The 57,671-nt window shown below is 69.9% G+C and carries 43 protein-coding genes, 4 tRNA genes and 1 pseudogene (1 of these 48 running past the window's edge); 22 read left to right on the forward strand and 26 right to left on the reverse strand.

Going from position 1 to position 57,671, the window contains the following annotated elements; genetic code table 11:
* The 4 genes and pseudogenes from ACIPYT_RS13105 to ACIPYT_RS13120 form a co-directional block, all read right to left on the reverse strand.
* Window positions 1–10,329 (reverse strand): annotated as a pseudogene (locus ACIPYT_RS13105) (hypothetical protein); the annotation flags it as partial.
* 401 nt (window positions 10,330–10,730) lie between these two features.
* Window positions 10,731–10,802, reverse strand: a tRNA-Val gene (locus ACIPYT_RS13110).
* A 25-nt stretch (window positions 10,803–10,827) separates the two neighbouring features.
* A tRNA-Cys gene (locus tag ACIPYT_RS13115) sits at window positions 10,828–10,898 on the reverse strand.
* A 53-nt stretch (window positions 10,899–10,951) separates the two neighbouring features.
* A tRNA-Gly gene (locus ACIPYT_RS13120) sits at window positions 10,952–11,024 on the reverse strand.
* Window positions 11,025–11,176: 152 nt separating this feature from the next.
* Between ACIPYT_RS13120 and ACIPYT_RS13125 the strand changes: the two genes are divergently transcribed.
* The 9 genes from ACIPYT_RS13125 (at window position 11,177) to ACIPYT_RS13165 (ending at window position 18,038) form a co-directional block, all read left to right on the forward strand.
* Window positions 11,177–11,249 (forward strand) — tRNA-Val (locus tag ACIPYT_RS13125).
* A 110-nt stretch (window positions 11,250–11,359) separates the two neighbouring features.
* Entirely contained in the window at window positions 11,360–12,148 is a 789-nt protein-coding gene (locus ACIPYT_RS13130) for a helix-turn-helix domain-containing protein (RefSeq protein WP_401074933.1), read from the forward strand.
* Between the two features lie 108 nt (window positions 12,149–12,256).
* Window positions 12,257–13,219, forward strand: a complete 963-nt coding sequence (locus ACIPYT_RS13135; protein WP_401074935.1) for an ABC transporter substrate-binding protein — start codon at window positions 12,257–12,259, stop codon at window positions 13,217–13,219.
* Window positions 13,216–14,106 (forward strand): siderophore-interacting protein, encoded by an 891-nt coding sequence (locus ACIPYT_RS13140; protein ID WP_401074938.1) that lies wholly within the window; start codon window positions 13,216–13,218, stop codon window positions 14,104–14,106. The genes ACIPYT_RS13135 and ACIPYT_RS13140 overlap by 4 nt, the downstream gene beginning before the upstream one ends.
* A 10-nt stretch (window positions 14,107–14,116) precedes the next feature.
* Entirely contained in the window at window positions 14,117–15,145 is a 1,029-nt protein-coding gene (locus ACIPYT_RS13145) for a FecCD family ABC transporter permease (RefSeq protein ID WP_401074941.1), read from the forward strand.
* 5 nt (window positions 15,146–15,150) lie between these two features.
* A complete protein-coding gene (locus tag ACIPYT_RS13150; RefSeq protein WP_401074943.1) occupies window positions 15,151–16,209 on the forward strand; it encodes a FecCD family ABC transporter permease in 1,059 nt (352 codons plus the stop codon).
* Between the two features lie 67 nt (window positions 16,210–16,276).
* The gene (locus ACIPYT_RS13155) at window positions 16,277–17,113 is read left to right on the forward strand and encodes an ABC transporter ATP-binding protein (protein WP_401074946.1); all 837 of its coding nucleotides are present in this window, start codon (window positions 16,277–16,279) and stop codon (window positions 17,111–17,113) included.
* A 16-nt stretch (window positions 17,114–17,129) separates the two neighbouring features.
* Window positions 17,130–17,606, forward strand: coding sequence for a hypothetical protein (locus ACIPYT_RS13160; RefSeq protein ID WP_401074948.1), 477 nt, complete (start codon window positions 17,130–17,132; stop codon window positions 17,604–17,606).
* A 9-nt stretch (window positions 17,607–17,615) separates the two neighbouring features.
* A complete protein-coding gene (locus tag ACIPYT_RS13165; RefSeq protein WP_401074951.1) occupies window positions 17,616–18,038 on the forward strand; it encodes a GIY-YIG nuclease family protein in 423 nt (140 codons plus the stop codon).
* A gap of 63 nt (window positions 18,039–18,101) precedes the next feature.
* Here ACIPYT_RS13165 and ACIPYT_RS13170 read toward each other — a convergent pair whose 3' ends face one another.
* The 4 genes from ACIPYT_RS13170 to zapE form a co-directional block, all read right to left on the reverse strand.
* Window positions 18,102–18,482 (reverse strand): SPW repeat protein, encoded by a 381-nt coding sequence (locus tag ACIPYT_RS13170; RefSeq protein ID WP_401074953.1) that lies wholly within the window; start codon window positions 18,480–18,482, stop codon window positions 18,102–18,104.
* 90 nt (window positions 18,483–18,572) lie between these two features.
* Window positions 18,573–19,160 (reverse strand): type II toxin-antitoxin system PemK/MazF family toxin, encoded by a 588-nt coding sequence (locus ACIPYT_RS13175; protein WP_401074955.1) that lies wholly within the window; start codon window positions 19,158–19,160, stop codon window positions 18,573–18,575.
* Window positions 19,161–19,179: 19 nt separating this feature from the next.
* Complete coding sequence (locus ACIPYT_RS13180; protein ID WP_401074958.1) at window positions 19,180–20,418, reverse strand: ammonium transporter; 1,239 nt, start codon at window positions 20,416–20,418, stop codon at window positions 19,180–19,182.
* Between the two features lie 115 nt (window positions 20,419–20,533).
* A complete protein-coding gene (gene zapE / locus ACIPYT_RS13185) occupies window positions 20,534–21,586 on the reverse strand; it encodes a cell division protein ZapE (RefSeq protein WP_401074960.1) in 1,053 nt (350 codons plus the stop codon).
* Between the two features lie 146 nt (window positions 21,587–21,732).
* Here zapE and ACIPYT_RS13190 point away from each other — a divergent pair, with 146 nt between their 5' ends.
* Both ACIPYT_RS13190 and ACIPYT_RS13195 read left to right on the forward strand, forming a co-directional pair.
* Window positions 21,733–22,626 (forward strand): sulfurtransferase, encoded by an 894-nt coding sequence (locus ACIPYT_RS13190; protein WP_401074962.1) that lies wholly within the window; start codon window positions 21,733–21,735, stop codon window positions 22,624–22,626.
* A gap of 17 nt (window positions 22,627–22,643) precedes the next feature.
* Entirely contained in the window at window positions 22,644–23,075 is a 432-nt protein-coding gene (locus ACIPYT_RS13195) for a SufE family protein (protein ID WP_401074965.1), read from the forward strand.
* Here ACIPYT_RS13195 and ACIPYT_RS13200 read toward each other — a convergent pair.
* The gene (locus ACIPYT_RS13200) at window positions 23,059–24,213 is read right to left on the reverse strand and encodes an alpha/beta hydrolase (protein ID WP_401074968.1); all 1,155 of its coding nucleotides are present in this window, start codon (window positions 24,211–24,213) and stop codon (window positions 23,059–23,061) included. The two genes, ACIPYT_RS13195 and ACIPYT_RS13200, sit on opposite strands and share 17 nt — an antisense overlap.
* A 25-nt stretch (window positions 24,214–24,238) precedes the next feature.
* On the opposite strand from ACIPYT_RS13200, the gene ACIPYT_RS13205 reads away from it, so the two are divergent.
* The 4 genes from ACIPYT_RS13205 (at window position 24,239) to ACIPYT_RS13220 (ending at window position 29,451) form a co-directional block, all read left to right on the forward strand.
* Window positions 24,239–24,820, forward strand: a complete 582-nt coding sequence (locus ACIPYT_RS13205) for a DUF3000 domain-containing protein (protein ID WP_401074970.1) — start codon at window positions 24,239–24,241, stop codon at window positions 24,818–24,820.
* Window positions 24,813–26,006, forward strand: coding sequence for a ribonuclease D (locus tag ACIPYT_RS13210; RefSeq protein WP_401074973.1), 1,194 nt, complete (start codon window positions 24,813–24,815; stop codon window positions 26,004–26,006). Before ACIPYT_RS13205 ends, ACIPYT_RS13210 begins: the two co-directional genes overlap by 8 nt.
* Before the next feature lie 73 nt (window positions 26,007–26,079).
* Window positions 26,080–27,285, forward strand: coding sequence for a thiolase family protein (locus ACIPYT_RS13215; RefSeq protein ID WP_401074975.1), 1,206 nt, complete (start codon window positions 26,080–26,082; stop codon window positions 27,283–27,285).
* A 6-nt stretch (window positions 27,286–27,291) separates the two neighbouring features.
* Entirely contained in the window at window positions 27,292–29,451 is a 2,160-nt protein-coding gene (locus ACIPYT_RS13220) for a 3-hydroxyacyl-CoA dehydrogenase NAD-binding domain-containing protein (protein WP_401074978.1), read from the forward strand.
* A gap of 110 nt (window positions 29,452–29,561) precedes the next feature.
* Here ACIPYT_RS13220 and ACIPYT_RS13225 read toward each other — a convergent pair whose 3' ends face one another.
* The 3 genes from ACIPYT_RS13225 to ACIPYT_RS13235 are packed head-to-tail and all read right to left on the reverse strand — an operon-like array spanning window position 29,562 to window position 33,763.
* On the reverse strand, window positions 29,562–31,223 hold the full coding sequence (locus ACIPYT_RS13225) for a GMC oxidoreductase (protein WP_401074981.1): 1,662 nt from the start codon (window positions 31,221–31,223) through the stop codon (window positions 29,562–29,564).
* Window positions 31,216–32,139 (reverse strand): diacylglycerol kinase, encoded by a 924-nt coding sequence (locus tag ACIPYT_RS13230; RefSeq protein ID WP_401074984.1) that lies wholly within the window; start codon window positions 32,137–32,139, stop codon window positions 31,216–31,218. The genes ACIPYT_RS13225 and ACIPYT_RS13230 overlap by 8 nt, the downstream gene beginning before the upstream one ends.
* Window position 32,140: 1 nt before the next feature.
* Window positions 32,141–33,763 carry an FAD-binding oxidoreductase gene (locus ACIPYT_RS13235; RefSeq protein ID WP_401074986.1) on the reverse strand — a complete coding sequence of 541 codons (1,623 nt, stop codon included), beginning with the start codon at window positions 33,761–33,763 and terminating at the stop codon, window positions 32,141–32,143.
* 20 nt (window positions 33,764–33,783) lie between these two features.
* Here ACIPYT_RS13235 and ACIPYT_RS13240 point away from each other — a divergent pair, with 20 nt between their 5' ends.
* The 3 genes from ACIPYT_RS13240 (at window position 33,784) to ACIPYT_RS13250 (ending at window position 36,703) form a co-directional block, all read left to right on the forward strand.
* A complete protein-coding gene (locus tag ACIPYT_RS13240) occupies window positions 33,784–34,416 on the forward strand; it encodes a TetR/AcrR family transcriptional regulator (RefSeq protein ID WP_401074988.1) in 633 nt (210 codons plus the stop codon).
* A complete protein-coding gene (locus ACIPYT_RS13245; RefSeq protein WP_401074992.1) occupies window positions 34,413–35,882 on the forward strand; it encodes a glycerol-3-phosphate dehydrogenase/oxidase in 1,470 nt (489 codons plus the stop codon). The genes ACIPYT_RS13240 and ACIPYT_RS13245 overlap by 4 nt, the downstream gene beginning before the upstream one ends.
* A 125-nt stretch (window positions 35,883–36,007) precedes the next feature.
* Window positions 36,008–36,703, forward strand: coding sequence for an SPFH domain-containing protein (locus tag ACIPYT_RS13250; protein ID WP_401074995.1), 696 nt, complete (start codon window positions 36,008–36,010; stop codon window positions 36,701–36,703).
* A gap of 16 nt (window positions 36,704–36,719) precedes the next feature.
* Here ACIPYT_RS13250 and dxs read toward each other — a convergent pair whose 3' ends face one another.
* The 5 genes from dxs to dut form a co-directional block, all read right to left on the reverse strand.
* On the reverse strand, window positions 36,720–38,660 hold the full coding sequence (gene dxs, locus ACIPYT_RS13255; protein WP_401074998.1) for a 1-deoxy-D-xylulose-5-phosphate synthase: 1,941 nt from the start codon (window positions 38,658–38,660) through the stop codon (window positions 36,720–36,722).
* Between the two features lie 155 nt (window positions 38,661–38,815).
* The gene (gene acnA / locus ACIPYT_RS13260; RefSeq protein WP_401075001.1) at window positions 38,816–41,695 is read right to left on the reverse strand and encodes an aconitate hydratase AcnA; all 2,880 of its coding nucleotides are present in this window, start codon (window positions 41,693–41,695) and stop codon (window positions 38,816–38,818) included.
* 108 nt (window positions 41,696–41,803) lie between these two features.
* Complete coding sequence (locus ACIPYT_RS13265; RefSeq protein ID WP_401075004.1) at window positions 41,804–42,544, reverse strand: DUF3159 domain-containing protein; 741 nt, start codon at window positions 42,542–42,544, stop codon at window positions 41,804–41,806.
* The gene (locus ACIPYT_RS13270; protein WP_401075007.1) at window positions 42,541–43,128 is read right to left on the reverse strand and encodes a DUF3710 domain-containing protein; all 588 of its coding nucleotides are present in this window, start codon (window positions 43,126–43,128) and stop codon (window positions 42,541–42,543) included. Before ACIPYT_RS13270 ends, ACIPYT_RS13265 begins: the two co-directional genes overlap by 4 nt.
* Window positions 43,121–43,594 (reverse strand): dUTP diphosphatase, encoded by a 474-nt coding sequence (gene dut / locus ACIPYT_RS13275; protein WP_401075010.1) that lies wholly within the window; start codon window positions 43,592–43,594, stop codon window positions 43,121–43,123. The genes ACIPYT_RS13270 and dut overlap by 8 nt, the downstream gene beginning before the upstream one ends.
* Window positions 43,595–43,606: 12 nt before the next feature.
* Between dut and ACIPYT_RS13280 the strand changes: the two genes are divergently transcribed.
* The gene (locus tag ACIPYT_RS13280) at window positions 43,607–44,071 is read left to right on the forward strand and encodes a DUF3093 family protein (protein WP_401075013.1); all 465 of its coding nucleotides are present in this window, start codon (window positions 43,607–43,609) and stop codon (window positions 44,069–44,071) included.
* 70 nt (window positions 44,072–44,141) lie between these two features.
* Here the strand turns inward: ACIPYT_RS13280 and ACIPYT_RS13285 are convergent, their stop codons facing one another.
* The gene (locus tag ACIPYT_RS13285; RefSeq protein WP_401075016.1) at window positions 44,142–44,435 is read right to left on the reverse strand and encodes a DUF4193 domain-containing protein; all 294 of its coding nucleotides are present in this window, start codon (window positions 44,433–44,435) and stop codon (window positions 44,142–44,144) included.
* Between the two features lie 195 nt (window positions 44,436–44,630).
* Between ACIPYT_RS13285 and sepH the strand changes: the two genes are divergently transcribed.
* On the forward strand, window positions 44,631–45,677 hold the full coding sequence (gene sepH / locus ACIPYT_RS13290) for a septation protein SepH (RefSeq protein WP_401075019.1): 1,047 nt from the start codon (window positions 44,631–44,633) through the stop codon (window positions 45,675–45,677).
* Between the two features lie 21 nt (window positions 45,678–45,698).
* On the opposite strand, the gene ACIPYT_RS13295 is transcribed toward sepH, so the two are convergent.
* Window positions 45,699–46,820, reverse strand: a complete 1,122-nt coding sequence (locus ACIPYT_RS13295; RefSeq protein WP_401075022.1) for an alkaline phosphatase family protein — start codon at window positions 46,818–46,820, stop codon at window positions 45,699–45,701.
* Window positions 46,821–46,879: 59 nt separating this feature from the next.
* Between ACIPYT_RS13295 and ACIPYT_RS13300 the strand changes: the two genes are divergently transcribed.
* Window positions 46,880–49,321, forward strand: coding sequence for a DNA topoisomerase (ATP-hydrolyzing) subunit A (locus tag ACIPYT_RS13300; RefSeq protein WP_401075025.1), 2,442 nt, complete (start codon window positions 46,880–46,882; stop codon window positions 49,319–49,321).
* 8 nt (window positions 49,322–49,329) lie between these two features.
* Here ACIPYT_RS13300 and ACIPYT_RS13305 read toward each other — a convergent pair whose 3' ends face one another.
* Genes ACIPYT_RS13305 through ACIPYT_RS13330 form a run of 6 tightly spaced genes read right to left on the reverse strand, consistent with a single transcriptional unit; the run spans window position 49,330 to window position 56,403 of the window.
* Window positions 49,330–50,235, reverse strand: coding sequence for an arginase family protein (locus ACIPYT_RS13305; RefSeq protein WP_401075028.1), 906 nt, complete (start codon window positions 50,233–50,235; stop codon window positions 49,330–49,332).
* 37 nt (window positions 50,236–50,272) lie between these two features.
* Window positions 50,273–51,205 (reverse strand): 3-oxoacyl-ACP synthase III family protein, encoded by a 933-nt coding sequence (locus ACIPYT_RS13310; protein WP_401075031.1) that lies wholly within the window; start codon window positions 51,203–51,205, stop codon window positions 50,273–50,275.
* Entirely contained in the window at window positions 51,202–52,494 is a 1,293-nt protein-coding gene (locus ACIPYT_RS13315; protein ID WP_401075034.1) for a F390 synthetase-related protein, read from the reverse strand. The genes ACIPYT_RS13310 and ACIPYT_RS13315 overlap by 4 nt, the downstream gene beginning before the upstream one ends.
* On the reverse strand, window positions 52,494–53,291 hold the full coding sequence (locus ACIPYT_RS13320; RefSeq protein ID WP_401075037.1) for an MBL fold metallo-hydrolase: 798 nt from the start codon (window positions 53,289–53,291) through the stop codon (window positions 52,494–52,496). Before ACIPYT_RS13320 ends, ACIPYT_RS13315 begins: the two co-directional genes overlap by 1 nt.
* Window positions 53,288–54,277, reverse strand: coding sequence for an NAD-dependent epimerase/dehydratase family protein (locus ACIPYT_RS13325; protein ID WP_401075040.1), 990 nt, complete (start codon window positions 54,275–54,277; stop codon window positions 53,288–53,290). The genes ACIPYT_RS13320 and ACIPYT_RS13325 overlap by 4 nt, the downstream gene beginning before the upstream one ends.
* A gap of 2 nt (window positions 54,278–54,279) precedes the next feature.
* The gene (locus tag ACIPYT_RS13330) at window positions 54,280–56,403 is read right to left on the reverse strand and encodes a type IIA DNA topoisomerase subunit B (protein WP_401075042.1); all 2,124 of its coding nucleotides are present in this window, start codon (window positions 56,401–56,403) and stop codon (window positions 54,280–54,282) included.
* Window positions 56,404–56,584: 181 nt separating this feature from the next.
* Between ACIPYT_RS13330 and ACIPYT_RS13335 the strand changes: the two genes are divergently transcribed.
* Window positions 56,585–56,803, forward strand: coding sequence for a hypothetical protein (locus tag ACIPYT_RS13335; RefSeq protein WP_050720867.1), 219 nt, complete (start codon window positions 56,585–56,587; stop codon window positions 56,801–56,803).
* A gap of 51 nt (window positions 56,804–56,854) precedes the next feature.
* Here the strand turns inward: ACIPYT_RS13335 and ACIPYT_RS13340 are convergent, their stop codons facing one another.
* Window positions 56,855–57,671: the 3' portion of an alanine racemase gene (locus ACIPYT_RS13340; protein ID WP_401075045.1), read on the reverse strand. It continues 236 nt past the right edge of the window; 817 of the gene's 1,053 nt are visible here — the last part of the coding sequence; the start codon falls outside the window, past its right edge; the stop codon is at window positions 56,855–56,857.

Consider the following 57,671-nt stretch of genomic DNA (forward strand, 5'->3'; position numbering starts at 1 on the left):
CGTATTCGTCACCACCACCACATACTCGACCGTGTCACCCACCACACCGATATCACCCACCGACAACACACCCGACTTCACCGCAGACAACGCGGCTCCGGGTGCGATGGCGACGGTCGCGGCCGACTGCGAGGGAGCGAGGTCGCCGCGCACGGGGGTGCCGGTGACGGTCACGGCGTTCGCGACCGCACCCGCATCGACGTCGGACTGCAGCAGCGTGTAGGTGGCCGTCGCGGTCGCCTCGGCGCCCGGTGCGAGGATGCCGGGGGCAGCGGAGTCCGGCCACGTGATCGTGAGCGGGCTCAGACCCGCGAGAGAGTCGTCGAACGCGACCTCGCTCACGGTGACGTCGCCGCTGTTGACGACCGAGAACCGGAACTCGACGGTGTCGCCGGCACGTCCGGTCGACCCAGGGGCCAGAGCGCCGCGCTTGCTCGTGGTGAGCTCCGGTCCGGCGTCCGCCAGCGGGGTCGTCGCCTGCGCCTGCGCCGACGCGACATCGCCGTCCTGCGGGTCGAGTCCCGAGGCGGTGGCCGCATTGACGACGCGGCCCGCATCGACATCGGCCTGCACGACCGTGTAGCCCGCCGTGGCGACGACCTCGTCACCCGGGGCGAGGAGACCGATCTCGCCTGTCGGCCAGGCGCCGAACGAGATGCCCGAGATCCCGTCGAGCTCGTCGGCGATGGCGACGTCGCTGACGGTCGTGTTGCCGGTGTTGCGCACGGTGAACGTGTACTCGATGCGGTCGCCGAGGACGCCGGTGCCGTCGAGGTCGTCGACCTTCTCGAGCTCGAGCGCCGGGGCACGGGTCTCGGTCGCGACGCCGATCGAGTCGGTCGCCGACACCGGTCCGTCCGTGGGTGTGAGCCCGGTCACGGTCGCGGTGTTGGAGATGCCTCCGGCGTCGACGTCGGCCTGGGTGACCGTGTACGTCGCGGTCGCCGCCACGGATCCGCGCGGCGCGAGCGTGCCCGCGGCTCCGGGCCATGTGCCGAACGCGATCGTCGAGAGTCCCGCGAGCGGGTCGCTCAGCGCGATGCCGTCGATCGTCGCCGTGCCCGAGTTCGTGATCGTGAACGTGTAGGTGACGACATCGCCGACCACGAGGTCGTCCGTCTGCGATGCGCTCTTGTCGAGCGTCAGTCCCGCCGTCGAATCGATCGCGACCGAGGCGGGCGCCGTCGCCGAGACCACGGTGCCCGAGGGCGCGGTGCCGCGTCCGGTGACGACGCTGACGATCGAGCCGGCGTCGACGTCGGCCTGAGTGAGCACCGTGGTCGCCGTCGCGGTGACAGCGGCGCCAGGAGCCAGGACGCCGGGCGTCCCCGTCCACTGGTAGACGGGCGCCGTGGTGCCGGGCAGGGCGTCGCTGAGCTCGGCCGCGGTGAGCGTGACGTTCCCCGTGTTGCGCAGCGTGTAGGTCCAGGTGACCGTGGATCCCGCGGCGGATCCCGCCGGGAGCGCGCCCGAGTTCGTGACCGCGACGGACGGCGCCGCGGGCTCGACCGGGACGACGCTCTGCGGGGACGTCGTCGAGACCGCCCCCGTCGGCGCAGTGCCGGTGGCGGACGCCGTGTTCAGCACGCGCCCGGCATCGAGATGCGCCTGGGTGATCCCGAGGGTCGCGGTGCCCGTCGCGCTCTGACCGGGGTCGAGGGAGCCGGACGTCCCCGGCCACGTCATCGCGATGGTCGAGAGCCCCGCGAGCGGGTCGGTCACCGTGATGCCGGTGACGGTGACGTTGCCCGAGTTGCGCACCGTGAACGTGTACGTGATGTCGTCGCCGAGACCCGCCTCGCCGGGCAGCGTCGCCCCGGTCTTCGTCAGGCCGAGCTGGGCGCGCTGCGCGCCCGTCGCGATGTCGACGGCGTCATCCGCCTGTACGGCCGCCCCGGACGGCGGCGCCCCGGTCGCGGTCACCGAGTTCCTCACCGATCCGGCGTTCACGTCTGCCTGGGTGATCTCGTACGTCGCGACGGCCGTGGCCTGAGCCCCGGGCGCTAGCACGCCGGGGGCGGCGGGGTCGGGCCAGGTGACGGTCGGCACGAGTCCGGGGATCGAGTCGCTCAACTCGACGCCCGAGAGCGTGACGTTGCCCGTGTTGACGACCACGAAGTCAAAGCGGATGTCGTCGCCGGCCTCGCCGTCGTCGACCCCGTCGCCGATCACGGTGCCGGTCTTGGTCACGCCGATCGACGCGGCGGAGGTGATCGGGACGGTGACGTCGTCGTTCTCCGACACCACGGCACCGCCCGGAGCCGTACCGGATCCGCTCACCACGTTATCGACGCCGCCGGCGTCGATGTCGGCCTGTGTGAGAGCGTACGTCGCCGTCGCCGTCACGACCTGGTTCGGCGCGAGGACACCAGGGGCGCCCGGCCACGTGAAGACGAGAGGCGACACCGACGGATCCAGGTCGACCAGGGTGACCCCCGTGAGCGTGACGTTGCCGACGTTGCGCAGAGTGAACCCGTAGGTGACGGTGTCGCCCACGCGCGACACGGCTCCGCCGCCCAGCGTGCCGGTCTTGGAGACCTCGATGTCGGCGTTCTGTGCGGCGACCGGAGTCGTCAGAGTGTTCGACGGCGCGCTGACGGCGGGACCGGTGGGCGGCGTCCCTGTCGAGCTCGCGGTGTTCGTGACGGAGCCTGCATCGAGATCGCCCTGCGTGATGCGGTGCGTCGTCGTCGCCGTGATCGACTCGCCCGGCTGCAGAGTGCCGCTCGCGCCGGGCCACGGCCCGTAGCTCAGCGGGCTCAGACCCGGTGCCGGGTCGGAGAGCGCGACGCCGGTCAGCGTGACGTTCCCGGTGTTGGTCGCGCGCAGCGTGTAGGTGATGAGGTCGCCGACCTGCCCGGAGCCGCTCACCGCGGCCGACTTCGTCGTCTGGATGGCGGGCGCCGCCGCGACCGTGCTGAGCACGACCGTCTGCGAGGTCGCCGACACCGCGGGTCCCGTGGGCGGGCGACCCGATACGGTCGCGACGTCCGTGATGCTCCCCGTGTTCACGTCGCTCTGCCGCACCTGATACGTCGCGGTCGCCGTGACGCTCTGGTTCGGTGCGAGGGTGCCCCGGGTGCCAGACGGCCAGGTGCCGTACGTGATCGCCGACAGACCGCTGTGCGGGTCGGAGACCCCGACGCCGGTGAGCGTGACGTTGCCGGCGTTGCGGACCACGTACGTGTAGGTGATCGTGTCGCCCACGGCGCCGGAGCCGCTGGTGTACGCACCGCTCTTCTGGATCGTCACGGCCGGCGCGGAACTCAACGGCACGGTGCCGGAGCCGACGGCCGTGGTCACCTGGCCACGGGACGGCGTTCCGGTCGCGGTGGCGGTGTTCGCGACGGACCCCGCATCGACGTCGGTCTGCCGCACGGTCGACGTCGCCGTCGCGGTGACCGCTGCGCCGGGAGCCAGCACACCGGCCGCTCCGCCCGGCCACGCACCGTAGACGAGGTCGCTGATGCCGGGCAGCGAATCCGTCGCGGAGACGTTCGAAAGGGTCACGTTGCCGGTGTTCCGGATCGTCACGCTCCAGGTGATCGTCTCTCCCGCGACGCCGGTGGCCCCGGCCGGGAGCGCGCCGGACTTCACGACCTGCAGTCGCGGATCACCCGCGGCGGTCGGCGTCGTCACCGTGCCGGATGCGGCGGACACGGGGCTGCCGTTCGGTGCTTGCGCGCTACCGGTCGCGACGTTCGTCACCGTCCCGGCATCCACATCGGCCTGCGTGATGACGTGGCTCGCCCGTGCCACGACCTGTGCGCCCGGAGCGAGGACGCCGTCGGCACCCGGCCAGGTGTAGACGAACGGTGTCAGGCCGGGCAGCGGATCGCTGACGACCACGCTGCGCAGGGTCACGTTTCCGCTGTTGGTGACCCTCACCGTGTAGTCGACAGAGTCGCCGACGGATCCGGTTCCGTTGACGGTCGCCGTCTTCACGGTGGTCAGCGCGGGGCCGGCCGCAACCGTGGCCAGCGACACGGTCGCCGAGTCGGCGCCGATCGCGGGGCCCGAGGGCGGCGTGCCGACGACCCGCGCGGTGTTGCGCACGGTGCCGGCGTCGACATCCGCCTGGGTCACGGTGTAGCTCGCCGAGCCCGTCACCTGGGCGCCGGGGGCGAGGGTACCGGCGGTCCCCGGCCACGTGAGGGCGATCGGGCTGAGCCCGGCGTGGGGGTCGGTGAGCGCGACGCCCGTGAGCGTGACGTTCCCGGCATTGCGCGCCGTGAAGCTGTAGGTGATGACGCTGCCGACGCCGCCGGAGCCCTGCGTGTACGCGGCGGTCTTGCCGAGGGTCAGCAGCGGACCGGCGGTCAGCGGCAACGTCGCCGCGGCCGTGGCCTGCACGGCCGCTCCCGTGGGCGGGGTGCCGGTCGCGGTCGCGGTGTTCGCGACGGATCCGGCATCCACATCCGCCTGGGTCAGGGCACGGGTCGCCGTCGCGGTGACGCTCTGGCCCGGCTGCAGAGTGCCGCTCGCCGCGGGCCATCCCGTGTACACGATCGTCGAGAGCCCGGGCAGCGGGTCGGACACCCCGACGCCGGTGAGGGTGACGTTGCCGGCGTTGCGCACCGTGAAGCTGTATGTCACGACATCGCCCGCGCGACCGGTCGCTCCCGGTGCGAGACTCGCCGTCTTGTCGAGCGTCAGCCGTGGTGCGGCGGTCGCCGTGGCGGTCACGACCTCCGCCGAGGAGCCGGTCACGGCCGCACCGCTCGGGGATGCGCCCGTCGCCGAGGCGCGGTTGCGAATCGAGCCCGCGTTGACGTCGGTCTGGGTGATGACGTACGTCGCCCGCGCGGTCGCCGCCTGACCCGGTGTCAGCACCCCGGTGGTGCCCGGCCAGGTGACCGAGAGCGCGGAGAGTCCGGGCAGCGGGTCGCTCAGGGTGACACCGGTGAGGGTCTGGTTTCCGGTGTTCTCCGCACGGAACGTGTAGGTGACGACGTCGCCGACCCTGTTGCCGGCCGCCGTGCTCGCACTCTTCGTGACCGTGAGGCCGGGAGCTGCGGTCGCCGTCGGCACCACGGCCTCGGCCGAGCTCGCACTCACCACGGCTCCGGTCGGCGGACGCCCGCTCACGGTCGCCGTGTTGCGGACCGACCCCGCGTCGACGTCGGTCTGCCGCACCGTGTAGGTGGCGGTCCCCGAGGCCGTCTGCCCGGGGGCGAGCGTGTTCGCGGCCCCGGGCCACGTGATCACCGGGGTGCTGAGTCCGGCGAGGTTGTCGGTCAACGTGATGCCGCTGAGCGTGACGTTGCCGCCGTTGCGGAGCGTGAACGCGAAGGTGACGGTGCTGCCGACGGCGCCGTTGCCGCTCGTGACCGACCCGGTCTTGACGACGCTGATCGCCGGGACGGGTGCGAGGCGCACGGTCGCCGGTGCCGAGCCCGTGACGGCGGCCCCTCGTGGCGGGGTCCCGGTCGCGGTCGCGGTGTTCGCGACCGATCCGGCATCCACGTCGCTCTGCCTGACCGTGTAGGAGGCGGTGCCCGAGACGCTCTGACCGGGCTGCAGGGTTCCGGCGGCTCCCGTCCATCCGGTCAACGGAATCGGCGTGGCGCCGATCAGCGGGTCGACGAGCGAGACGCCAGTGAGCGTCACATTGCCGGAGTTCCGCACGGTGAACGCGTAACTGATCGTGTCGCCCGCAGCGCCGGTGCCCGAGAGCGTGCCGACCTTGGTCACGGCGACGGACGGTGCCGCCGTGGCCGTCGGCGTCGTGACGGCGCCGGATGCCGCGGTCACCGTCGTACCGCCGCCGGTGCCGCTCGCGGACGCGGTGTTCGTCACGGCGCCGGCGTTCACGTCGGACTGCGTCACGGTGTACGACGCCGTCGCCACGACGGTCTGCCCCGGGGCCAGCGAACCGGCCGTTCCCGGCCATTGGTACTGCAGGGCGCCGAGTCCTGCGAGCGGGTCGGCGATCCCGACACCCGTGAGAGTGACGTTGCCGGTGTTGCTCGCGCGGAACGTGTACGTGATGGTGCTGCCGACTCCGCCTCCGCCGCCCGCTGCGGTCTTGGTGACGGAGATGCCGGGCGCCGCGGCGATCGTGGCGACCGTGATCTCGCCCGACGACGCGGTGATCGCGGCACCGGTCGGCGGAGTGCCGCTCACGGTGGCCGTGTTCCGCGCGGATCCGGCATCCACGTCCGACTGCCGCACGGTGTAGGTCGCGGTCGCGGTGACGGTCTGGTTCGGCTGCAGCGTTCCCGCGGTGCCCGGCCACGTGTAGGCGAGAGTCGAGAGTCCGGCATGCGGGTCGGCGATCGACACCCCGGTCAGAGTGACGTTGCCGGTGTTGCGCGCCGAGAACGAGTACGTGATGGTGCTGCCGACCGAGCCGTTGCCCGACGTGACGGCGCCCGTCTTGGTCAGCACGATCCCGGGGGCCGAGGCGAGCGAGACCGTGGCCGGCGCGGTACTGGTGACGGCGGCGCCCGTGGGCGGGGTGCCCGAGCCGGTCGCGGTGTTGCTCACAGCGCCGCTGTTCACGTCGCTCTGAGAGATCGTCGACGTCGCGGTCGCGTTGACGGTCTGGCCGGGCTGCAGCACGCCTGTCGTGCCGCTCGGCCACGTGCCGTACACCGGCGCCGTGATGCCGGGCAGCGAGTCGGCCACCGAGACGCCGGTGAGCGTGACGTTTCCGGAGTTGCGCAGCGTGAGCGACCAGACGATCGTGTCGCCCGCGCGACCTGACGAGCCGCTCTGCAGCGCACCCGACTTGGTGGTCACGATGCCTGCCGACGCAGGGATCGTGTTGGTCGTCACGGTTCCGGAGGTGCTGGTGACGGGCGTCGTCCCGAAGTTCGCGCTGGACGAGGCGACGTTTCGCACCGACCCCGCGTTCACATCGGCCTGTTTGATCGTGTACGTCGCGACCGCCGTGACCGCCTGCCCCGGCGCGAGGCGCCCTGCCGTGCCCGGCCAGGTGTAGGTGAAGGCCGAGAGGCCCGCGAGCGGATCCGAGACCGCGACGTCCGTGAGCGTGACGTTGCCGGTGTTCGTCGTGCGCACGGTGTAAGTGATGACGTCGCCGACGGATGCGGTGCCCGACACCGTCGCGGTCTTGACGGTGGTGCTGGCGGGAGCCGCAGTGGCCGTGGTGACGCGCGTGGTCGGCGATGTACCCGCAACCGCGACCCCTGCAGGGGTGCGAGCGGATGCCGTCGCCGTGTTCGTCACGGCCCCCGCATCCACGTCCGCTTGACGGATGGTGTAGGTCGCGCGTCCTTGAACGGTCTGTCCGGGCGCGAGCGTGCCGGCGGTGCCCGGCCAGGTGTACGTGATCGCCGAGAGCCCGGCGAGGGGGTCCGCGATCGCGACCTGGCTCAGCGTGACGTTGCCGTTGTTCGTCGCCGAGAACGTATACGTGACCGTGCTGCCGACGCCGCCGGTGCCCGCCGTGATCGATCCGGACTTGAGAACCGTCAGCGCCCCGCTCGGCGTGACCGGGAGCGTGAAGGCACGGGTCTGGGTCAGCCGCGCTCCTGTGGGCGGCAGAGCGGAGGCGGTGGCGGTGTTCGCGACCGAGCCCGCGTCCACGTCCGACTGCTTGAGCGTGTAGGTCGCGGTCGCGGTCACGGCCTGTCCGGGAGCGAGGGTGCCCGCGGTCCCCGGCCACGTGAACGTGAGCGCCGAGAGCCCTGAGAGCGGGTCGGTGATGGTCGCCTCGGTCAACGTGACGTTGCCGCTGTTGGCGAGCCGGAAGCTGTAGGTCACGACATCGCCGGCCCTGCCGGTGCTGCCCGGGGCGAGCGCGCCGGTCTTCGTGAGAGTGACGGCGGGCGCGGATGCCGCGGTCGAGACGACCGACTGACTGCTCGGGGCCGTCAGAGTGGCTCCTGCGGGGGTGCGCGCGGTGCCGGTGGCCGTGTTGCGCACGGATCCGGCGTCCACGTCGGACTGAGTGACCGTATAGGTGGCGGTCGCTGTGACGGCCTGACCCGGCGCGAGTGTGCCGGCCGTTCCCGGCCACGTGTACGTGAGGGGCGAGAGACCCGCGAGGGGATCTGCGATCGCGACGGCGGTGAGAGTCGTGTTGCCGGTGTTGCGGGCCGTGAACGAGTAGGTGATCGTGCTGCCGACTCCGCCGGCGCCGGAGGTGATCGATCCCGACTTCGTCGTCGAGAGACCGGGGGCCGAGGCGATCGTCGGGACGGTGACCTGGGCGGACGAGCCCGACACCGTGGTTCCGGCGGGGGCGCGGGCGGAGGCGGATGCCGTGTTGCGGACGCTTCCGGCGTCGACATCGGCCTGGGTGATCGTGTAGAAGGCTGTGGCGGTCGCCGCCTGACCCACGGGGATCACGCCCGACGTGGACGTGGGCCAGGTGACGACCGGAGGCGACAGGCCGGGGAGCGGGTCGACGAGAGAGGCGTTCGCGAGCGTGACGTTGCCCGTGTTGCGGATGGTGAATGTGTAGTTCACGCGGTCGCCGACCCGGCCGGTCGTTCCGCTCGCCAGCGCGCCGGTCTTCGTCACGGTGACCGCGCCCGCCGCGGCGATCGGGGTCACCCGGTTCGCCGAACCCGTGGGGCGTACTCCCCCATCGCTGTCGGCGGCGCTGACGGTGGCGGTGTTCGCGACCGAGCCCGCGTCGACGTCCGACTGTTTGAGCGTGTACGTGGCCGTCGCGGTCACGGATTGGCCGGGCGTCAGCGTCCCGACGGCGCCCGGCCACGTGCCGAACGTGATGGCCGACAACCCCACGAGCGGATCGCTGATGACGATGTCGGTGAGCACCGACTGACCGGTGTTGGTCACCGTGAAGGTGTAGACGACGACGTCGCCGGCCTTGCCGGTGCCGCCGGGCGCGAGCGCGCTCGTCTTCGCCAGAGTGATGGCGCTGAGCAGGACGGTCGTACTGTCGCTGTCCTGCGCGAGGAAGTCGCCCACCACCGTTCTTGCGGTCGCCTCGGCTGTCGACACGTATCCCGTCGACGACGGGGCCGTCGCCGTACAGGTGTAGGTGGTCGATTGCAGGGGAGCAAGGGTCAGCGTGCCGAGACTTCTGGCGCAGTTGGCCTGGTCGTCGGTGACGACGATGTTGCGCAGGGTGCCGGCGCCCGTGTTCGTGATGCGGATCGTGAAGGTCGCGAGCTCGGTGGCCGTCCGCGCCTGCGTGTCGACCGTGCCGTCGTACGTCTTGACGAGCTGGAGGCCGGCCGTGGGCACCGAGAGCATGGCGTTGCGCAGCAGGTACGAATCGCCCGAGGTCCCCAGCCGCAGGCTGACCGTCGAGTCGCCGGCGACGACGTTGGTCAGCGGTACCGAGGCGACATCGACGCTCTGGTTCGTGAAAGCCGTCCCGGCCGTCCCGGTGTATCTGACGGATCCGATCGCGCGGGATATACCGATGTTGCCGTTCGCTCCGGCCGCGTTCGGGATCTCCGTGAACGTCGACGAACCGCCGCGGGAGTACGACGCGGCGTCTCCGGTGATGTTGCGGTCGCCTTCGAACAGGGTGAACCCGGCCCGCGTGCCGGCCGCCACCGCGGTGAACCCGTTGAACGCGACGGTGAGGTCGGCGTCGTTCGCGCCCTGACGCACGTGGCCTTCGTAGTAGATGATGTTGTGCGGCACGGAGGCGGGGTTGTCGGGGAGGTACGTGCCGTAGTCGTAGACGACCGAGATCGACCATCCGGCGTAGCAACCGGCGCCGGTCGGGGTCCAGATGTTGCCCGCGGAGAGTGTGATCTCGTTGCCCGTCGGCACCGAGGCGAACGCGGACGTCACATCCGCACTCGCGGAGTAGTAGAGCGCCGTCGCCTGCGAAGCGGGATCCACGAGCACGTTGTCCGGCGCGATGTCGGTGATCGCGGCGCCGGCGACCTTGAACTGCACGGAACGGTTGGTGTAGCCGGTCGCGCTGCCCGCCGGCATGGTCGCGACACCGCGGGCGGCCGAGTACGCCGCACACAGTCGGCGGGTGTCCCCCGTGTAGACGCCGGTGTTCGCGCTCCATGTGAGGAACGCCTTGACCACGGTCGCACCGGACGGGATCGTCATCGTCGCGCTGCTCGAGTTCGCGGTGAACCCCGTGACCGAGTTGTTCTGGGTCATGACGAAGTTGTCGTTGACGTTCTGGGTGTTCGAGCTCGACGCGGCGTGCAGATCGACGCAGGTGCCGCTCGTCGTCCCCGTCGTGGCCGAGCATGAGAGGACGCCGTTGCCGGCCATCAGGAAGTCGCCGTTGACGTTCGCCTGGTAGTTCGGCGCGGTTCCGGAGTTCGTCCCCCACTGGACGACCGCGGCCTCCGCCGAAGTCGGGGCTCCGAGGGTGAAGCCGGCGGCGATCACGGCGATGGCGGTGAGCATCGCGACGATCGATCGACGCTGCCGACGCCGAACACCTCCCCCGACCATCCGTGAACCCCCCTCAAGGCTCCGTACGCCCCCACTCGGGGTGCGACGTACTCAAAACGATAAGGGAACTCACAGGTCACAACAATGGTGCGGATGTGACGGATGTGGCGTGTGAGCGTTCCCACGAGTTTCGGGCTCCGCCCCTGATCTGGGCTTTTGACCGAAGGGAGTGATATATCTGGAAAATGGTCCCACTGCACCCCTGACCTACGTCGAGGTGCCGTCGACAGGCTCGGAGAGTGACGCGTCGCCCTCCGGTCACCCGCTCGGGCGCGTGTGGCGCCCGGTGGACTCCACGCGAGCTGAACATCCCGGAAACGAGAAAACCCCCGGCGATGCCGGGGGTTTCAGTGTGCGCGATACTGGGATCGAACCAGTGACCTCTTCCGTGTCAGGGAAGCGCGCTACCGCTGCGCCAATCGCGCCCGTGTGGGCTGTTCAGTTGTGGAGAGGTGGCGACGGGATTCGAACCCGTGTAAACGGCTTTGCAGGCCGGTGCCTAGCCGCTCGGCCACGCCACCGTGTGGATTGACCCCACGTGCTGAAGGCCCTCCGAAGAAGGCCCTTGCACTTGAGCGGATGACGAGACTCGAACTCGCGACCCCAACCTTGGCAAGGTTGTGCGCTACCAACTGCGCTACATCCGCGTTGTTCCCGGTTGTTGTCCCGGGCACTTATGAAACATTAGCCGATGATTCGCCGCCGTCCAAACCAGTACCGATTCTCGCGCGTGTCTCCCAGGATGGTCATCCGCGCCGTCAGGCGTCCGGTAGTATCGGTTGACGTACCCCGCAGGTATGGGCGATTGGCGCAGTTGGTAGCGCGCTTCCTTCACACGGAAGAGGTCATCGGTTCGAGTCCGGTATCGCCCACAGACAAGCCCCGCGCACCGCATCGGTCGCGGGGCTTCGCCGTTCCGTGCCGCTCGCGCCGTGGTAACTTAGGGTCGCCTTACCCACCGCACAGAGAGTCTCGAACGCCGATGCCACCGACCGCGCCCGACACCGACGACGACGTCGTCTGGCGCATCGGCACGAACTCGTTCGCGCTGTCGGATCGGGTCGAGTGGGAGCCGCACGTCCACGAGGATCGCCATGAGCTGCTGTGGGGCACCCGCGGCGCACTCACCGCCGAGACCGACCACGGATTCTTCGCGATACCGGGCACTCTGGGGCTCTGGATCCCGGCGGGCGTGACCCACCGGGTGACCGCCGCCGCCGGCACCGCCTTCCGCTGCACGTTCATCGACACAGACGTGGCGTCGGCGCCGGCGACGACCACGGCGGTCGCCATGCCCGACGTCATCCGCCTTCTGCTCGACCGCCTCGAGACGCCCCCGTACCTGGCGACGACACCACGCACGCACGCCGAGGAGCTCGTGGTGAGCCTGCTGGAGCCGGTCGAAGTCTCGACGATCGACCTCCCGCTCCCCCACGACACGCGCACACGCCTGATCGCTGAAGCTCTGCTCGCGGATCCGGCCGACGACCGCTCGATCGAGGACTGGGGGCGTCATGTCGGCGCGAGCGCCCGCAATCTCTCGCGCCTGTTCGTCGCCGAGACTGGACTCAGTTTCTCGACGTGGCGCACACGTGCCCGCATGCGACGGGCCATCGAATGGCTCGCCGCCGACCACACGGTCTCGTTCGTCAGCCGCCGATCTGGGTACGCGACGCCGAGCGCCTTCGTGCAGGCGTTCCGTCGCGAGTTGGGACGCACCCCCGGGGAGTTCGCCTCCGCCAGAGCCGCAACCGAGCGCAAGTCGGCCTGAGCGCGATACGGCATGGCCGCTCCGCGATACGGAGCCGGTCGATACTGGGTAAGCCAAGCCTTACCTATGTCGCTAGGCCTCCCCGATCCCGATCCCCGGAAGACAGTCATGCGCTCCACCCCGTACTCCGTCGCCGCGCTGGCGGCGACAGCCCTTCTGCTCACCTCCTGCGCCGGCGCCTCGGCGTCCGGCACCGCCGACGGCGACACCGTCGAGGTGACGACCCCGACGGGCGCCGAGATCTCGATGCCCGCCGAGCCGAATGCGGCACTGGGCTTCTACACGACGGATCTCGACATCCTCATCACGCTCGGGTTCGAGCTCGCCGACACCCAGCCCATCCGTGACGACTTCACGTCCTTCCCGGACTTCTTCCCGCAGGAAGAGCTCGAAGGACTCGATACCTTCGGTAACTTCCCCGAGTTCAACCTCGAGGCCGTCCTCGACGCCGAACCCGATTTCATCCTCAACGGTCTCGGGTACGAGAAGGATCTCGACGGCCAGCTGCAGAAGATCGCCCCGACGTACACCTACAACGCCTTCGACGGCGGCGACTGGCGCGACGCCGTCGCCCAGACCGCGAAGGACCTCGGACGCGAGGACGAGTGGCAGGCCTGGGTCGACCAGTACGAGGCCCGTGTCGCCGACATCCGCGCCCGCCTCGACGCCGCCGACATCCACCCCGTCGTCGCCGACATGGGGTACTGGGACGGTCAGGTGACCGTGTCCTGCTACGGAGTGCCCTGCCTCGTGTTCGCGGATCTCGGACTCGAGATGGCTCCCCTCATGAACGCGACCGAAGAGGGGCTGCCCGCGAGCGACGAGTATGCCGAGCTGAGCCCGGAGCAGCTCGGACAGCTCGAGGGCATCGACGTCGTGTTCACCGGCGCGAACGAAGACGGCACGGTCTGGGTCGAGACCGACGACGCACTGAAGCAGAACGCTCTGTGGCAGAACCTCTCGTTCGTGAAGGACACGCAGTACCACCCGTACAACTACGAGATGATCTACGGCTCCCCCAGCGGCCAGGACGCGTTCCTCTCCGTCGTCGAGAAGGCGCTCCTCGGATGAGCGTCAACCTGGTGCATCGCATCGTGGTCCAGCGCGTCGAACGCCTGAGCCCCGGCATGGTCCGCGTCGTGTTCGGTGGTGACGGACTCGAGGGTTTCGTGTCGACCGGCGTCGGCGATGAGTACTTCCGCGTCTTCTTCCCCGAGGGCGATCAGGTCGAGCCGAACCTGCCGTATCCGACCGAGGACGGATACTGGGCGTTCCCCGACGGCGTCGAACCCGCCCCGATGCGCACGTACACGGTGCGGGAGTGGGATGCCGAGGCGAACGAGCTCACGGTCGACTTCGTCGTCCATGACGGCGGCGTCGCCGCACGGTGGGCGCTGCAGGCGAAGGCGGGCGACGTGGTCGGTGTGAACACGCCGAAAGGTCTGTACTCGCCGGAGGACGGCATCGACTGGCAGCTCCTGATCGCGGACGCGACGGGACTGCCGGCCGCGGCACGACTCGCCGAGACCGCACCGGCCGGCGTGCGCACGCGGGTCGTGGTCGAGGTCGCCTCCCCCGAGGACGAGCTGGCCATCACCGTACCGGACGGCGTCGAGATGCACTGGGTGCACGGCGGCAACGGACACGCCCCGACGCGCATCGAGGAGATCCTCCGCGCCTCGGAGCTTCCGACCGGCAAGGGGTACGTGTGGGTGGCAGGTGAGACGAAGGCGACCCGCGGGGTCCGCAAGTACCTGCGACACGAGCTGCGCCTGGCGCCGACCGCGTACAAGGTGATCGGCTACTGGACAGAGAACGCCGAAGCCTGGCGGGAGCGCTACGAGGCCCTCGATGACGACACGCAGTCGCGGCTCATGGCCATGTGGGACGACGACTCGCGTCCGACCGAGGACATCGAAGACGACTACGAGGCCGAACTCGAGAAGCTCGGACTGTGAACACCCCCTCATGACCGTTCTCCTCTCCGAGGAGCAGACGACCCAGGTCTCGACCTCGCGTCGGGGCCTGGTCGTCGGTCTGCTCGCTCTCGCGCTGGTGCTCGCGTGCCTCGCCAGCATCGTGTTCGGATCGCAGCGCATCGGTCCCGCCGACGTGTGGTCGGGGCTCGTCGACGGCGCGGGCGACGCCGGAGCCATCGTGCAGGGCATGCGCATCCCTCGCACCGTGATCGGACTCGCCGTGGGCGCAGCTCTCGGCATCGCCGGTGCCCTCATCCAGGGGTTCACCCGCAACCCGCTGGCCGACCCCGGGATCCTCGGCGTGAACGCGGGAGCGAGCCTGGGCGTCGTCATCGGCGTCGCCTTCTTCGGCGTCAGCGCTGCGAGCGGCTACGTCTGGTTCTCGTTCGCCGGCGCGATCGCCGCCACGGTGCTCGTGTACCTGATCGGCTCCGCCGGACGCACCGCCCCCGACCCTCTGCGCATGACGTTGTCCGGTGTGGCGCTCGGTGCCGTGATGGGCGGTGTCGTGGCGGCCATCAGTCTGCTCAACCCCGCCGTCTTCGATTCGATGCGCACATGGAACGCGGGCTCGCTGACCTCGCTCACTCCGGATGTGTACACCGTGCTGCCGTTCCTGCTGGTGGGCCTGGTACTGGCGTTCTGCCTGGCTCCGTCCCTCAACGCCCTCGCCCTAGGCGACGACCTGGCGACCGCGCTCGGCTCTCGCGTGGGTCTCACCCGCGTGCTGTCGATCGTCGCCGTCACCCTCCTGTGCGGAGCGGCGACGGCCGCGGCCGGCCCCATCGCGTTCGTGGGACTCATGGTGCCGCACGCCGTGCGCTGGTTCGTCGGACCTCATCAGGGATGGATCCTCCTGGGCACGCTCTTCGCCGCACCGCTGCTGCTGCTCACGGCAGACGTGGTCGGCCGACTGGTGCTCCGCACCGGCGAGCTGCCCGTCTCCATCGTGACCGCGTTGATCGGCGCACCGGTCCTCATCGCGCTCGTGCGCCGACGCAAGGCCAGCGGACTGTGACCGCCGTGATCACACCTCCGCCGACCGTCGACGCGGGTCGGCGCGTCATCGACTCCCGCATGTCGTGGTTCTCCCGCCGCGTCGGCGTGCGCTCGGCGATCGTGACCGTGACCGCTCTCCTCCTCGCTCTGATCGTGGGCGTGTTCGCTTTGACCCTCGGAGACGTCGCGTTCAGTCCCGGCGAGGTCCTGGCGACGCTGGTCGGTCTCGGAGAGCCCCGAGCAGAGCTCGTCATCCTCGAGTGGCGGCTCCCCCGCGTGCTCGGAGCGGTCGTGTTCGGGTTCGCGCTCGGCATCGGCGGCGCGGTCTTCCAGTCCCTCACACGCAACCCGCTCGGCAGCCCCGATGTGATCGGCTTCGACGCGGGTGCGTACACGGGCGCGCTCCTCGTGATCACGACGTTCGGCGTGAGCGTCGCGACGACGGCCGCCGCGGCGATCACCGGCGGGGCGGTCACGGCGCTGCTCGTGTATCTCCTCGCCTTCCGGCGTGGATTCACGGGCTTCCGACTCATCATCGTCGGCATCGGCGTCGCGTCGATGCTCGCGTCCGTGAACACGTGGATCATCCTCAACGCCGACCTCAACGTGGCCCTGCTCGCGAGCGCCTGGGGCGCTGGTTCCCTGAACCTCATCACGGCCGAGCAGGTGTTCGTCGCCTCGTGCGTGATCGTGCCGCTCGCGATCGCCATCGCTCTTCTCGCCGACCGCATGCACCTGCTCGAGATGGGCGACGACGCCGCGTCGGCGCTCGGCGTCCGCACCGGAGGGACGCGACTCGCGCTCGTGGTCCTCGGCGTGGGACTCACCGCCGTGGTCACGGCCATGGCCGGTCCCATCGCGTTCATCGCGCTCGCCGCACCGCAGATCGCCCGACGGCTCACCGGCTCCGCGAGCGTCACGCTCACGGCGTCCGCGACGGTCGGCGCGCTCCTGCTCATCTCCAGCGACGTGCTCGCGCAGCGGTTGTTCGCACCGACGCAGATCCCCGTGGGAATCGTCACGGTCTGTCTCGGCGGCGTCTACCTGGTGTGGCTGCTCGTGCAGGAGGCTCGACGACGATGACAGACGACGAGACGCGGGGTTCCGTGGCACAGCGGAGACAGGAGAACGCCGGATGCAGGAGGACACGATGACGGATGCGCTGGTCGCGCCCGGGGAGAACGTCGATACAGCGGCGTCGCCCGGTGAGATGACGACGCCGCGTCTTCGGGCCGATGACGTGACGATCGGATACGACGGACGCGTGGTGTCCGAGCATCTGGACGTCGAGATCCCCCCTGGCTCCTTCACGGTGGTGGTGGGGCCGAACGCGTGCGGCAAGTCGACCCTGTTGCGAGCGTTCGCACGACTGCTCAAGCCTCGCGACGGTCGGGTGCTGCTCGACGGGCGCGCGATCGCCGAGCTCCCGACCAAGGAGGTGGCCCGGCGACTCGGTCTTCTGCCGCAGACGTCGATCGCACCGGACGGCATCCGCGTCTCCGATCTCGTCGCGCGCGGCCGGCATCCCCATCAGACGATCCTGCGTCAGTGGTCGCATGACGACCAGACGGCCGTCGCGGCGGCGCTCGAGGCCACGGGGACGACAGAGCTCGCAGGCCGACTCGTCGACGAACTGTCCGGCGGCCAGCGCCAGCGGGTGTGGGTCGCCATGCTGCTGGCTCAGCAGTCTCCGACGATGCTGCTCGACGAGCCGACGACCTTCCTCGACATCGCGCACCAATACGATCTGCTTCGGCTGTTCCACGGGCTGCACCGGGAGGGTCGCACGGTGGTCGCTGTGCTGCACGACCTCAACCAGGCCGCGCGTTTCGCCGACCACATGGTCATGATGCGCGACGGGAAGGTCGTGGCGTCCGGCGCGCCCTCGTCGATCGTCACCGCCGAGCGCGTGCACGAGGTGTTCGGCCTCGAGTGCACCGTGATCGCCGATCCCCACTCCGGCACACCGCTGGTCGTTCCCCGGTGAGCGCTAGCCTGGCCGGATGCCGACGCTGATCGACGACTACGAATCCGGGGATCCACAGCGCGTCCTGCACGCAGTGTGGCAGACGATCGGATGCCGGGATCCGGAGCTCCTGGATCCGCTCGTGGCCGCCCTCCCTCGACTGAGGGCGCGCACTGCGGACGTCGAGCTCGGCGGCATGATCTACTCGAACAGCACGCACCGCGAGCATGCGTTCCAGGTCATCGAGAACCACCGCGACGGCCTGTGCTGGTGCGCGGCCTATCCGGACTCGCTGACCTACGACCCGCGCAAGGAGCAGAATCGGGGTCACGCCGAGATCCGCTCCACGAGCACTCCGGGCTGGGAGATGACCTACGAGTGCGTATGCGCGGTGTGCGGACAGGTGTTCGACGTCGAGCAGGGCGACCACCACGTCACCTGGTGGCGCTGGGTGCCCCGCGGCGTCAAGAGACGGCGGCGGCGCGGATCGTCGAATGTCGGAGGCGGCGCCTAGAGTCCGAGCGTGACGGCCCTCTCGCTTCCCGACCCCTGCCCGCTGTGCGGCAGATCCGACGCCGTCCGCGTCTCCGACGGACTCGAGTGCGCGTGGTGCGAGTGGCCCTTCGGGGCGGTGCCGGAGGCCGACATCCCTCGAGCGGTCGTCGAGGTCGTCTACTACCTGCGCTTCGATCGCCGTGTGAAGATCGGCACGAGCCGGCGCCCACGGCAGCGGCTCGCGAGCATCCGCCACGAGGAGCTGCTGGCGTTCGAGGCCGGCGGTCGCGACGTCGAGCAGGCACGGCACCGCCAGTTCGCGACAATCCGCGAGGGCGGCGAGTGGTTCACCCTCGACGCGGCCCTCGAGGCTCACGTCGCGACGCTGCGCACCACGGACGACCCATGGCAGCTCTACGCGCGGTGGGTCAGCGCGGCGCTGCGTCCCTGACCGGATGCGGACAGCACTGAGGCCCCGTACGGGACCGATACCGTACGGGGCCTCAGGCGGTCATCAGGCGCGGGCGGTCTGCACCTTGGCGGGCTGCGGCTGCGAGAAGATCACGACCACGATCACCGCGATGCCGACCACGACGTGCGGCAGCCACACGTTCGGAGACTGGTTCGCGAAGCCGAAGATCCACGGCGACAGCGCCAGGAAGAGGCTCGCGACGATGTCGAACACGAGGTGCACCGGCATCGGGATGAAGCCGAAGGGGCCCCACTCGTACTTGGTGAAGAGGCTGTAGACGATGAGTCCGACGCCGAGGACGATCGGGATGATGACGGCGGCGCCGCCCATGCTCGCGAAGCCGAACAGCCACGGTGCCGCGATAAGCGCCACTCCGACGATGTAGTCGAGGATGCCGTGGACCTTGGTGGGGATGAAACGCATGATTCCTCCTAGTGGCGCCGCTCCGTGCGGCTCACAGGTAGTTCGCTGCCCGCACCCGATCGGATTGGAGACGCGGGCGCATGCGTCCTCTCAGGCGCGAGCCCAGCCGTAGCGACGGGTGAGGGCGTCGGCCACGCGCCCGTAGCGCCCCTTGTCGAGCACCGCCGCCTCACGGCGCAGTCCGGTCTCGTGCACGCTGTACAGCTGTTCGATGTCGACCCAGGACTCGCGTCCCTGCGAGTCCCACGCGCCCGAGCCGATCGACAGGTAGTCGCGATCGCGGTCGTGCGGCTTGCTCGTCATGCGCACCGCGTACACGCGACTCGCGGAGTGCCTGCCGATCACGAGCACGGGGCGGTCTTTGCCGCGGCCGTCGTTCTCCTCGTACGGCACCCACGTCCAGATGACCTCGCCCGCATCGGGCGCTCCGTCGCGGTCGGGGGCGTACTCGATCCTCACGTCGTCGACGCGATCGGGATCGACGCGGACGGTCGCCGTCCCGGACGGCTCGTCGCGCATCCGCGCCGTGGTGGAGGCCGAGGTCGTCGTCTCGTCCGAGCGCCGTACGCGCGCAGCAGGACGCCCCGGACGAGTGGTCGTCCGGGGCGTCCTGTCTGAGCCGAGCACCTTCAGCACGGAGTCCGCGAGTGCTACGAGGATGTCGATCGCGTTGGCCACACGATCACCCTAACCGGGCTCAGGCGTCTGCGAGAGCGTAGCCCTCCTCGCCGTGGACGACCTGGTCGACACCGGCGATCTCGTCCTCGTTCGTGACGCGGAAGCCGATCGTCTTCTCGATCGCGAAGCCGATGATGAAGGCCACGACGAAGGAGTAGATCAGGACTCCGAGGGCCGCGATGACCTGCACGGCCAGCTGACGGGCGTCGCCGCCCACGAACAGGCCGGTGCCGGTGGCGAAGAAGCCGAGGTAGACCGTTCCGATCAGGCCGCCGACGAGGTGGATGCCGACCACGTCGAGCGAGTCGTCGAAGCCGAGGCGGAACTTGAGCTCGATCGCCAGGGCGCAGACGATACCGGCGACGGCGCCGAGCAGCAGCGCCCAGCCCGGGGTGAGATTGGCGCACGCGGGGGTGATCGCGACGAGACCCGCGACCGCACCGGAGGCGGCGCCGACCGAGGTGGGCTTGCCGTCCTTGATCTTCTCGATGAGGATCCAGCCGAGGATCGCCGCGGCCGTCGCGCCGAGCGTGTTGATGCCGATGAGGCCGACGCCGCCCATGTCCTCCGCGAGCCACTCCGCGCCCGCGTTGAAGCCGAACCAGCCGAACCAGAGCAGCGCGGCGCCGAGCAGCGTCAGCGGCACGTTGTGCGGCTTCAGGATGCCCTTCTGGAAGCCGATGCGCTTGCCGAGGACGAGCGCGAGGGCCAGAGCGGCTGCACCCGCGTTGATGTGCACGGCGGTTCCACCCGCGTAGTCGATCACGCCGATGCCGCTGTCCTCGCCGAACATCGTGGTGCCGAGGTTCATGATCCAGCCGCCGCCCCAGACCCAGGCTGCGACCGGGAAGTAGCCGACCGTGGCGAACACGCCGGCGAAGATCAGCCAGCTGCCGAACTTCGCGCGGTCGGCGATGGCGCCCGAGATGAGCGCGACCGTGATGATCGCGAAGGTCGCGCCGTAGGCGACACCGAGCAGGGCGACGTTGGAGCCCTCACCGGCTGCGAGGCTGGAGAGGCCGAAGTCCGCGAACGGGTTGCCCGCGAAGGCCATCGGGCTGTCGACCGCGCTCATGGAGAATCCGAAGAGGATCCAGAGCACCGCGACGAGACCGATCGAGCCGAAGCTCATCATCATCATGCTGACGACGCTCTTCGCCTTGACGAGTCCGCCGTAGAAGAAGGCGACGCCGGGCGTCATGAGCAGGACGAGGGCGGTCGCGGTGATCGCCCAGGAGATGTTGCCTGGAGCATCCATAGTGAACCTCACATTCGGGTGGTCTGAGAGCTTCAGTGTGGCGAGGCCCGATTTCCGGAATGCGCGAGGTGTGTTGCGGACGCGTTACAGGAACGCGTGCTGTGTGAACTCTGTGTTACGCGGAGCTGCGATCGGCGTGTGTGAGAGCGTTCAGACGGGAGATCGCTCGCAGGTACTTCTTGCGATACCCGCCGCCCAGCATCTCCTGCGAGAACACCTGATCGAGACCGGTGCCGGTCGCGACGATCGGGATCTGCGCGTCGTACACGCGATCGACGAACGCCACGAAACGGAGCGCCTCCGACTGGTCGGTCAGGGTCCGCACGCCGTGGAGCCCGACGAGGCCGAGCCCGGTGATGAGGCGCAGATACCGGGAGGGATGCACGCGCGCGAGGTGGCGGATGACGTCGTCGAACGCATCGTCGGATGCCGTGCCCTCGGCCGCCCCGGCACCCACCGCGGCGCGGTACTGCGCATCGTCGCTCACGACCGCGTGCCCGTCGAGGGCGCGCTGGCGGAAGTCGACGCCGTCGATGCGCAGGGTCTGGAAGCTGTCGGACATCGCATGGATCTCACGGAGGAAGTCCTGCGCGGCGAACCGGCCCTCGCCGAGCGCGTTCGGCGGTGTGTTGGAGGTCGCGGCGAGACGCGTGCCGGTGGGGACGAGCTCCCCCAACAGCCGGGTCATGACCATGGTGTCGCCCGGATCGTCGAGCTCGAACTCGTCGATGCAGAGGAGATCGGCGCCCTTGAGCAGGTCGACCGTGTTCTTGTAGCCGAGTGCACCGACGAGAGCGGTGTACTCGATGAACGAACCGAAGTACTTCCGCCGTGCCGGCATCGCGTGGAAGATCGACGCGAGCAGGTGGGTCTTGCCCACGCCGAAGCCGCCGTCGAGATAGACGCCCGGCTTCATCTCGGGCTCCTTCTTGGCCCGGCTGAAGAGTCCGCCGCGCTTGACGGTGCTCGCACCGCGACCGGCGAAACGCTGCAGCGTCTCCTTCGCCTCCTCCTGAGAGGGGTATGCCGGGTCCGCCCGATAGCTGTCGAAGGTCGCCCCGTCGAACTGCGGCGGCGGAACGAGGCTCGCGAGCATCTCGAGACCGGTGACGGTCGGTTCGCGATCGGTGAGGTGCACGAGGCCCGTGCGGGTGGGCGTGTCGGTCATCACGGTCCTGGTTCGGGTGCGCGCCTGTGTCGAAGTCTTACGAATCGGGTCCGGAGTGCACGGCGGGGATCTATCGTCGAAGTGTCGGCTCCACATTACGCCGTCACCACCCGCACCATCGCCGCTCATCGACAGAGGAGAACCCTGTGGCCATCGAGTTCGACACGTCTTCGTCCAAGTTCGCCGAGTACGCCGAGCCCGGCCGCCTGGTGACGACAGAATGGCTCGCCGCTCGCCTGGGCACGCCGGGGCTCGTCGTCGTCGAGTCCGACGAGGACGTGCTGCTCTACGAGACGGGTCACATCCCCGGCGCCGTGAAGGTCGACTGGCACACCGAGCTCAACGACCCGGTCGTGCGCGACTACGTCGACGGCGAGGGCTTCGCCGCTCTCCTCAGCCGCAAGGGCATCTCGCGCGACGACACCGTCGTGATCTACGGCGACAAGAACAACTGGTGGGCCGCGTACGCCCTCTGGGTGTTCTCGCTGTTCGGTCACGAAGACGTGCGGCTGCTCGACGGCGGCCGCGACCGCTGGATCTCCGAGGGCCGCGAGATCACCCGCGAGGCGCCGAACGTCACCCCGACCGAGTACCCGGTCGTCGAGCGCGACGACTCCGTCATCCGTGCCTACAAGGAGGATGTCCTCGCGCACATCGGCAGCCCTCTGATCGACGTGCGCTCCCCCGAGGAGTACAGCGGAGAGCGCACCACGGCTCCCGCCTACCCCGAGGAGGGAACGCTGCGCGCCGGCCACATCCCGACCGCGCAGAGCGTTCCGTGGGCGAAGGCCGTCGCCGAGGACGGCGGTTTCCGGTCGCGCGCCGAACTCGACGCCATCTACCGCGACGGCGCGGGGCTCGCCGACGGCGACGAGGTCGTGGCGTACTGCCGTATCGGTGAGCGCTCGAGCCACACGTGGTTCGTGCTGAAGCACCTGCTCGGCTTCGAGAACGTCCGCAACTACGACGGCTCCTGGACCGAGTGGGGCAGCGCCGTCCGCGTGCCGATCGTGACCGGTGCGGAGCCCGGCTCGCTCTGACGTGTGACAATTCAGGGATGAGCACCGCGCACGTCCCCGACGTCCTGGCCGACATCCGCGACGGCTTCCTCGAGACCCCCGAGGCGGATCGTCTGCTGCTCCTGCTCGAGTACGCCGACGAGCTGCCCGAGGTCTCGGAGGAGGTCGCGAACCACCCCGAGATGTGCGAGCGCGTCGCGGAGTGCCAGTCTCCGGTGTACATCTACGTCGAGGTCCACGACGACGTCGTGACCATGCATGCGACAGCACCGCCGGAGGCGCCGACCACACGCGGCTTCGCGAGCATCCTCGTGCAGGGCATCACCGGGCTCACGGCCGACGAGGTCCTCGCGATCCCCGATGACTACCCGCAGTCGATCGGCCTGACCAAGGCCGTCTCGCCGCTGCGGATCGGTGGGATGACCGGGATGCTCATGCGCGCGAAGAAGCAGGTCAGGCAGAAGCGCTGAATCCTTCGGCCCGCACCCAGGCGGCGATCGCCTCGGACCAGCCTGCCTGGTCGTAGTTCCACAGCTTCGTGTGCCTGGCGACCGAGAAGGCGGGCATCGTGACGATGTCGGGACGTGCCGCCTGCAGCGCGTGCGAGGCGTCGGCGGGCACGAACCCGTCGTCGTCGCTGTGCAGGATGAGGATGGGTACGGCCAGCTCATCGGCCCGAGCGACCATGTCGAGGCGGTCGAACGGGATCGCGTCCTCCGCGCCGCTGAGGCGAGCCGTGAGCGGAACCGACAGGGCGCTCATCGCGAGATCTGGAAGGGGCGCGCGCATCCCGGCCTCCTTGGCCTGGAACCGCAGCACGGTCCGCCAGTCGATCACGGGCGATTCGAGGATGAGCCCGACGATGCGGTCGCGATTGCCCGAGTTGAGTGCGGTCTGCAGCGACACCGCGCCTCCCATCGACCAGCCCATCAGGATCACGCGCTCCGCGCCGTGGCGGAGCGCGTACGACACCGCGGCATCGACGTCCCGCCATTCGGAGGCGCCGAGCGCGTACGCACCGTTGCGGCTGCGCGGGGCCTCGCCGTCGTTGCGGTACGACACCACGAGGTTCGGGAACCCCTCCGCGTGCAGCACCGGCACTGCACGCAGGCATTCGGCGCGGGTGACGCCGCGACCGTGCACCTGCACGATCCAGGTCGACGATTCCGCCGGGAAGTACCACGCGGGGCACGGACCCGCCGGGGAGCCGATCAACACGTTCTCATACGGAAGATGCAGCTCGCCCGGAGTGGCGTAGTACCACCCGCTGAACGCCGCCTGCCGGTCGATCCGCGCACCGGGCTCGATCTGGGTGAGCAGCTTCCGCCGCACGCTCGTGGCGTCTGCGCTGAGCACGGCGCCCAGCTTCACGTAGCCGTAGGTGCCCGAGGTGAAGAGGCCATAGCGCCCCGGAAGCTCGGTGTCGGGAGTGCGCCCGAGCTCGATCGTCTGGGCTCCGGTGTCGACCGCGATGATCTCGGCGTCTGCGGGGCGTTTCGCCGGCACCACCACCCGGCGGGCGACGCTGAGCACGAGCAGCGCCATGGCCGCCCCGAGAGCGAGAAACGCAGGGACAAGGAGCGCAACGGCGTGCCTGAGACTCTTCATCGCCTCCTGACTCTAGCCTGTCACCGTGACCGCACACCCCGATGCCGGGACGATCTTCGACGCCGCCGTGGCCGAGCTCCAGGAGACCGCGTTCCGCGCGGACATCACCGTCCGCGAGATCGCCACGCCCCAGGGCCTCGCCCCGCACGCGATCGCGCTCGCCGCCGACGTGCGTCCGGGCGACGACGGCGACTCCGTGTACGGCACCGGGCGCTTCGTGCTCCTGCACGACCCCGATGCGCCGGCCGCATGGGGCGGATCGTGGCGCATCGTACTGTTCGCCCAGGCGCCGTTGGAGACCGAGATCGGCACCGATCCGCTGCTCGCGGACGTGACGTGGTCGTGGCTGGTCGACGCGCTCGACTCCCGCGGCGCGATCTACCACTCCGCATCCGGCACCTCGACGAAGACGCTCTCCAAGGGGTTCGGCGGTCTCGCCGAGGAGGGCGACGGCGCGCAGATAGAATTGAGGGCGTCCTGGACTCCCGAAGGCCCGTTCCGACCTCACGTCGAAGCATGGGCCGAACTGGTCGGGATGCTGGCGGGGCTACCGCCCGGCTCAGAGGGCATCGCCGTGATCGGCGCGCGAAAGGCAGCACGTGACTGAATACTCTGTGATCTCCGACGTCTCGGAGTTCCAGGCGGCGTGCGCCGCGCTCGCCGCGGGCACCGGGCCCGTCGCGGTGGATGTAGAGCGAGCATCCGGATTCCGCTATTCGCAGCGCGCGTACCTGGTGCAGGTCTTCCGTCGCGACGCCGGCGTCTTCCTGTTCGATCCTCCCGCTCTCGGCGACTTCTCCGCACTGCAGGCCGCGATCGGCGACGTGCTGTGGGTGTTCCACGCCGCGAGCCAGGATCTTCCCTCGCTGCGCGAACTCGAGCTCTCCCCCGCGGCCATCTTCGACACCGAGCTCGCGGCGCGCCTGCTCGGGCATGAGCGGGTCGGCCTCGCGGCGGTGGTCGAGAGCACCCTGGGGATCACGCTCAAGAAGGAGCACTCTGCGGCGGACTGGTCGACCAGGCCGCTGCCTGCGGCGTGGCTCGAGTACGCCGCCCTCGACGTCCTGCACCTCATCGACGTGCAGGAGGAGCTCCGCGCGCAACTCGAGGAGCAGGGCAAGACCGCGTTCGCCGAAGAGGAGTTCGCCGCCACGCTCACCCGCCTGCCCAAGCCGCCTCGCGAAGACCCGTGGCGACGTCTGAGCGGCCTGCACCAGGTGCGCGGCGCCCGCAATCTCGCAGTGGCCCGGTCGCTGTGGCAGGCACGAGAGGCGTACGCCCAGGAGCAGGACGTCTCCCCCGGCCGACTCGTCCCCGATCGTTCGCTGGTGGCGGCCGTGCTCGCGAACCCGCAGAGCAAGCAGGCGCTGGCCGGCACCAAGGACTTCCAGGGCCGCGCGAGCCGGTCGCAGCTCGACCGCTGGTGGCAGGCGATGGTCGACGGGCGCGCGACCGAGGAGCTGCCTCGCGAACGGGTGCCGAGCGACGCCCTCCCGCCGCCCCGCGCGTGGGCGGATCGCAACCCCGATGCCGACCGGCGCCTGAAGGCCGCCAGGCCGGTCGTCGAGGCGACCGCCGAGGAGCTCGGGATGCCGACGGAGAACCTTCTGACGCCGGACTTCCTGCGCCGGATCTCGTGGGACGTCCCCGGCACGACGCCGGAGGCGGTGGGCGACGCGCTCGCGGCCCTCGGTGCGCGGCGCTGGCAGATTGCACAGACCGCACAGAAGATCGCCGCGGCCTTTGTAGAGGCTGCGCAATCGCCCGACGAGGCGTCCGCACCCGCTTCGTAGGTTCGATCCAACCGATTCCTCCGGGTTTCCGGCGCTTCCTAGACTGAGGGGACCGCACAAACTTGGAGGCAGAGTGGCCGAGATCTCGGACGTCTTCTTCGTCGATGGAGTGCGCACCCCCTTCGGGCGCGCCGGCGAAAAGGGCCAGTACTGGAACACCCGCGCAGATGACCTCGCCGTGAAGGCGACGATCGGTCTGATGGAGCGCAACGCCGCCGTGCCGGCCGACCGCATCGACGATGTCGCGATCGCCGCGACGAGTCAGACCGGCGACCAGGGGCTCACGCTCGGACGCTCGGTCGCCATCCTCGCCGGTCTCCCCCAGACCGTTCCCGGGCTCGCGGTCGAGCGCATGTGCGCCGGAGCGATGACGAGCGTCACGACCATGGGTGCGTCGATCGGCGTGGGGATGTACGACCTCGCCCTCGCCGGCGGCGTCGAGCACATGGGCCATCACCCCATCGGCGGGAACGCCGACCCCAACCCGCGCTTCGTCGCCGAGAAGATGGTCGACCCCGGCGCGCTCAACATGGGCGTGACCGCTGAGCGCATCTTCGACCGCTTCCCGCACCTCACCAAGGAGCGCTCCGACCGCTTCGGGATGCTGAGCCAGCACAAGGTGCAGGCCGCCTACGACGCGGGCAAGATCCAGCCCGACCTCGTTCCCGTCGCGATCAAGGACGCCGACGGCGCCTGGGGACTCGCGACCGAGGACGAGGGCCGCCGCCCGCAGACGACCATGGAGGACCTCGCCGCGCTGAAGACGCCGTTCCGTCCGCACGGTCGTGTGACGGCCGGCACGTCGTCTCCGCTCACGGACGGTGCGACCATGTCGCTGCTCGCGGGCGGCGGCGCCGTCAAGGAGCTGGGTCTTGCGCCGAAGATGCGCATGGTCTCGTTCGCCTTCGCTGGCGTGCAGCCCGAGATCATGGGCATCGGTCCCATCCCGTCGACCGAGAAGGCCCTCAAGAAGGCCGGACTCACGATCGCCGACATCGGCCTCTTCGAGCTGAACGAGGCATTCGCGATCCAGGTGATCTCGCTGCTCGACCACTTCGGCATCGCCGACGACGATCCTCGCGTCAACCAGTGGGGCGGGGCGATCGCGCTCGGGCACCCGCTCGCGGCATCCGGCGTCCGTCTCATGATCCAGCTCGCGGCCCAGTTCGCCGAGCGTCCCGACGTGCGCTACGGCCTCACCGCCATGTGCGTGGGGCTCGGACAGGGCGGCTCCGTGATCTGGGAGAACCCGCACTTCGACGGCAAGAAGAGGAAGTAAGCGCAGATGGCCACCTCGGTATCAGACCAGTACGCGAACGTCGACTTCTCGCCGATCCAGGCGCTCACCGAGGGCGAGGTGATCACGCGCTCCCCCGTGCGTGATGTCCGCCTCCCCTCGGGCAAGGTCCTGGCGCTCGTCACCCTCGACAACGGCCGCGACCACACGCGTCCCAACACCCTGGGCCCTGCGACGCTCACCGCTCTCGGCGAGACGCTCGACGGACTCGCGGCACGCGCCGCCTCCGGAGAGATCCAGGCCGTCGCGATCACCGGCAAGCAGTACATCCTCGCGGCGGGCGCCGATCTCTCCGACATCAGCCGTGTGGGTTCGCGTGACAACGCCCGGATGATCGCGCAGCTCGGGCACAAGGTGCTCGGCAAGCTCGGCGAACTCGGGGTGCCGTCGTTCGCGTTCGTGAACGGGCTCGCCCTCGGCGGCGGCCTGGAGATCGCGCTGAACTCCACCTACCGCACGGTCGACGCCTCGGCGGCGGCGATCGCGCTGCCCGAGGTCTTCCTCGGCATCATCCCCGGTTGGGGCGGCGCGTACCTGCTGCCGAACCTGATCGGCATCGAGAACGCGCTCGAGGTGGTGATCTCGAACCCGCTCAAGCAGAACCGCATGCTGAAGCCGCAGCAGGCGTTCGACCTCGGCATCGTCGACGCGATCTTCCCCGCGGCGAACTATCTCGAGAACTCGCTCGCCTGGGCCGACGCCGTGCTGGGCGGCAAGAAGGTCGAGCGCAAGAACGAACCCGGCAAGATCGAGCGCCTCACGAAGTGGCCGATCGCGATCAAGATGGCCCGGGGCATGCTCGAATCGAAGATCGGCACGGTTCCGAAGTCGCCGTACGCCGCCCTGGATCTGCTCGACAAGGCCAAGAGCGGCACGAAGGCCGAAGGCTTCGCCCGCGAGGACGAGGCGCTCGCCGATCTCGTCACGGGCGACCAGTTCGCGGCATCCATGTACGCGTTCGACCTCGTGCAGAAGCGCGCGAAGCGCCCGGTCGGAGCCCCCGACAAGGAGCTCGCGAAGAAGGTCACGAAGGTCGGCATCATCGGCGCAGGTCTCATGGCCAGCCAGTTCGCCCTGCTGTTCGTGCGCAGGCTCCAGGTTCCGGTGCTCATCACCGATCTCGACCAGGCGCGCGTCGACAAGGGCGTCGCCTATATCCACGAGGAGATCGGCAAGCTCGAGGCCAAGGGGCGTCTCGACGCCGACACGGCCAACAAGCTGCGCGCGCTCGTCACGGGAACCACCGACAAGACGCTGTATGCGGACTGCGACTTCGTGATCGAGGCCGTGTTCGAGGAGGTCGGGGTCAAGCAGCAGGTGTTCGGCGAGATCGAGCAGATCATCGCCGAGGACGCGATCCTCGCCACCAACACCTCGTCGCTCTCCGTCGAGGAGATCGGTGCGAAGCTCGCTCACCCCCAGCGTCTCGTCGGGTTCCACTTCTTCAACCCGGTCGCGGTCATGCCGCTGATCGAGATCGTGAAGACCCCCGTCACCTCGGAGTCCGCGCTGTCGACGGCGTTCGTGGTGGCGAAGAACCTCGGCAAGAACGCCGTCCTCACCGCCGATGCCCCGGGCTTCGTCGTCAACCGTCTGCTCGCCAAGGTCATGGGCGAGGCGGCGCGCGCGGTGTACGAGGGCACGCCGATCGCCGATGTCGAGAAGGCGTTCGCGCCCCTCGGACTCCCCATGGGCCCGTTCCAGCTCATCGACCTCGTCGGCTGGAAGGTCGCGGCGCACGTGCAGGACACGATGTCGCACGCGTTCCCCGAGCGCTTCTACGCGAACGAGAACTTCCACGCGCTCGCCGAGCTGGACACGGTCGTCGAGAAGGACAAGGGCGGTCGCGTCACGGGGTGGACCAAGCAGGCCGAGAAGATTCTCAAGCCGGCTGTCGGAACCAGCCCGGCGTCGGCGGCGACGATTCTGCAGCGCGTACAGGACGGCCTCGCGAGCGAGATCAAGCTCATGCTCGACGAGGGCGTGGTACCGGAGGTCGAAGACATCGACCTGTGCCTGATCCTCGGGGCCGGCTGGCCGTTCATCGACGGCGGCGCCTCGCCGTACCTCGATCGCGAAGGCGCCTCGGAGCGTGCCTTCGGAGGATCGTTCCACACCCCGCAGATCCGCGGCATCGAGAGCCGCTGATCCACTCAGCCGAACGCCCCATCGGACGCCTGTCGTCGGGTGGGGCGTTCGTGTCGGTCGCTGCGCTGTCTCGCTCGACGACCGGGCTCGCTCAACGAGGCGAAACGCCCTCACCCCTCGGAGCTCTGCTCCGGCCGCTCATCCGCCACGCCGTTCCGCGGCCAGTACGACATCGCCCGTTCCGCGAGCGCCGTGATCGTGAGCGACGGATTCACACCCGGGTTGGCGGGCACCGCTGCGCCGTCGACGACGTGCAGATCCGGATGACCCCACACACGGTGGTACTCGTCGACCACGCCGCCGGACGGTGCCGCCGAGATCACCGCGCCGCCGAGGAAATGCGCCGTCAGCGGGATGCCGAAGACCTCGGGCCAGGAGCCCCGTGCCTCGGCCGCCACGCCGCCCTCGCGCTCCATCCGACGGGCGATGGCGTCGGCGGCCCGATGCGCCTGCGGCAGGTGACTGGGGTTCGCTTCGCCGTGGCCCTGCGCGCTCGTGAGCACGTCGCGCCCGAGACGGCGCCGCAGCGACAGCGTGAGCGAGTTGTCGGCCGTCTGCATCACGAGCGCGATGATGCCGCGCTCGCTCCACCGCCGGAGCGACGCGAACCGCAGCTGACGCACCGGCCCGCGGAGGGCTCGCCGCAAGAGTGCGCCGATCCGGCGTGCGAGCGGCAGGTCGCCGGGGACCATGATCGTCGCGAGAGCTCCCATGAGGTTCGACCCGGGCCCGTAGCGCACGTTCTCGACATGGGTGCGCTCATCGACGTGGAACGACGTCGTGATCGCCACTCCGCGTGCGAGTTCCAGACTCTCCGGTACCCGGGTCGCGACGGCACCGTCGAGAGCCTCCGAGTTCGTACGGGTCAGGCTGCCCACCGCATCCGAGATGCGCGGCAGCGCGCCGCTCGCCTTCATCCGGTGCAGCAGCTGCTGCGTGCCCCAGGTGCCGGCGGCGAGAACGACCTGCCGGGCGCGGACCGTGCGTCGCCGCGGCCGCAGCCACGCGCCGCTGCGCTGCGTCGTGACCGCGAAACCGCCGTCGACGAGAGCACGCACCTCGACGACCGTCCGCAGGGGCTCGACCACGGCTCCGCGCCGTTCGGCCAGCGGGAGGTAGTTCTTCATGAGCGTGTTCTTCGCGCCGACCCGGCATCCGACCATGCAATTGCCGCACAGCGTGCAGCCCGTGCGGTCCGGTCCCTCTCCCCCGAAGAACGGATCGGCGACGCGCTCCCCCGGCGTCCCGAACCACACCCCGACGGGCGCCCGTCGGAACGTGTCGCCGACGCCCAGGTCATCCGCGGCGCCCGCCATGATCCGTTCGACCGGCCCCGTGTGCGGATAGCGTTCGACGACGCCCAGCATCCGCTTCGCCGTCGCATAGTGCGGCGCGAGCTCCGACTCCCAGTCGCGGATCCCCGCCCACTGCCGGTCGGAGAAGAAGGCCGAACCGGGCTGATACAGCGTGTTGGCGTAGTTCAGCGATCCGCCGCCCACGCCCGCCCCCGCCAGGATCATGACGTGCGGCAGACGGTGGATGCGCTGCACGCCGAAGCATCCGAGCCGCGGAGCCCACAGGTACCGGCGCACATCCCAGTTGGTCCTCGCGAAGTCCTGGTCCTCGAAGCGTCTCCCGGCCTCGTACACACGGACGCGATACCCCTTCTCGACAAGGCGCAACGCGGCGACGGATCCGCCGAATCCGGATCCGACGATCACGACGTCCTCATCAAAGCGCGCCTTCTCGGCCTCCGCCGCACGCTCAGCCACGGGCACGCACATCGCTCGTGGCCGGGTACGGCGTGAGCATCGTCAGAGCCCGCGGGCGCACGGTGATCGTGCACTCGTCCTCGCCGAGACGCTCGCCGTCGGCGTAGACCACGAGTCCCGGGGCGCGCACGTGCACGGTACGGGCTCGTCGATGGGCGACCTCCCGGCGTGCGAAGTGGCTGCCGCGCAGCAGCAGAGGGAAGAGACGCAGGAGTCGGATGCGGCTGAGCGGCGCGACTTCGACGAGATCCAGCATGCCGTCGCTCGGGTCCGCTCCGATGCACACCGGCATCCCGCCGCCGTAGCTGGGGGTGTTTCCGACCGCGATGAGAGTGCCGGGCCGTTCCTGCAGCGGCTGCCCGTCGACAGACACCGCGAAGCGCAGCGGCTGAAGGCGCATGAGCTCGATCACGAGCGCGAGGTAGTACCGCAGCGCGCCATGCGGCCAGCGCAACCGGTTGGTCCGCTCACTGACCTTCGCGTCGAAGCCCAGGGCGGCGATCGTCAGGAACGCGGCGACGGCGGCGCCGGAGCGGATCTCGCCGACGTCGATCATGCGGGCGACCCCGTCGAGGGCGACGTCGGCTGCCGCGGCCGGGTCGTGACGAGGCAGCGCCAGTGCCCGGGCGAGGTCGTTCCCCGTTCCCGCCGGCACGAGCGCGACCGGCAGCGCCGCGGCCACGAGATCGTCGAGGATGCCGGAGAGCGTGCCATCACCGCCGATCACGACGATCGCGGCGGGCTGCGCGGCGATCGCCTGCGCGACGAGGCCCTTCGCCTCGGCCACCGTCGTGCCGGTGTACACGCGCACCTCCGCACCGCGCTCACGCAGGCGCTCGAGGGCGGACTCGGCGGCGCTCTGCCCGCGCCCCTTGCCTGCGGAGGGATTGGTCAGCACGGCGATGTGCGTCGACATGTCAGTGCGTCCGCTCCGCGGGGAGCAGTGCCCCGGGATTCAGGATGCCCGTGGGGTCGAGTTCGCGCTTGATCGCCCGGAGGATCCGCACCCCCGTGGCACCGATCTCCGACTCGAGCCAGGGCGCGTGATCGCGGCCGACCGCATGGTGATGGCTGATCGTCCCGCCTGCGGCGAGGATCGCGTCGTTCGTGCGCGCCTTGACGCGACTCCAGACGGACGACGGCTCCGTCCTGATGCTCGCGAGCACCGTGAAGTACAGGGACGCACCGGTCGGATAGATGTGCGACACGTGGCACATCACGTACGAGCGGGCGCCCGCGTCGGCGAGGCCGTCGCGCAGGGCACCGTCGACGGCGGATCGGAGCGTCGCGAGGTTCGACCACGTCGTCGCGGTCTCCAGCGTCTCGCAGAAGACCCCGGCGTCGAGCAACGAGTCGCGGAGGTACGGCCCGTCGAAGCGTCCGGCGAGCCACTTCTCCGATGCGCCCTCCCCCGCCGATGTGCCGCCGGCGGCCAGGAGCGCCGCGCTCGTGCGCATCCGTCGGTGTTCGATCCCCTCGCCCTCGTATACCGTGACCGCGCTCGCACCCTTCGCGAGCGCTTTACCGATGCGACCGACCTGCGCGAGACTCACGGCCGTCTCCGCCTCGTCGGAGAGCCTGATCACGGTGGGACCCCCGCCCGCCTGAGCTACCCGGCGCAGCGCGTCGACCCCGCTCGCGAAGTCGGGGAAGGTCCAGGACTCGAGCACGCGATCGCGCGGGATCGGATGCACGCGGACGCGCACCTCCGTGATGACGCCGAACACGCCCTCGGACCCGAGGAACACACGGATCAGGTCGGGGCCGGCAGCCGATCCCGGAGACCTGCCGAGCTCGAGGTCGCCGGTGGGGGTCGCGACGCGGATGCCGGTCACCATGGTGTCGAAGCGGCCGTGGCCGGTGGAGTTCTGTCCGGACGACCGTGCGGCGGCGAAACCGCCGATCGTCGCGTACCGGAAGCTCTGCGGGTAGTGACCGAGTTCGTAGCCGTGTGCGGCGAGCTGCGCCTCGGCATCCGGTCCGGTCGTGCCCGCGGCGATCACGGCCTCGTCGCTGACCTCGTCGATGCGCACCAGACCGCTCAGGCGACGCAGATCGAGGCTCACGACCGCGCGGTGCTGTCCGCGCTCCGGACGCAGGGCACCGACCACGCTCGTGCCGCCGCCGTACGGGATGACGGCGACGCCCCGCTCGACGGACACGCGAAGACAGGCCACGACCTCGTCATGGCTGGCCGGACGCACGACGCCGTCGGGGGCCTCCTGATCCTCTGCACGGAGCCGCAGCAGGTCGGGCGTGGAGCGGCCACCCGAGTGCCGCACGCGAGCTTCATGGGCGGTCGTCACGTTCTCGGTGCCGACGATCTGCGCGAACGCCGCGAGATCGGCGTCGTCGAGTGCGGATGCCGCGAGCACGACCGCGTCGAGGTCGACGGCGGAGGCGGGCTTGCGGATCCGTCCGAGGAGCAGGGGCAGCAGCGTCCGCACCGCCAGCGGGAGGTCCTTCGCCTTGGCCGGATCACCCCACCCGTTCCACCGCATGTCAGCCTCCGCGGCTGCGCTGCCGTTCCCGTGAGTCATGCGTTACAGTGTGACACATCATGGAAGAACGTCAAGCAGTGATACCTGCCGCAACTGCGACATCCGACGCCGCGCCTCACGACGGCGTACCCCGGTGGGACGCGACCCAGACGCGCATCCTCGATGCCGCCGACGACCTCATCCTGCGTCGTGGCGTTCACGGCATGACGATCGCCGAACTCTCGCGCAGAGCCGGCCACAGCCGCCCGACGGTCTACCGCAGCTGGACCGATGCCGACGACGTGGTCCGCGCGGCGCTGCTGCGCCGGGTCTCCGGCATCGTCGCGGAGTTCCCCGAACCGTCGGCCTCCCGGTCCGCCCTGGTCGACGACGTCCTCCGTTTCACGGCTCTCTTCCGCACCGATCCGGTCTACGGTCGACTGCTCGACGAAGAGCCCGAGGCGTTCACCCGCTACACGCTGCAGAGAGTCGGATCGAGTCAGCGCCTCATCCTCGCGTGGCTCGCGCGGTCGATCGCCGCGGCTCAGGAGTACGGCGACGTGCGCCGCGATGATCCGGCCGAGATGGCCGTGATGCTGCTGCTGCTCGCGCAGTCCGCGGTGCTGTCGCACGGCACCGTGTCGGACCTCGTCTCGGAGAGCGCCTGGGAGCGGGAGCTGCGGGCAGCCCTCCACGGCCTGCTGCGCGCATGACCGACGGCTCCCCCGACCTCAACGCCGCGCGTCGGGCCGTGGAGCTCGACCGCGCCTCCGTCGAGACGGTCGACATGCTGGTCGTCGGCGGCGGGATCACCGGCGTCGGGGTCGCGCTCGACGCCGCCTCGCGAGGACTCTCGGTCACTCTGATCGATGCCCACGACCTCGCCTACGGCACCAGTCGCTTCAGCTCCAAACTCGTACACGGCGGCCTGCGCTATCTGGCGACCGGCGACGTCGCCACCGCCAAGGAGAGCGCGGTCGAACGGCACCTCCTGATGACGAGGATCGCCCCGCACCTGATCCGTCCGCTGGGACAGCTGCTGCCGTTCGTGCCGGGAGTCACTCTCCGGCAGCGCGCCACCGGCGCGATCGGTATGGCCCTCGGCGACCTCCTGCGCGTGCGCGCCGGAACGCCGAGGCGCATCCTGCCCGCGCCGCGCCCCGTCGCCGCACGCACCGCACGCGCTCTCGTCCCTGCACTCGCCCCTCAGGGACTCCGCGGCGGGATGCTGTCGTTCGATGGGCAGCTCGTCGACGACGCGCGCCTCGTGGCGACGGTGGCGCGCACCGCGGCCGCGCACGGGGCACGCATCCTCACGCGCGTTCGAGCGCTGTCGCTCAGCGCCGGCGGCGCAACAGCCGAAGACGCGCTCACCGGTGGGCGCGTCGACCTCCGCGCCCGCAGCGTGGTCAACGCGACGGGAGCGTGGGCGGGCACGCTGAACGACACCATCAGCATCCGACCGAGTCGGGGCACCCATATCGTGCTCGACGCGACCGACCTCGGTGACCCGTCCGCTGCCCTGACCATCCCGCACGAGGGGTCGATCAGCCGATTCGTGTTCGCGCTGCCTCAGCATGGCGGACGGGTGATCGTCGGGGTGACCGACGACGATGCCCCGGGCCCCGTGCCGGATGTCGCGACGCCCACGGAGGCGGAGATCGCCTTCCTGCTCGACACGCTGAACCGCGTGCTCGCGACGCCGGTGACCCGGGATCGGGTGCGTGGCGCCTTCACCGGGCTGCGCCCGCTCGTGGACTCCGGGGCCGGCTCCACGGCGGACATCTCGCGACGCCACCTGGTCGCGGAGTCCGCAGGCGGGTTCATCGACGTGCTGGGCGGCAAGCTCACGACCTACCGGCGGATGGCCGAGGATGCGGTCGACCTCGCCGTGCGCCGACGCGCACTGTCCGCGGGCCCCAGCCGCACCGCGACTCTGCGACTCGTCGACCGTGCGGTTCCCCATCGCGACTCCCCGCACGCGTCATCCGCGCCGCTTCTCGATGGCCTCGCCCTCACCCGGGCAGACGTCGAGTACACGGTGCGCGCCGAGGGAGCCATGACCGCAGCCGATGTCCTCGACCGGCGCACGCGCGCAGGTCTCGTCGATGCCGATCGTGCGCGCCTCCTGCCGGTCGTCGATGCGCTCGTCGCCGAGGCGCTGGCCGAACTCGGCTGACATCCGACGCGATCCGTATCCATCGTGCGGCGGAGCGACGAACGCGCACGGAACAGCGCGTGAACACCCGCGCACGGCGCCTCCGCAGCGCCGCGTCGGCGCCATCGAGAGGGCACAGTGGTGTCATGGACATGATCCTGTCGATGCTCGGAGGCAAGGGGACGTCGGGGCTGTTCAAGACCGGCACGGCGATCCTCACCATCCTGCTCGTGGTCCCGGCCCTGCTGAAGATCTTCGTCGTCACGGTGGATGAGGGCTGGGCCGCGATCCGCACCCGTAACGGCAAGCCGATCATCCGCAATCGTCCGCCGCGCCGCCCGACGAATCGAGGCGGAGCCGTCGGCGAGGTCGTGGTCCTCCACCCGGGCACGCACGGCGCTTTCCCGCTGTTCTACTGGTACAAGTTGATCGACGTGCGATGCCGAGCCACCGATCTCCCTGCCAGGGAGATGACCGGGGCGAGCGGCCACCAGCACCGCGTGCACGCGTCGTTCGAGTGGCGCCCGATACCCAACGGCCGAGACCTCCGGGTGTTCGAACTCGACGTCGTGAACGTCACAGAGCGGGCGTCGAACATCGTGGGCGCCTGTCTCCGCGATGTCATCCGCGGTCTCGACGGTGCCGAGCTGCCGCACAACGACGAGATCAACACCCGCGTGATCGCAGCCAGCGCCGAGGAGGTGCGACGCGCCTGCGGCGTGGAGCTCGTGCGCGTGATGGTCACGGGAGACGCGCTCACCGACGGGTACCTGCTGTCGACGGCGCTCCGCGACACCGAACGGCGCGCCGACGCCGTCGCCGCGCTCCACGCGCTGAACTGACCTCGGGGGCCGGTGCTCAGCCGCGCTCGTGCAGCGGGAACTCGATCGCGCCGGTCTCCCCCGACTGCCGCGCCACGGGGATGCGGGTGCCGAGCACCTGCGCCACCACGTCCTGCGCGATCTTCGAGGCGGTCAGGCCCGCATCCGTGAGGATCTGGTCGCGTGAGGCGTGGTCGATGAACTCGTCCGGGAGGCCCAGTTCGTCGACCGCCGTGTCGATGCCCGCCTCGCGGAGCACCTGGCGAACGCGTGTTCCTACACCGCCGACGCGGATGCCGTCCTCCAGAGTGATCACGAGGCGGTGCCGTGCGGCGAGGGCGACGATCGAGGGCTGCACGGGGATCGCCCACCGAGGATCGATAACAGTCGCCCCGATGCCCTGGGCCCGCAGCCGCTCGGCGACGTCGAGGCCGAGCGCGGCGAACGGGCCGATGCCGACGATGAGGACGTCATCGGACTCGCCGCGGGCGAGCACGTCGACCCCGTCGTCGAGTCGTTCGAGCGCGGGGATCTCGGCCGCGACATCGCCCTTCGGGAAGCGGATGACCGTCGGCGCGTCGTCCACGAGCACCGCCTCGTCGAGCGCCTCCTGCAGCCGCGAGGCGTCTCGCGGTGCGGCGATGCGGATGTGCGGGACGATCTGCAGCATCGCGAGATCCCACATGCCGTGGTGACTCGCTCCGTCGGGGCCGGTGACGCCGGCCCGGTCGAGCACGAAGGTGACCCCGGCGCGGTGCAGCGCGACATCCATGAGCACCTGGTCGAACGCGCGGTTCATGAAGGTCGCGTACAGGGCGACCACGGGGTGCAGACCCCCGAACGCGAGCCCGGCCGCCGACGCGACCGCGTGCTGCTCGGCGATGCCGACGTCGTACACACGGTCGGGGAACCGCTCGGCGAACGGCGCGAGACCGGTCGGACGCAGCATCGCCGCGGTCATGGCGATCACGTCGCTGCGGCGCTCGCCCACCGCGACCAGCGCATCGGAGAACACGTCGGTCCAGGCGCGCCCCCCGGAAGAGAGCGTCTCGCCCGTGGCCGGGTCTATGCGTCCGACGGCATGGAACTGATCCGCCTCGTCGTCGCGCGCGGGCTGATAGCCGCGCCCCTTCTCGGTGATCGCGTGCACGATGACCGGCGCCCCATAGGACTTGGCCAGCTCGAGAGTCTCGATCAGTGCGGGCAGATCATGGCCGTCCACCGGGCCGAGGTACTTGATGTCGAGATTGGAATACAGCGCCTCGTTGTTCGTGAAGCGCGAGAGGAAGCCGTGCGTTCCGCCACGGACCCCGCGGAAGACCGCCCGCCCGACGGGCCCGAAAGCCCGGAACAGGCGGTCGGAGCGCTGGTGGAGGTCTTTGTACGCAGCGGCGGTGCGCACCCGGTTCAGGTAGCGGGACATCCCGCCGATCGTGGGCGCGTAAGAGCGCCCGTTGTCGTTCACGACGATCACGAGGTTGCGGTCGTTGTCGTCGGAGATGTTGTTGAGCGCCTCCCACGTCATACCTCCGGTGAGCGCGCCGTCGCCGACCACCGCGACGACGTGGCGATCCGCACGTCCGGTGGCGGTGAGCGCGCGGGACACGCCGTCGGCCCAGCTCAGCGAGCTCGATGCATGCGACGACTCGACGACGTCGTGCGGGCTCTCCGCACGCTGCGGGTACCCGGCCAGCCCGCCGCGCAGACGCAGCGAGGAGAAGTCCTGACGTCCGGTGAGGAGCTTGTGGACATACGACTGGTGCCCGGTGTCGAAGATGAAGGGATCCTCCGGCGAGGAGAAGACGCGGTGCAGCGCGATGGTGAGCTCGACGACGCCCAGATTCGGCCCGAGGTGTCCACCCGTGCGGGAGACGTTCTCGACGAGGAACTCGCGGATCTCCCCCGCCAGTTCGACGAGCTCGCCCTCCGACAGGGAGTCGAGATCACGCGGTCCTGAGATGCTCCGAAGAATGGGCATCGCACCTCCTCACAGGCACCGGACGGACGTCCGGATGGTGTCCGGATTCAGGTTCGATCCTACCCCGCAGCCTTCGGGAAGGCTCGGAGCCGGACTACCCTTGACAGACGGAGAGGGGCTCGGTTCCGAAGAACCGAGCCCCTCTCGTCGTGCTCTCAGACGAGCGAACGCAGCACGTACTGCAGGATGCCGCCGTTGCGGTAGTAGTCCGCCTCGCCGGGGGTGTCGATGCGCACGACCGCGTCGAACTCGACGACCTGCTTGCCCTCGGGCGAGTTCTCGCTCGGGGTGGCGGTGACATGCACGGTCTTCGGGGTGACGCCCTGGTTGAGCTCCTCGAGACCCGTGATCGAGACGACCTCGGTGCCGTCGAGCCCCAGCGACTCCCAGCTCTCGCCGGCGGGGAACTGCAGCGGGACGACGCCCATGCCGATCAGGTTCGAGCGGTGGATGCGCTCGAAGCTCTCGGTGATGACCGCCTTGACGCCGAGCAGGCTCGTGCCCTTTGCCGCCCAGTCGCGCGACGAGCCGGAGCCGTACTCCTTGCCGCCGAAGATCACCAGCGGGGTGCCCTGCGCCTGGTAGTTCATGCTCGCGTCGTAGATGTACGACTGCGGGCCGCCGGGCTGCGTGAAGTCGCGCGTGAAACCACCCTCGACGACCTGACCGTCGTTCACCGCCGAGACCATGGCGTTCTTCAGGCGGATGTTCGCGAACGTGCCGCGGATCATGACCTCGTGGTTGCCTCGGCGCGACCCGAAGGAGTTGAAGTCCTTGCGGTCAACGCCGTGCTCCGTGAGGTACTGCGCAGCGGGCGTGCCGGGCTTGATGTTGCCGGCGGGCGAGATGTGGTCGGTCGTGACCGAGTCGCCCAGCGTCGCCATGACGCGAGCACCCTGGATGTCCGCGACGGGGGTGAGCTCCATCTTCATGCCGTCGAAGTACGGCGCCTTGCGGACGTACGTCGAGTTCTCGTCCCACTGGAAGGTGTCGTCCTCCGGGGTGGGAAGGCTGCGCCAGCGCTCGTCGCCGTCGAACACGGTCGCGTACTGCTTGATGAACTGCTCGCGCGAGATCGAAGAGTCGACGATCTCCTGCACCTCGTCGGGCGTCGGCCAGATGTCCTTGAGGAAGACGTCCTGACCGTCGGATCCCTTGCCGAGCGCGTCGTTCTCGAAGTCGAAGTGCATCGACCCGGCGAGAGCGTACGCGATCACCAGCGGCGGGCTCGCGAGGTAGTTCATCTTCACGTCGGGGCTGATGCGACCCTCGAAGTTGCGGTTGCCGGAGAGCACCGCGGTCACGGCGAGGTCGTGCGAGTTGATCGCCTCCGAGACCTCCTCGATCAGCGGTCCGGAGTTGCCGATGCAGATCGTGCAGCCGTAGCCGACCGTGTAGAAGCCGAGGCCCTCGAGGTCCTTGTCGAGACCGGACTTCTCGTAGTAGTCGGTGACGACCTTGGAGCCGGGGCCGAGCGTGGTCTTGACCCAGGGCTTCTGCTTGAGGCCCTTCTCGAGCGCCTTGCGGGCGACGAGACCCGCGGCGATCATGACCGAGGGGTTCGACGTGTTGGTGCACGAGGTGATCGCGGCGAGCGTCACGGCGCCGTTGTCGAGGATGTACTTCTCGCCGTCGGGGGTCGTGACCGGCACGGGCTTCGACGCGTTGGCCGGAGCACCGCTGTTGATGTGCACCGGACGCGTGCTCGGCTTCTCGTCGCCGGGGACCTGCCCGGGGTCGGATGCCGGGAACGAGTGCTTCGACTCGAGGTCGACGATGTCGTCGCTCGTCGTCGGCGTGGCGTAGCCGAGGATGTCCTGCTCGAACTGCGCCTTGGCGTCGGAGAGGAGGATGCGGTCCTGCGGGCGCTTCGGGCCGGCGATCGACGGCACCACGGTGCCGAGGTCGAGCTCGAGGTACTCGCTGAAGACGGGCTCCTGCGACGCGTCGTGCCACAGCGTCTGCTCCTTGGCGTACGCCTCGACGAGCGCGACGGCCTCTTCGGAGCGCCCGGTGAGGCGCAGGTAGTCGAGCGTCACGTCGTCGATCGGGAACATCGCCGCGGTGGAGCCGAACTCCGGCGACATGTTGCCGATCGTCGCACGGTTGGCGAGCGGCACGGAGGCGACGCCGGCACCGTAGAACTCGACGAACTTGCCGACCACGCCGTGCTTGCGCAGCATGTCGGTGATCGTGAGCACGACGTCGGTCGCGGTGACGCCCGCGGGGATCTCACCCGAGAGCTTGAAGCCGACGACACGCGGGATCAGCATCGACACGGGCTGGCCGAGCATCGCGGCCTCGGCCTCGATGCCGCCGACGCCCCAGCCGAGCACGCCCAGACCGTTGACCATGGTGGTGTGCGAGTCGGTGCCGACGCACGTGTCGGGGTACGCGCGCAGCACGCCGTCGACGGTGCGGTCGTAGATGACCTTGGCCAGGTGCTCGATGTTGACCTGGTGGACGATGCCCGTGCCGGGCGGGACGACCTTGAAGTCGCTGAAGGCCGTCTGGCCCCAGCGCAGGAACTGGTACCGCTCGCCATTGCGCTCGTACTCGATCTCGACGTTGCGCTCGAGGGCGTTCTCGGAGCCGAAGAGGTCGGCGATGACGGAGTGGTCGATGACCATCTCGGCGGGCGAGAGCGGGTTGATCCTGTTGGCGTCGCCGCCGAGTGCCGTGACGGCCTCGCGCATCGTGGCGAGGTCGACGATGCAGGGCACGCCGGTGAAGTCCTGCATGACCACGCGGGCCGGCGTGAACTGGATCTCGGTGTTCGGCTCCGCCGCGGCATCCCACGACCCGAGCGCCTCGATCTGCGCCTTCGTGACGTTCGCGCCGTCCTCGGTGCGCAGCAGGTTCTCGAGGAGCACCTTGAGGCTGAACGGGAGCTTGTCGAAACCGGGCACCGTGTCGATGCGGAAGATCTCGTAGTCGGTGCTGCCGACCGTCAGGGTGCTCTTGGCACCGAAGCTGTTCACCGTGGACACGAATCCGTCTCCTTCTATTCGGATGGGAGCGACAGGCGCCTCCATCTTGCTCGCCAGCGAGCCCCTGCGGCTAGCAAGGCAGACCTAACCAGTCTGCTCCGCTCGACCGCCGGGCGGAAGCCTGCAATTTATCTTGATGTCAAGATAAATCTATCACGACTCGGCGCGTGCTCCGGCATCCGGCGTGCGGGGATAGAGGGCGCGCACGACGAGCCAGGTGACGGCGATCAGCGGCGCGAACAGCGGGAGCCCCATGATGAGCTTGAGCGTCCCGAGCACCGCGACCTCGTCCGCGAGATAGAGCGGGAGCTGCACAGCGAGGCGCGCGAAGAACAGCGCCGCCCATGCGATGCCGAGCCACAGGAATGCACGCCTCTTGCGCCGGTCGCCCCGCCACGCGGTGCCGTCGCCCATCAGGAATCCGGCGGCGAGGCCGATGAGCGACCAGCCGATCAGCGCCGAGACCAGCATGGCCGTGCCGTACACGGCGTTGGTGATGAGGCCGGGCACGAAGTTGTCGACGCCGCGTCCGGTGAACAGCGCGAGCGCGGCCGCGGCGCCGGCGGCCACCAGGCCGCCGATCGCGGCGGAGGGTGGCGACTTCTGCACGAGACGCACGATCGTGAACACGGCGGCGATGCCCACCGAGACCCCGAGCGACAGGATGAGTGGCTCCGGGCTGATGGTGAAGAGGACCACGAACGCCAGGCTGGGCAGAACCGATTCGAGGATGCCGCGCCACCCGCCGATCGCCGACCAGACGACCTTGTGGGTGGCTCCGGACTCGGCCGGGTCGAGACCAGCGCGTCGAGCGGCTCCGCCCAGGGCCGCCCCGATCAGCTCGGACGCGCTCTGCTCGCGCTCGGGCTCCGGTGGGGTCAGCGGCGTGCTCACGCGGAGCCGGGGGTGACGGGCATCTTGAGCGGGATCAGGTCGCGCGGAGGCATCGGCGCCCCGCCGCGCACCACGACGATCGAGCGGAACAGATCCTCGACCTTCGCGGCGGCCTCGAGATCGGATGCCGCGGCTCCGCCGATCACTCCGCGCAGGAACCAGCGAGGACCGTCGATGCCGATGAATCGCACGAGACGCAGCTCGGAACCCTCACTGGCCGGGGCGGGGACCTCGGCCAACAGCTCGACGCCCAGCGGCCCCTCGCGCTCCTCGACCCGGCCGCCCTGCGCCTTGACCTGATCGCGCAGCTGCACGCGCGTCTCGTCCCAGAGGCCGCCGGAGCGCGGCGCCGCGAACGGCTGCACCTGCAGCGACGAGTCCGCGTAGTCGAGGCCGACGGCCACGATGCGCTTGCTCTGCTCCTCGACCTCGAGTCGCAGGTTGAGTCCCTCTCGCGGCAGGATCTTGATGCCGCCCAGGTCGATGTAGGGACGGACCGGGTTCGCCTCGGAGTCGTCGAACGGGCCCTCGGTGGCGCGGTTCTCGGGCGCCGCCTTCGCGGGGATCGCGTTGTTGTCAGTCATTGCTCTGTCCTGCCGGGTTCGTGTGGTGTCCTGCCTGGTAGCCGGTCGAGCCGAAGCCACCCTCGCCGCGAACGCTCTCCGGCAGCTCCTCGACCGGGATGAACGTGGCACGCGTCACGGGCATGACGATCAGCTGCGCGATGCGGTCGCCGACGGCCACATCGTACGCGTTGCGGATGTCCGTGTTGATCAGGCTGACCTTGATCTCGCCGCGATACCCGGCGTCGACCGTGCCGGGAGAGTTGACGATCGAGATGCCGTGCTTCGCCGCGAGGCCGCTGCGCGGGACGACGAACGCCGCGTACCCGTCGGGCAGCGCGATGCGCACGCCGGTCGCGACCAGGGCGCGCTCCCCCGGCCCGAGCCGCACGGCTTCGGCCGCCACCAGATCGGCTCCCGCATCACCGGGATGGGCGTATCCGGGGACGACGGACGCGATAATGGGGACATCAACGGAATCAGTCACCCCCCGAGGCTAATGCAGAACACCACTCCCGAGACACGTGCCCGCTACCGCGAGAGGCTCTCGCCGAGCCTCTGGCTCCTCGTGACCATCGCGCTCGCCGGGCCGATGGTCTCATTGATCTTCGTGCCGGTCGGCTCGACCGTGGCGCTGATCGTCGGCGCGGCGGTCTCGGCGCTGCTCGTGCTCGCCGCGATCGCGCTCACGCCCGTCGTCTCGGTCGATGGCGGAGTGCTCCGCGCCGGACGAGCGCACATCGACGTCCACCATCTCGGCGATCCCGTTGCGCTCACGGGCGAGGATGCGCGGCAGGCGCGCGGCCCCGGTCTCCCGGCGCGCGGCTGGCATCTCATCCGCGGGGGCATCGACGGCGTCGTCGTCGTCCCCGACACCGACGTCGACGACCCGGTGGACGTCTGGACGATCTCGTCGCGCACGCCCGAGCGCCTCGCGGCCGCGATCACGGCCGCCCGCTCCTGAGACTCGACCCGGAGACGACAACGCGCCCCTGACCGTCGGTCGGGGGCGCGCACGTCTCGCTCGGATGCGCTCAGGCAGCGCACTCCTTGCAGATGGGGCCGGAGGCGCCCTCGTGGTCGAGCTGCGACCGGTGCTTCACCAGGAAGCAGCTCATGCAGGTGAACTCGTCCTGCTGCGCGGGCAGCACGACGACATCGAGTTCGAGGTCGGACAGGTCGGCGCCGGGGAGGTCGAAGCTGGACGGGTTGTCCGCATCCTCGTCTCCCGAAGAGCCGGAGTTCTTGTCCGGCACACGCTCCTTGAGGGCTTCGATCGACTCGGAGTCGTCTTCGCTCTTGCGGGGAGCGTCGTAGTCGGTTGCCATATGGAGAATCTCCACTTTCATGCGAGTGGGTGGTGCGCCGTCGGGGTAATCGGCGGCCATAGTTTGCACGACCACGGGTGAATAAGCAAATGCTGTGGTCGCGACAGAGCAAACTCGCGGCGCGCCCACGGTATTCCCGGTTCCGGCAGCGACCGCGTGACACCATGAACGCACACCCATCAGAGGGGCATTCGCATGGAAAACGTCACCATCGTCGGCACAGAAGCAGGAGTCCTCGTGCTCGCGACCGAGTCGGGCGAGCGGTTCGCGCTGCCCATCGACGACGTGCTGCACCGCGAGATCCGACGGGCCACGCGACAGGGCGAGCCCGCGACGCAGCGCCTGGCGGCGAGTCCGCGTGACATCCAGGCGCAGATCCGTGCCGGACTCACCGCCCCCGAGGTGGCCGAGCTTCTCGGGATCGACGTCGACGACGTCATCCGTTTCGAAGGCCCGGTGCTCGCCGAGCGCGAGCACGTCATCGGCCAGGCCCTCGCGGTCCCCGTCCTGATCGGCAGCGAGGTCGAGCCCGACGCGCAGCCCACCTTCGGCACGGCGATCCGCGCCAAGCTCGCCGACGTCCAGGCCTCCGAGGAGCGCTGGGCGAGCTGGAAGGAAGACCGCGGCTGGATCATCAAGCTCGAGTTCACCGCCAACGAGGTCGAGCACGACGCGCGCTGGAGCTTCGACCCGCGCCGCAGCGCACTCTCGCCCTTGAACGCCGATGCGACGCAGCTCTCCCGCCAGGGCGCGCTGCCCGAGGGCCTCATCCCGCGCCTCCGCGCCGTCGAATCCGAGCGCATCACCTCGCCGTACAAGGACGACAGTCGCTTCGACTCCGGCGCCTTCGGCCCTCGCCTCGTGCCGACGCCTGCACCCGACGCGGAGATCGACGACCCGTCGCTGCCCGAGCGCTCCGCGCCCGCCGTGCAGGACGCCGCGATCAAGCGCGCACCCGAGTCCTCGAACACGAGTCCCGAGACCGCCGACCTGCTCGAAGCGCTGCGGCGTCGGCGGGGACAGCGCGAGACGGCGCCGCTCCTCGAGGACGCGGCCGACGACGATGACGACAACGATCCGATCGCGCTGTTCGACGCGTTCGACACGCAGGAGCCGGAGCAGGACGAGCCCGATGAGCCGACCTCTCCCGAGCCGGCGAACGACGGCGGCGGACGACGACGGCGACGCAACGCCATGCCCTCGTGGGACGAGATCGTCTTCGGAGCACGAACCGACGAGTGACGCGCCCTCGGCGCCGAGGCGTCAGCGCCGGAACGCGCCGAACCGGATGTACGGCACCTGACGTTCCTCCGGCGTGAGCCCCCCGTGCTGGCCGATCATGCCGCGTCCGCGCTGATCCGCGGCCGTGCCGTTGTAGACCGCGCCGCTCCCCCGTGCGACGACCAGCAGGTCGCCGATCCGGGATGCCGCAGCATCTGTCACGACGGGGCCGAAGAGACCCGCACCGATCGCCTCGGCGCGCGTCGCCACATCGGCCAGCCCGTCGAGGTCGCTGCGCCACCGGAGCGCGACGCGATCGGCATCCGCGTCCGGTTCGACGTAGACGTGCAGCATGCGCGGCTCGCCGCCGATGTGCCGGACGTCCGCGAGATGCGTGTCGTCGAGCACGACCTGACGATGCGCGGGGACGTCGAGCATGCCGTGGTCGGAGGTGACGAGCACGCCCACTCCCGGCGGCACGCGCACGGAGAGAGCGGCATCGACCTCTTCGAGAGCGGCGATCCACTGCGGCGAGTCCATGCCGTGCTTGTGACCGGCTTTGTCGACCTCGGGGAGATAGCAGTACACCACGGCGCCCGGATGACGTTCGGCGAGCTCGTACGCGGCTTCCACGCGCGCGGCCGGCGTCTGCGCCGACACGAACTGCGCGCCGCGCAGGGTGGCCCGTGTGAACCCGCTGCCGGCGTAGGCCGCGACACCGACGGCGAACGCGGGGCGCCCCTCGGCTCGGGCACGTTCGAACAGCGTGGGCGCGGGCTGCCACGTGAGGGGATCGAGCCCCTCCGACTCCCATCCCGTGAGCTGGTTCACGAGCACATCGCGAGTGCTGTCCAGCACCCGGTACCCGACCAGCCCGTGCTCCCCCGGCCAGACGCCGGTGAGCAGGCTCGTGAGCGCGGCCGCCGTCGTCGAAGGGAAGACCGAGTGCGCGACGTCCTTCTTCGCCATGCCGGCGGTGAGCGCCCTGGCGTGACCCGCGTGCGCGCGCAGCGCGATCGCGCCGAGCCCGTCGACGAGCACGAGCACGACCGATTCCGCGGGTGGGAGCGCGCCCTCTCCCCCGCGCAGCGCCGAGAACAGGTCGTCCGCCACCCCGACGACGCTCCGGGCTGCGGACGACTCGGACGGTAGCATGAGGGACATCCGAGCCAGTCTGTCACAGGCGTCGGTACCCCCTCTGCCTCGCACCATCCAGGATGCCCATGCCGAAGACCCCGCCGCCCGAGCTCGCCCCGGAGAGAATCCAGGACATCGACCTCGAGAGCGAGATGCAGGGCTCGTTCCTCGAGTACGCCTACTCCGTCATCTACTCGCGCGCCCTCCCCGATGCCCGCGACGGCCTCAAGCCCGTGCAGCGCCGCATCCTCTTCCAGATGGCCGAGATGGGGCTGCGCCCCGACCGCGGACACGTCAAGAGCGCCCGGGTCGTCGGCGAGGTGATGGGAAAGCTCCACCCGCACGGAGACTCCGCGATCTACGACGCCCTCGTGCGCCTCGCCCAGGAATGGGCGCTGCGCGTCCCGCTGGTCGACGGGCACGGCAACTTCGGATCGCTCGACGACGGCCCCGCCGCCGCCCGGTACACCGAGGCCCGGCTCGCGGCGCCGGCCACGGCGCTCACCGAGAACCTCGATGAAGACGTCGTCGACTTCATCCCCAACTACGACGGTCAGTTCCAGCAGCCCGCCGTGCTCCCCGCGGCATTCCCGAACCTCCTCGTCAACGGCGCCTCCGGCATCGCGGTCGGCATGGCGACCAACATGGCGCCGCACAACCTCATCGAGGTCGTCGCCGCTGCGACGCACCTGCTCGAGAACCCGGACGCGACGACCGAAGACCTCATGGAGTTCGTGCCCGGCCCCGACTTCCCCTCGGGCGGCATCCTGATGGGGCTCGACGGCGTCAAGGACGCGTACGCGAACGGACGCGGCGCGCTCAAGGTGCGCGGCAAGGTCTCGGTCGAGCCGCTCGGGCCGCGCCGCACCGGCATCATCGTGTCGGAGCTGCCGTACATGGTCGGCCCCGAGCGGCTGATCGAGAAGATCCGTGACGCCGTGCAGTCGAAGAAGCTGCAGGGCATCAGCGACGTCACCGATCTCACCGACCGCAACCACGGGCTGCGCGTCGCGATCGGCATCAAGACCGGCTTCGACCCGAACGCCGTGCTGGAGCAGCTCTACCGCCTCACGCCGCTCGAGGACTCGTTCAGCATCAACAACGTCGCCCTCGTCGAGGGGCAGCCGCGCACGCTGGGCCTGCGCGAGATGCTCAGCGTGTACGTGGGCCACCGGATCGAGGTCATCACCCGACGCAGCCGTTTCCGTCTCGCCCGCCGCGAGGAGCGTCTGCACCTGGTCGAAGGCCTCCTCATCGCGATCCTCGACATCGACGAGGTCATCCAGGTCATCCGGTCGTCCGACGACTCGGAGCAGGCCCGCACGCGCCTGCGCACGGTGTTCGACCTCAGCGAGCCGCAGGCCGAGTACATCCTCGAGCTCCGGCTGCGCCGGCTCACCAGGTTCTCCCGCATCGAGCTCGAGACCGAGCGCGATGCTCTGCAGGCCGAGATCGCGGCCCTCCGGGAACTGCTCGCGAGCGATGCCCTGCTGCGTGCGGCCGTCGCGAAGGAGCTGGATGCCGCGGCCGACCTGTACGGCACGCCGCGCCGCACGCTGCTCATGAACGCCGCGCCGCCGAAACCGCGCGCGACCAAGGGCGCAGTCGATCTGCAGATCGCGGACGCGCCGACGCTGCTCGCGCTCTCGACCACCGGTCGCGCCGTGCGCGTCGATCTCGCCGAGGGACAGGAGCTCACCGCGCCCGCGCGCCGCAGCAAGCACGACGCGATCCTGGCCACGATCGAGACCACGGTCCGCGCGGAGATCGGCGCCGTGACGTCGGAGGGGCGTGTGCTGCGCTTCTCCCCCGTCGACCTTCCCTCGGTGCCCGGCTCGTCGGTGCAGCTCGCGGCCGGGACCCCGCTGCGCGACTACCTCGGCGTCACGACCAAGGGCGAGCGCGTCCTCGGCTTCGTGCGCTTCGACAGCGACGTGCCGATCGCCCTCGGCACCGCGCAGGGCACCGTGAAGCGCTTCGTCCCGTCCGCGCTCCCCGTGCGTCCCGACATCGAGGTGATCGGCATGAAGCCCGGTGACGCGATCGTCGGCGTCGCCGAGGCCGCCGACGACGCCGAGCTCGTCTTCCTCACCACCGACGCGCAACTGCTGCGGTTCTCGGCATCGTCGGTGCGTCCGCAGGGAGCGGCTGCCGGCGGCATGGCCGGCATCAAGCTGGGCGCCGGCGCCTCCGTGCTGTTCTTCGGCGCCGTGGCGCCTGGAACGGATGCCGTCGTCGCCACCGTCTCCGGTGCCGAGAGCATGCTCCCCGGCACCGATCCGGGCCGCGCCAAGGTCTCGTCGTTCACCGAGTACCCGGGCAAGGGCCGCGCGACCGGCGGCGTACGCGCGCATGCGTTCCTGAAGGGTGAGGATCGGCTCACGGTCGCCTGGGTCGGCGCGTCCCCCGCACAGGCCGTCGATCCGACGGGCGCGGTGCGCAAGCTCCCCGAACCGGGTGCGCGTCGCGATGCCTCAGGTCAGCCCGTCGAGGGAGTGATCGGCAGCATCGGGCGGACCCTGGTCTGAACCTGTCGTCAGGCGTTGACGTCGCGACCGAGGTCGCGCATGCCGGTGGCGACGATCTCGGCCACCGTGAGCGCGTGCGCACCCGTCGGGTCGAGATCGGGGTCGAAGACCGTGACGGATGCTCCCCAGGCACGCGGTGCGAGCCCCTCCAACAGACGCGTGAGCTCCTCGGGTGAGAGCCCGCCCGCGTCCGGGCTGTCGACCGCGGGCATGTGCGCCGGATCGAGGACGTCGACGTCGACCTGGAGCCAGAACCCGCGGTCCAGACGCGGCGTCGCGAGGACGTCGGCCGCAGCACGCACCGCGCCGTGCACCACGATGCGGTCGGCCGGGATCGTGAGCGCGAGCGTCTCGGACACCTCGTCGAGGTGCTCGTCGTCGCGACGGCATCCGATGTGCGCCGTGGCATCGGCGTCGAAGTAGGGTCCGAAGCCGTCGATGTCCGCGATCTCCGGGAGATGCCGGCCGATCGCCGCAGCGAGATCCTCTCCCGCGAGGGCGCCGATGGCGGAGCTGTTGCCCGGATGCCGGGAGTCGGTGTGCCCGTCGACGTGCACGAGGCCACCGCGTCCGGTGACCTGCGAGGCGAGGCCCGCCGCGACGATCAGGCTGCAGTCCCCGCCGAGGACGAGGGGCGCATCGCCCCGGCGGCGGATGTCGACGAGACGCGCGGCGAGCCGTTGCGCGTGTTCGACGATGGCGAGCTGATTGCGCAGGGTCAGCGGGTCGCGCGACGGGTCGTCCACATATCGGCCAGGTAGCACCACACCCGCATCCCGCGCGCCCTGCGACATCAGCACGGCGTGGAGCCCGGCCTCACGGAGCGCCTCCGGCGCCTTGGCCGTGCCGGGCACGGAGCCTGGCGTCGGTGGCCGCAGCCCGAGGTTCGTCGGGGCGGAGACGATGGCGATCATCGCCCCATCCTCGCAGCGCCCCTCCCGCGCCCGTGCATCACAGACGGAGGGCGAGGACGTTCGCGGTGAGACCCGCGGCGGTCCCGCACAGGATGACGGTGTCTCCTCGCCCCACGCGCCCGGCGTCGAGTGCTCGGGCGAGCATGAACGGCACGGACGCGGAGACCATGTTGCCGAAGGCGCGCACCTCATCGATCCGCCGATCGGCCGGTACGCCCAAGCGGTCGAGCATCGGTCCGAGGGCGGCCGACGCCTGATGCGGAACCCACAGTGCAACGTCGTCGGGCGACACGCCTGACGACTCGTGGAATGCGGCGAAGAACTCCGGCAGCACCCGCATCATCCCGAGCAGCGCGCGGCGACCGTCCATGTCGAAGAGGTAGTCGGCGGGATCGGAGTCGGCGTACGACTGCGCCGGAGACCGGGACAGACCGCCGCGGATCTCGGTGTCGTGCGCGTAGGCCGGCCACGTGCGCTGCGCACTCGCGATGACGCCACGGTCGGGATCCGCGGAGCGGCGCAGCACCACCGCCGCGCCCGCGTCGCTGAACAGCTCGAAGCTTTCCCGCTGCGCGGGGTCGAGGAACCGCGTGCCCACATCGCCCGACACCACCAGGATCGTCTCGTACGCGCCGGCGTCGAGGTACCTGGACGCCACGTCCACCGCGGTGATGAAGCTCGTGCAGGTCGAGTTCACGTCGAATGCGGCCGCGTGTCCGTCGAGCGTCAGTCGCTCGAGCACGAGCGCCGCAGTGCACGGGATCGGCTGCACGCCGGCCGCCGAGGCGCCGAGCACGAGGTCGACGTCCTCCGCGGCGACGCCCGCGTGCCGGAGCGCGCGCTCCGCGGCATCCACCAGCATGTCGAGGTGGGAGACGTCGTCGGCGATCCGATATCGCATCTCGTCCCCGAAGCGCACTGTCTGCTCGGGGAGCAATGTCCCCCAGCCCGCGATCTCGCAGTTCCTCATACCCGTCCGTCCCCCCATGCGCGCACCACCCGGCGCAACTTCACCGACCCGTCGTGAGCGTACGGCACGATCTCCACCCGGGGGCGCTCACACGACAGCCTGTCGGCGAGTCGATGCAGCTCCGCCTCCACGCTGCCGCGGGACAGCTCGTCGACCACGTCCAGCGCGACCTCGAGGCGCGACTCCCCCGTCTGGGTCACCCGGTACTCGTCGAACCCCTCAGCGAACAGCATCGCGCGCGAGACGAGGTCCGCGAACACCGGGATGGCGCGGCCGTCGCGACCGCGGAGGAGCAGAGTGTCGCCCTCCCGCCCCTCGATGCGGTCGAGCGCGGTCAGCGCACTCCCGCACCCGCACGGCTCTGAGCGCAGGCCGAGCACGTCACCGAGACGGTATCTCACGATCGGCTGTGCGCGGCGACGCAGGTCGGTGACGATCGGCACGAAGCGCCTCTCGTCGAGCCACTCCCGCTCGATCAGCACGGAGTCCTCGTTCAGATGCAGCACGCCGCGCTCGCAGGTGTGGGCGAGGAAGCCCTCCGTGCACTGGTACAACTGGTGCAGCAGCTGCTGCCCGAGAGCGACACGGATCCGTTCCGCGTCGGCGACCTCGAGCACCTCCGCCACCGCGTACACCTTGGTCGGCGCGACCTGGAAACGCCCGTCGTCCGCCGCCTGCGCGATGCGACGGAGGACCGACGGGGGCGCGACGAGGATGGTCGGTGCGTACTCCGTCAGAGCATCGATGTTGTCGTCCATGTCGGCGTAGACGTCGAAGTAGCGGAACGACACGACGCGCGATCCGACCGACTCGTACAGGGTGTTGTCCGCCCGGAGGAACAGGGCGATCCGGTGTCCGGCCAGTCGTCCTCGGGGCAGCGTGCGCGCGAGGACCGCACCCACCCAGGCGTCCCGCTCGGCGGCGCTCACGACGAAGAGGCCGCGATGCCCGCTCGTGCCGCTGGAGAGCCCGACCGACAGCCTCCCGAGATCCGCATCGAAATCCCGGGATCGCTCGTTCGCCATCGCGAGCGCGAGCGCGTCGTCACGGCGGACATCGACCGTGTTCATCTCGTCGAAGTGCGCCATCATGGCCGTCTTGTCCATCAGGGGCAGCTCCGCGAACGACCGCGTCGCGAGCAGGGCCGCGAAGTACGGGGAGCGCCGTCGAAGGAACCTCTCGTGCGCGCGGAGCAGCCGCCTCTGGCGTCGTTCCACGGCACGGCGCGATCGCAGCGGCCGCAACCAGCGCACGGCGGCGAACTCCCGAAGGATGCGCATCGTCGACATCAGTCCAGCAGATCCTTCGCGCCGGCACGATCATGACTGCACACCACGCGGATGCCGGAGTCGGCGATCGTGCAGAGGTCGCGGGCGGTCGTGGCGTAGGCCTCCGGGTCGAACTGCACCGCGCGCGGCAGTGCCCGCAGGCGGGGTACCGCGTCGAGCAGGTCGGCGCCCCAGGCGGCGTCTCCTGCGAGCAGGACGCGCCCGTCGACGAGCGCTCCGACATGGCCGTCGGCGTGGCCGGGGAGCGCCACGACCAGGTACGAGCCGTCGTCGAAGAGATCGACGGCGGAGACGTGGATGCCGCCCACCTCACGGTCGAGGAACTCGTCGTCGCCGAGCTCGCGACGACGCGCCCGCGGGAACCACTCGGGCAGCAGTCCGGGCAGCACGGCGCTGCGCAGGCTCGGCGCTGCGAGCGTGCGCAGCATCCCCTGAGTGAGCACGAACGTCGCCGTCGGGAACCGGCGGACGCCGCCGACGTGATCGGGATGCAGGTGCGAGAGCACCACGTGGGTCACCGTCGCCGGATCCACGCCGTCGTCACGGAGCCGCGCGGCGACATCGTCCGCATCATCCACGATCGGCGGCAGGAGACGCCGGTACACGGCCCCCCGCCACCCCGTGCGCCACGCGCCGGTCGCGTACCCCGTGTCGAACAGCACGCGTCGCCCGTCGTCGCCGTCGTACAGGAAGACGCCCGACGGGAACGACCGCACGCCCCGGGGCTCGCCGCGGAACATCGCGCCGACGTCGTGCGTCGTGCTCCCGCACACGTAGTGACGCAGCCGCCCGGTCACGAGGCGCTCCGCAGTTCGGCGGCCGTCGCGGCGAGTGCGTCGTCGAGCGCGACGGCCGGACGGTAGCCCAGGTCGCGCTTGGCCCGGGTGATGTCGAGCGTCTGCGAGAACGCGATCGTGCTGAGTGTGTACCTCGTGAAGGGCGGCTCCGGCCGACCCGGGAGCACACCGTGGACGCCCTCCAGGATCGCGGCGACCGCCCACGCCGCGCGCCGGTTCACGGAGCGAAGGCGTGGCGTCTCGCCGAGGAGATCCAACAACTGCACCAGCACGTCGCGGAACGGGCGGGGGTCGTCGTTCGTGATGTTGTAGACCCCTCCACGCGCATCGCCGTGGGTCAGGGCGAGGCGGAGCGCTCTCGCGGCGTTCTGCACCGCGGTCACATCGATCAGGTTGCGCCCGCCGTCGAAGATCGGGACGCCGACGCGAGCGTGCACGTCGAGGAGCCGCGGCACGAGACTCGGGTCTCCGGCACCGATCAGACCCCGGGGGCGCAGGATCACCATCTCCTCCACGTCACCGGCGCGCTGGGCCGCGTGCAGGAGTTCTTCGGCCGCGATCTTGGAGCGGATGTAGCCGTTGAGCCGATTCCGCGGATCGACCTCGTCCTCGCGGATCCCCTCGTGATCGCGCGGCGCGGCGTAGACGCTCGGAGAGGAGACGTGCACGATGCGTCGGACGCGGTTGCGACGCGCGAACTCCACGACGTGCGCGGTGCCGTCGACGTTCGCGGTCCTGAAGTCCCGCCACGGACCCCACGGCGTCGAGAGCGCCGCACAGTGGATCACGGCATCGACCTCGAGGTCTACGCTCCGCAGCGACGCCAGGTCTCCGGGCAGACGATGCTCGGCATCCGCGACCGCGCTGAGCGCGTCGGCGCGACGTCCCGCGGCGAACACCTCGTGGCCGTGGGCACGGAGTTCGCTCACGACGTGACCGCCGAGGAACCCGGTCGCCCCCGTCACCAGCACCCGGGCCGCAGACATGACTACGCGTCGATCGACTCGCGCGACAGCCGATCGGCCGAATCGATGATGAACTCGCGCCGGGGTGCGACCTCGTTGCCCATCAGGAGCTCGAACACCCGGCCGGCCGCCTCGGCGTCCTCCATCTGCACGCGGCGCAGCAGACGCCCGCCGCGCTCCATGGTCGTGGAGGCGAGCTGCTCGGCGTCCATCTCGCCGAGGCCCTTGTACCGCTGGATCGGCTCGTGCCATCTCTTGCCGGCCTTGCGCAGCTTGGCGAGCAGGGCATGCATCTCCTGCTCGCTGTACGTGTAGATCGTCTCGTTGGGCTTGGAGCCCGGGTTCATCACGATCACACGGTGCAGGGGCGGGACCGCGGCGAACACACGACCGTGCTCGATGAGCGGCCGCATGTAGCGGTAGAAGAGCGTCAGCAGCAGCGTGCGGATGTGGGCGCCGTCGACGTCGGCGTCGCTCATCAGGATGATCTTGCCGTAGCGCGCCGCGTCGATGTCGAAGCTGCGCCCGGAGCCGGCGCCGATCACCTGGATGATCGATGCGCACTCGGTGTTCGAGAGCATGTCGCCCACAGACGCCTTCTGCACGTTGAGGATCTTGCCGCGGATCGGCAGCAGTGCCTGGAACTCGCTGTTGCGGGCGTTCTTCGCCGTGCCGAGGGCGGAGTCGCCCTCGACGATGAACAGCTCGCTGCGCTCGACCTCGTTCGTGCGGCAGTCGACCAGCTTGGTGGGCAGCGTCGACGATTCGAGCGCGTTCTTGCGCCGCTGCGTCTCCTTGTGGGCACGCGCCGAGACCCGCGCCTTCATCTCCGAGACGATCTTGTCGAGGAGCTGCGTCGCCTGGCTCTTGTCGTCGCGCTTGGTCGACGAGAAGCGCTCCGCGAGATCCTTGCGGATCACCTGTGCGACGATCTGGCGCACGGCCGGGGTGCCGAGCACCTCCTTGGTCTGCCCTTCGAACTGCGGTTCGGGGACGTTGACCGTGAGGACGGCGGTGAGCCCTGCGAGCACGTCGTCCTTCTCGAGCTTGTCGTTCGCCCCGACCTTGAGCCGCCGCGCGTTCTGCTCGACCTGTGCACGCAGCACCTTCAGCAGCTCCTGCTCGAAGCCCTGCTGATGCGTACCGCCCTTGGGCGTCGAGATGATGTTGACGAACGAGCGGCTGATCGTGTCGTAGCCCGTGCCCCAGCGCATCGCGATGTCGACGGCGCACACGCGCTCGACCTCAGTGGCCACCATGTGGCCGTCCGCCTGCAGCACGGGGACGGTCTCCTTGAAGGTGCCCTCGCCCTGGATACGCCAGGTGTCGGTCACCGGGGCGTCGGTCGCGAGGTACTCCACGAACTCCGAGATGCCGCCTTCGTACAGGTACGAGGTCTCGTTCACCGACGGCGCGATGGCGACTTCACCCTCGGTCTCCACGGGCGCCGGTGCAGCACGACCGTCGCGCACGACGATCTCGAGCCCGGGGACGAGGAACGCGGTCTGACGCGCCCGCGTCTCGAGCTCTCCGAGCTGGAACGCGGCGTCCTTCGTGAAGATCTGACGGTCGGCCCAATAGCGCACCCGGGTGCCGGTCACGCCCCGGGGCGCCTTGCCGATCACGCGCAGTTCGCTCTTCTGCTCGAACGGCGTGAACGGTGCGTCCGGCCGCTTCTCGCCCGTGTCCGCGAACGTCCCCGGCTCGCCGCGATGGAACGACATCGCGTAGGTCTTGCCGCCGCGGTCGACCTCGACGTCGAGTCGCTCCGACAGAGCGTTGACCACCGATGCGCCGACGCCGTGCAGACCGCCGGATGCCGCGTACGAGCCGCCACCGAACTTCCCGCCGGCGTGCAGTTTGGTGTAGACCACCTCGACGCCGGTGAGACCCGTGCGAGGCTCGACGTCGACGGGGATGCCGCGACCGCGGTCGTGCACCTCGACGCTGCCGTCGTCGTGCAGGATCACGTCGATCTTCGACCCGTTGCCGGCGACGGCCTCGTCCACGGCGTTGTCGATGATCTCCCACAGGCAGTGCATGAGCCCCGGGGATCCGTTGGACCCGATGTACATGCCAGGGCGCTTGCGGACGGCCTCGAGGCCTTCGAGCACCTGGAGATGATGGGCGGAATACTCGGCGGTCACAATCTCCGATTGTATTCTCGGCGAGCTTCCGGAGACCGCCGACACTCCCCATGACTGCCGAGCCCGTGGCCCGCGCGTACGCGCTGAGCGAAACACGCCGTCAACCGGGCATGCGTACAGGTGGGGCGTGGTTGTATTGAACACGCCCAGCAGCGAACCCGACACCATAGGAGGCACCGAGATGAACGCAACGACCGAACGTGAGACCTCCGCCGTCGAGTTCCGCCTGACCGCCATGGATCGATGCGATTCGTGCGGCGCTCAGGCGTACATCGCGGCCGAGGTCAACGGCTCCGAGCTGCTCTTCTGCGCCCACCACGGCCGCAAGTACGAAGAGAAGCTGCGCAGCATCGCCACGAGCTGGCACGACGAGACCGCTCGCCTGATCGACGCGGTCTGATCAGCTCCGGAGCCCGTCCCACCGACGGGCTCCTTCCATATCCGCTCCCGATCACTCGCCGACGATCTCGCGTCGCACGAACGGCGTGAGCCGGGTGAGGATCTCCTCGCCTACGGTGTCGATGCGCTCCGCGAGCGTCGTTGCAGAACTCTCGCCGCGGTCTCCCGCGCCGAACACGTGCACCTGATCGCCGACCGCCATTCCGGGCCAGCCCGCGACGAGCGTCGAGGTCTCCCCCACCCGCCGCAGTTCGCGGGCCCCGGCAGGCGTGCCCACAGACGCGCCCGTCAGGGTCGACGGCAGACCGTCGAATGAACCGAGGCCGATCATGGCGTCGCCCCCGGCGACATCGACGACCGTCGCGATGAGCTCGGACACCGGCAGGATCCCCTCGAGGTCGGGACCGTCGGCCGAGCGGATGCCGTAGCAGAACGCCCCGATGCGCGAGACGGTGCCGCGCAGCTCCGGTCGCCACCACGACGCCGCCGAGGCCGTGAGGTGCAGCGCCTCCGGAGTCGCTCCCGCCTGTGAAGCCACGGAGACTGCCGTGAGGAAGACCTCGCGCGCGTCGTCGTCCTCGGCGTCGCTCGCCTCGGCCAGATGACTCCAGATGCCGACCAGGGCGGCGTGTCCGGCCGCCTCGGCCGCGCGCACGCGCTCGATCGTGTCGGGCCACTCGGTCGGGAGCAGGCCGTTGCGGTGCAGTCCGGTGTCGATCTTGAGATGGATCCGTGCGGTGATCCCGCGCGCCTCGGCCCGGTCGAGCACGCGTCCCAGGTACTCGGCGGTGCCGACGCCGAGATCGATGTCGTGCGAGAGCGCCTGATCGATCTCCTCGTCGGTCGATGTCGCCCACGCGAAGATCCGC

The organism is Microbacterium sp. NPDC089695, assembly GCF_044749085.1.
Lineage (GTDB): Bacteria > Actinomycetota > Actinomycetes > Actinomycetales > Microbacteriaceae > Microbacterium.

What these genes read in the sequence shown, in the direction of transcription:
- ACIPYT_RS13300 (WP_401075025.1), top strand. Translation starts at nt 46,880, where the DNA reads ATGCCGAAGACCCCGCCGCCCGAGCTCGCCCCGGAGAGAATCCAGGAC.
- dxs (WP_401074998.1), bottom strand. Translation starts at nt 38,660, where the DNA reads ATGCCCATTCTTCGGAGCATCTCAGGACCGCGTGATCTCGACTCCCTG.
- ACIPYT_RS13285 (WP_401075016.1), bottom strand. Translation starts at nt 44,435, where the DNA reads ATGGCAACCGACTACGACGCTCCCCGCAAGAGCGAAGACGACTCCGAG.
- ACIPYT_RS13220 (WP_401074978.1), top strand. Translation starts at nt 27,292, where the DNA reads ATGGCCACCTCGGTATCAGACCAGTACGCGAACGTCGACTTCTCGCCG.
- ACIPYT_RS13180 (WP_401074958.1), bottom strand. Translation starts at nt 20,418, where the DNA reads ATGGATGCTCCAGGCAACATCTCCTGGGCGATCACCGCGACCGCCCTC.
- ACIPYT_RS13130 (WP_401074933.1), top strand. Translation starts at nt 11,360, where the DNA reads ATGCCACCGACCGCGCCCGACACCGACGACGACGTCGTCTGGCGCATC.
- ACIPYT_RS13245 (WP_401074992.1), top strand. Translation starts at nt 34,413, where the DNA reads ATGACCGACGGCTCCCCCGACCTCAACGCCGCGCGTCGGGCCGTGGAG.
- ACIPYT_RS13235 (WP_401074986.1), bottom strand. Translation starts at nt 33,763, where the DNA reads ATGACTCACGGGAACGGCAGCGCAGCCGCGGAGGCTGACATGCGGTGG.
- ACIPYT_RS13140 (WP_401074938.1), top strand. Translation starts at nt 13,216, where the DNA reads ATGAGCGTCAACCTGGTGCATCGCATCGTGGTCCAGCGCGTCGAACGC.
- acnA (WP_401075001.1), bottom strand. Translation starts at nt 41,695, where the DNA reads ATGGAGGCGCCTGTCGCTCCCATCCGAATAGAAGGAGACGGATTCGTG.
- ACIPYT_RS13315 (WP_401075034.1), bottom strand. Translation starts at nt 52,494, where the DNA reads ATGTCGACGATGCGCATCCTTCGGGAGTTCGCCGCCGTGCGCTGGTTG.
- sepH (WP_401075019.1), top strand. Translation starts at nt 44,631, where the DNA reads ATGGAAAACGTCACCATCGTCGGCACAGAAGCAGGAGTCCTCGTGCTC.
- ACIPYT_RS13250 (WP_401074995.1), top strand. Translation starts at nt 36,008, where the DNA reads ATGGACATGATCCTGTCGATGCTCGGAGGCAAGGGGACGTCGGGGCTG.
- ACIPYT_RS13195 (WP_401074965.1), top strand. Translation starts at nt 22,644, where the DNA reads ATGAGCACCGCGCACGTCCCCGACGTCCTGGCCGACATCCGCGACGGC.
- ACIPYT_RS13170 (WP_401074953.1), bottom strand. Translation starts at nt 18,482, where the DNA reads ATGCGTTTCATCCCCACCAAGGTCCACGGCATCCTCGACTACATCGTC.
- ACIPYT_RS13335 (WP_050720867.1), top strand. Translation starts at nt 56,585, where the DNA reads ATGAACGCAACGACCGAACGTGAGACCTCCGCCGTCGAGTTCCGCCTG.
- ACIPYT_RS13305 (WP_401075028.1), bottom strand. Translation starts at nt 50,235, where the DNA reads ATGATCGCCATCGTCTCCGCCCCGACGAACCTCGGGCTGCGGCCACCG.
- ACIPYT_RS13280 (WP_401075013.1), top strand. Translation starts at nt 43,607, where the DNA reads ATGCAGAACACCACTCCCGAGACACGTGCCCGCTACCGCGAGAGGCTC.
- ACIPYT_RS13200 (WP_401074968.1), bottom strand. Translation starts at nt 24,213, where the DNA reads ATGAAGAGTCTCAGGCACGCCGTTGCGCTCCTTGTCCCTGCGTTTCTC.
- ACIPYT_RS13240 (WP_401074988.1), top strand. Translation starts at nt 33,784, where the DNA reads ATGGAAGAACGTCAAGCAGTGATACCTGCCGCAACTGCGACATCCGAC.
- ACIPYT_RS13160 (WP_401074948.1), top strand. Translation starts at nt 17,130, where the DNA reads ATGCCGACGCTGATCGACGACTACGAATCCGGGGATCCACAGCGCGTC.
- ACIPYT_RS13230 (WP_401074984.1), bottom strand. Translation starts at nt 32,139, where the DNA reads ATGTCGACGCACATCGCCGTGCTGACCAATCCCTCCGCAGGCAAGGGG.
- ACIPYT_RS13310 (WP_401075031.1), bottom strand. Translation starts at nt 51,205, where the DNA reads ATGAGGAACTGCGAGATCGCGGGCTGGGGGACATTGCTCCCCGAGCAG.
- ACIPYT_RS13155 (WP_401074946.1), top strand. Translation starts at nt 16,277, where the DNA reads ATGACGGATGCGCTGGTCGCGCCCGGGGAGAACGTCGATACAGCGGCG.
- ACIPYT_RS13270 (WP_401075007.1), bottom strand. Translation starts at nt 43,128, where the DNA reads ATGACTGACAACAACGCGATCCCCGCGAAGGCGGCGCCCGAGAACCGC.
- ACIPYT_RS13295 (WP_401075022.1), bottom strand. Translation starts at nt 46,820, where the DNA reads ATGTCCCTCATGCTACCGTCCGAGTCGTCCGCAGCCCGGAGCGTCGTC.
- ACIPYT_RS13135 (WP_401074935.1), top strand. Translation starts at nt 12,257, where the DNA reads ATGCGCTCCACCCCGTACTCCGTCGCCGCGCTGGCGGCGACAGCCCTT.
- ACIPYT_RS13325 (WP_401075040.1), bottom strand. Translation starts at nt 54,277, where the DNA reads ATGTCTGCGGCCCGGGTGCTGGTGACGGGGGCGACCGGGTTCCTCGGC.
- ACIPYT_RS13145 (WP_401074941.1), top strand. Translation starts at nt 14,117, where the DNA reads ATGACCGTTCTCCTCTCCGAGGAGCAGACGACCCAGGTCTCGACCTCG.
- zapE (WP_401074960.1), bottom strand. Translation starts at nt 21,586, where the DNA reads ATGACCGACACGCCCACCCGCACGGGCCTCGTGCACCTCACCGATCGC.